We start from the raw sequence: 56,401 nt of genomic DNA on the forward strand, positions 1-56,401 counted from the left end.
CAACGCCGGCGAAGCCGTGCGCCCACTGCTGGAAACCCTGGCCGCCGACGACGTGGTCAGCAAGGAGCAGTACCTGGATTTCCTCACCGGGCGCCGCTTCCGCCAGACCCTGCTATGCCGGAACGAAGCAAGACCCACCCCTCATCCGCACGCCGCCGCAGTGGGGCGGCTGGAACTGGTCTCGGCGCTGATGCCGGATGCGGCCACGCCGGATGCGCAGGGCGCGCTGCGCTTCTCGCGTCCCGGCAGCGGCGGCGTGCGCACCGACCATCCGGTGATGCAGGCCCTGCTGGCATTGGCCGGCCCGCGGCATCCGCAGCCGCTTCCGCTACCGGCGCTGCTGGACGAGGCGCGCGCGGCCGCCGGCAGCTCAGCAGCCGCGTGAAGCCGACCTGGAAACCGCCTGCCGCTTCCTGTTGCGCGCGTTCGAAGTCGGAATCGTGGAGCTGCATTGCGATGCGCCGAGGTTCGCCGCGGACGCCGGCCCGCGCCCGCTGGCCAGTCCGCTGGCGCGCCTGCAGGCACAGGCCGGAGCGAGCCTGGTGGCCAGCCTGCGCCCGAGCATGGTCGGCCTGGACGATGCCTATAGCCGCGCGCTGCTGACCATGCTGGATGGACGGCACGACCGCGCCGCACTGCTGGAGGCGCTGCGCCCGCTGCTCGAGGCGAACATCGGCAGCGGCCGCGAAGGGCAGCCCCGGCATGCGCAGGAACTGGAAACCACCCTGCAGGGCATGGCGTCGCTGGGCCTGCTGTGCGCGGGCGCCTGATCGGAAGCGACGGCCCTTGCGCTCAACGCACGATGTAGGTCTGGGTATTGAGCTGCAGCACGGCGTCGAACTGGACCTTCTCGTTGTCCTCGCCCAACTCCATCAACGCATCCACCCGGAAGCGCAGGGCGCGGTCCAGCTCCTTCTGCGGCTCCAGGGTCACACGCACCCGGGTCAGGCGCGATTCGTGCAGGGCAATCGCCTGCTCCAGCGCGCGCCGGATGCGATCGCGGTCATGCGGGCTGAGCAGGCTGTAGGACGAAAAATCCGGAATGCCGAAGGTCAGCGATGAGGCGCGGCATTCCTTGAAGGCCTCCGGGATCAGCCGCGCCCCTTCCGAGCGCGTGTTCAGCAGCGCCTCGAGGTCGCGCGAGACCTCGTTGCGCATCTCCAGCATCGATGGCCGGCGCCCCCGTCTTCCGGGAGGGCGTCGGCCACCAGCCGGTTCATCAAGCCGCGCATGGCCCGCGCCCCGACCCCGGCTCAACCGGCCGCCGCGTCACGCGGCGGTGTTCTTGGCGCGGTCCACGGTGACCACGGTATTGCCTTCCAGGCTGCCCTTGTCGCCCTGCTTCTTGTACTCCCACTTGAACTTGGTGGGCGACAGGGTGAGGGTCTCGTAGAACTCGCCATCCTGGCCGCCGCTGACGGCAAGCCCGGTGACATAGATTTTCTCGAAGTCGTAGGTCTGGTAGTCCTGCTGGCCGGCCGAGCCGCCGGCCTTGCGGAAGATCACCTTGCCCTTGGCGATGTGCTCGCCGGTCGCGGCGAACTTGGCCAGCACCGGCGAGGCCAGGTCCACCTTCTTGGTGACGGTGAAGTCGCTGAATACCGCCTTGCCCACGCCGCCGCCGCCACCCGTGGCCATGTTGGAGGCGCTGTGCACGCCCCACTGGAAGCTGTGGATCTCGATCTTGTCCTTGTGCTTGGCGTCGGTGGACTCGCCTTTCACGCCGTCGAGCTCCAGGAACCCGTCAACTGTTGCCATGGCTGTTTCTCCTGACTATGGGAATGGAATGGGAAAATGGGAAATAGATCAGCTGGCTCCACCGTTGGAACCGTGTCAGCGCGCCGACTTGGGCAGCTCGGCCACCAGCCGCAGGGAGACACTCAGTTCGTCGAGCTGGTAGTGCGGGCGCAGGAAGGCGACCGACTTGTAGGCGCCCGGCTTGCCCGGCACCTCGACTACCTCGATCCGCGCCTCGCGCAGCGGATACATCGCCTTGGACTCCTGCGAGGCGTTGTCATCCAGCAGCACGTACTGCGAGATCCAGTTGTTGAGGAACAGCTCGACGCTGGACTTGCTGGCGAAGCTGCCGATCTTGTCGCGCATCATCGACTTCAGGTAGTGCGCGATGCGGCTCACCGCGAAGATGTACTGCAGCTGCGAGGACAGCCGCGCATTGGCGTTGGCGGCGTCGGTGTTGTACTCCTTGGCCTTCTGCACCGACTGGGTGGAGAAGAACGCCGCGTAATCGGTGCCCTTGCAGTGCACCAGCGGGATCAGCCCGAGGTCGGCCAGCTCCTTTTCGCGGCGATCGGTGATCGCGATCTCGGTGGGGCACTTCAGCGCCACCTCGCCATCGTCGGTGGCGAAGGTGTGGGTGGGCAGGCCCTCGACCAGGCCGCCGCCCTCCACGCCGCGGATGGCCGCACACCAACCGTACTTGGCGAACGCATCGGTCACCTTGCTGCCGAGGGCATAGGCGGCGTTCATCCACAGGTATTTGTTGTGCTCGGTGCCGTCGGTGCGCTCGACGAAATTGAACGCCTCCACCGGCGCAGTATCCGGGCCGTACGGCAGGCGCCCCAGCACGTGCGGCAGGGTGAGGCCGACGTAGCGGGAGTCCTCGGAGGCACGGAAGCTCTTCCACTTCGCGTACTCCACGGTGTCGAAGATCTTGGCCAGGTCGCGCGGGCCGGAAAGCTCGGTGAAGTCGTCGAAACCGAGCAGCTCGGGCGAAGCCGCGCTCAGGAACGGCGCGTGTGCAGCCGAACACACGTGTGAGATCTCCTCGAGCAGGTACATGTCCTCGGGATGGCGGCCGAATTCGAAATCCCCGATCAGGGTCGCGAAGGGCGCACCGCCGAAGGTGCCGTACTCTTCTTCGTAGAGCTTCTTGAACAGCGTGCTCTGGTCGAAATCGGCGGCGTTCTTGAAGTCCTTGACCAGCTCTTTCTTGGTGGTGTTGAAGACCTTGATCTTCAGGTTGGTGCTGGTCTCGGAGTTCTCCACCAGGTACTTCAGGCCGCGCCAGCTGCCTTCCAGCTGCTGGAACTCGGGCGCGTGCATCACCGCCGAGAGCTGCTCGGACAGTACCCGGTCGATCTCGGCGATGCGCGCATCCAGCGCGCCGATGGCGTCCTTGGAGACGGTCATCGCGCCTTCGCTGACCTGCGCCACCAGCTCCGCGATCAGGTCACGGGCGCGCGTGCGCTCGCTATCCGAACGCGCGATCTTGCTCTGGGTGAGGATCTGGTCCAGCAGGCCGCCCTCGGTGGCGTCCGCGGTTGCGGCCGTAGCCGCCAGGGTTTCGGTATTGGCCATGTGTGCTGATCTCGCTGGCTGGTCGTGGTCGGATGCCCTGGCGGGCGTTCACTCGTCGGACTTCGCCCCGACTTCCCTGCCCAGCTGGGCGATCTTGTCGGTGTTCTGCAGGACTTCGTTGAGCAGATCCTCGAACTTGTCGTTGCCGGCGGCCTTGTTGCGCAGGTCGGCCAGCTTCTGGCGCGCCTCCAGCAGCTTGCGCAGCGGCTCGATCTGGTTCACCACGCGCTCGGGCGCGAAGTCCTCCAGGCTGCGGAAGGTCAGCTCCACGCCGAGCTTGGAGCCGTCATCGGCCAGCTTGTTGTCCACCTGCACCTGCACCCTCGGCTTCATGCCCTTGAGCACGTCGTCGAAGTTGTCCTTGTCCACGTTGACGAACTTGCGGTCCTTCAGCTTGCCCAGCGGTTCCGCCGGCTGCCCGCTGAAGTTGCCGACCACGCCGGCTACGAACGGGAGTTCCTTCTTCTCGATGGCATCGCCCACCTCGACGTCGTAGGTGAGCTGCACGCGCGGGGCGCGCACGCGATCGAGCTTGTGCTGGGTGCTTTCCTTCTTGGCCATGGGAGTCCCCGGACGCGTTGGTGGGTGCGGTTGACAGAACCGGAGCGACGCCGCGTGGGCAGGTCTTTCCGGAATGTGCCAGCGAGTCTAGGAAGCCGCCTGCGGTCGCAACATCCCTCGGACGGCCAGACTTCGGCATATGCCGTTCGGCGTGGAACGCCGCCTGCAGCCTCCCGTTGCCGCCCCTGGCAAAGGCCTCACTCGCTCGGCGACAGGCCCACGCGCTCGCGGATCGAGGACAGCGTGCTCTGGTCGCGCACCACTTCCTCCAGCTCACTGCTCCAGCGGCATGTTGGCCCAGGCCACCGCGCGCTCCAGCAGGTAGGCCACCGGGCTGTGCGGCTCGGTGCGGCGGAAGAACCCGGCGATCTCGCCAAGCGCGCGCAACGCGGCATCCTTGGACGCCAGGCTGGAGGCGTTCAGATCGAGCGCCGCGCCTCCCGATGCGGCGGCGCCCACCAGGCCGCCCGCTTCGCCTGCGGCGGACTCGCCACCGGCGGCCGTGGCAAGCCCGCCCAGGCCCTTGGCGCTGGCCAGCCGCGTATAGACGGTCTGGATCTTCTTCAGCGCATCCTCGATCGCGGCCAGGCTGGGCGCCTCGCGCCCGAGCCGGGCATCGCTGGCAGCGGCCAGCCGCGCGAAGGCCTCGCGCGCCGCCTGCGCCTGCTCCAGGCGCTCGCGCAGCATCGCCTCCGGCACCGCCTGCAGGCGCGCGTCGAAGGTCTCGCCGTTGATTCGGCCCTCGTCCAGCGCGGTCTGGTAAGCCTCGGCGTTCTGCCGGCCGAGGTTGTCCACCTCGCGCGAATCGATCCAGCCGGCCAGGGTCAGCGGCGCCTGCGGATCGTCGTTGAGGCGGACACCCAGCAGCGCCTTGCTGCCCCAGACCGCGAACCAGGCCAGTTTTCCGGCGCGCTCCTCCATATCGCCGTCCTCGGCGCGCGGATACAGGCCGTCCCAATACGTCTCCAGCAAACCGGTGAGCAGGTCGAAGCCGTCGCGTGCGCCCTCCAGCCCATGCCGGGCGATCAGCGCCTCGCCCAGCCAGACCGCGGCCTGCAGGTCCTTGCTGACCCGCCGCAACACGTCCTCGGCCAACGACTGGGCCTCGCGCCAATCGGCGACTTTCAGTTCGGTCTGCCAATCGCCCTGGGCCAGGTTGGGGTCGTCCGCGCGGCGCGCCTCGCGGATGCGGTCGAACAGGTCGGAGAAGCTGGCATCGCTGCCGGCCGGATCGCTCCCCGGGATGGGCGCAAGCAGTTCATTCACATCGATGGCCATGGGGCCTCCGCTGGGTTGGGTTCAATCGAGGATCACGGCGGGCACTTCCGCGCGCGCGCTGCTGGCGCCGAGGTAGCGCTGCATTTCGTCGGACAGCTCCACCTTCAGGAACACCCGCGCGCCACGGAAGCCCAGCTGGGCCAGGCGCTGGCGCAGCGGTGCCCACTGCGCGGGGCTGTAGCTGGACTGGAAATCCTCCAGCGCATAGGCATGCGACCCGCCCGCGAAATCCTTGATGAGCGCGACGAATCCGTCTGCGCCGGCGTAAGTGCGCACCAGCGCGACCTCCTCCGGGCTGGCGGGCGCCGGATGCATCTGGCTGGTGGCGGGATCGAATTCCTGGGTTGCCTGGACCTCATTCTCGGGCACGGCGACCGGGATGCGGATACGCGCCTGCAGACAGCTGGAGGGTGACCAGAACACCTGCGCAGTGGCATCCGCCAGCGACGGGCCGGCGGAACTGGCGCGGTACACGCGTTCGCGGCATTCCACCTCGAACACGGTGCCGGATTCGCCTTCGTTCAATGCCCCCAGCTGGCTGGGCTGCAGCAAGGTGAAGCTGCCGGCCAGAAACGGGGCGACGTTGCCCAGTACTGGCTGGAACCGGCGCTCCGCCGCCACCATCCCCTGGTAGGCCGGCGACAACGGCATCGCCACGCCGGCGACTTTCAGCGGCAGCCGCTCCTTTTCGCTGATGAAAGGCTTGAGCCAGTCGTTGACGAAGGCCGCCAGCTTGCCCTGCGGGCCATACAGTGCGTCCACCTGCTGCTCCGGCGGCAACGACGCCAGCGGCGTCACCACGCTCTCGCGCCAGCGCGCCTGCACGTACTGCCCGGCGCGATGCACGGTGAGGAACAGCAGCAGGCGCGACGGTCCCTGCACCACCGACCAGGCGGCCAGGTCATCGCCCTTGAACGCGGTGGCATAGCGCTCGGGCGGCTTGTCCACCGCCTCCAGCAGGTGGGTGTAATCGCTGGCCGGCGGCTTCTCGGCCTTGCCCTTGCCGGCGAACAGATCGGAGGCGAGCTGGTACACATCCTCGCCGGATCCCTCCGCCTGCAGCCGCAGGTAGGCGCGCGCATAGTCCGGCTGCTGGCGTGCCAGCACGTCGAACTGGGTCTCACGCATCGCCAGCAGCCACACCGGCGGCGGGATGCGCTCGCCACCGAAACGAAACCCATCGGCCACGAAGCGGCCGAACGGCCGCCAGGAAGAAAGCCAGCCGGCCTTCATCTGCGCCCAGGTCGCGGCCCAACGCGCAGCGAGCGGCCAGTCGAACGGCAGCTCGTACAGGTTGCGCTGGATGGATGCGAAAAAAAGCGCGTACGGGTCCTCCTTGCCCCCGCGCGGGCCAGCAGGTCGCCATAGCGGCCGCGCCACAGCCCCAGGCCGCCGCCGAAGCGCGCCTGGAAGCGCGCCCACTGCGAGAAATAGTCGTGGAAGTAGGCATCGCGCAGATCGTCGATGCGGGACGCGCGGTCCGGCACCTGCCGGCGCAGGGTGGCCAGCATCGGCTGCACCACGCCGTCCCAGGCGTCGCGGGTATAGGCGCGGGAAATGCCGGCCATCGGCGCACCGTCGGTCCCCACCACCGCGCCCTGCGGCAGCCAGAAGGTCGCCAGATCGATGCCGTTGCCGCGCGCGTCGGCCCATTGCCGCAGGTCGGCGGCGCGCGGGGTATAGCTGGCCAGCAGCTTGTTCAGCAGGCCTTCCAGGCGGGCCCGCTCGGCCTCACGGACGTTTTTTTTGCCACCGCAGGTAGCCGAGGTAGGTGGCGAACAGGGCGTCGGCATTGTCGCGGTCGCGCCGGGTGTCGTTGTTGGCGCTGACGAACGGCGCGAACAGCCGCGAGCGCGCATCGAAACTGACGTTGTTGGGAAGCTCGCGCGCGCGGCAGTCGCTGCCGCTTCCGGCGCATTCCTCCAGCAGGCGCAGGCGCTGGCTCAGCGCCAGCAGATGCTCGATCCCGGCCCGGCGCTGGTCGATGTCGGTTGCCAGCATCTGGTCTTCGGGGGCCAGGATCAGGTTGGCGAAATCCTCCACCACCCGCTGCTTGAGGCGGTCGATGTCGGCATCGGCGCGGCGCACGCCGAAGCTCAGCCAGGTCTCGCCCTGAGCGGCTTCCAGCTCCTCGATGGTGCGCCCGCAGCTGGCCACCCATTCGATACGCCCGGTGGAGGTGCGGTCGGCCACGTCGGCGCAGGCGCTGCGGGTCTGTGCCAGCAAGGCGGCGTCGTCACGGTGCGCGACCTTCAATCCGTAGGCGAACGAGGCGGACAGGCCCAGCATCGCCAGCACCCCGGCCCCGGCGATCGCCAGCCGGCCGGCATTTCCGCGAAAGCTGCTGCCGGCCAGCGGCTGGTCACTGGGCAGGAACCGGGTGAACAGGTCGGCCACGAACGCGCCACCACGGTTTGCCGCGTCCGCGGCGCCGGCGAAGTACAGGCCACGCCAGCGCGGCGTGCGCTGGAACGGGTTGTCCTCCAGCATCAGCCCCACGAACTGCGCCAGCCCGCTGCGCGCCTGGCGCAGGGATTCGATGAACTCGAATACCGCGTGCCGCTGCGCCGGCGTGTGCTGGGCGCGCAGCAAGGTCATGCGCAGCGCGTGCAGGCGATCCTCGATCGGCTGCATTACTTCATCGATGCGCCCGCTGCTGGCCGCGCTGACGACCTCGTTCTCCGCGAACCGGTGCCCCAGCGCCTGCGCGAATGCCTCTTGTGGCAGGCTGGCGCGCAGCTGGGCATAGCCCGGCAGCCGGTCCAGGCCGCTGACCACGAAATACACCGGCATCTGCACCTGCAGATGCTCCATCGCCTCGTCCACCAGCCGGCGCAGGCGGGTGGCAGTGTCTTTCAATGCCTCCGCCGGGCCGAGCAGGGTCTGCGCCGCCACCGCCACCACGATCCCGTTCAGCGGCAGCTTCTCGCGCTCGTCGGCCAGCTTCATCAGGGCCTGATACCAGAGCCCGCGATCCAGGCGCGCGCCGGCATCGCACACCACCCGCGGATGCATTTCGATCGCGATCATCGACTTGAAGAACCACCAGCGCCAGACCGCATCAGCCTCCATCCCGGCCTTGTCGGGCGCAGGAAACGGCGATACCTCACTGCCGGCGCGCAGCAGCCCGGCCACATCGGCCATGGCATCGCCCACGAACAGCACCCACGGGATGCGGTACAGCGGATTGCGACCCTGCGCAATCTCCGGCGATCGCGCGATGGTGCGCTTGGCCTCGTCGATGGCGGCGGTCATCTTCGCCACCGGCTCGCGCTCTTCCTCCGGATTGCCCGGCCCGAGATCGCCGATGCGTTTGCGGGTGCGCCCCTTCAGCGATGCCTTGCGCTGGCCGGCCATGAACCACCACAGCACCACCGCCGCCACCACGCATAGCCCCAGCACCTGCCAGAACCGCATCGGCAGCTGAGGCAGGATCGCCAGCGCCAGGAACACCAGCCCGGCCAGCACCAAGGCCAACAAAAGCGTCACCACGATCCAGCGCAGCCACGGCGTGCGCGCGGCATCCGCGCCACGCGAATACAGGGAACCGATCCGCGAGAACACGCTGGCGATCGACGAGAACAGGTTTTCCACGAAGCTCAGCGGGCTCATCGGGCGGGCTCCTGCGGCGGCGTGCCGGCATCCGGAGCGGCGCAGGCGGCCAGTGCCTGCTGCTTGCGCGCCGGGTCGGTTTCCGGCTCGGTCTGCATGAACAGATGGGCGGCCAGCAGCTGCGGGTTGTTACGGTTCTCCTCCAGCATCCGGCGCAACTTCGGCAGGTATTCCTGCGCAGTCTGGATTTCTGGCAAGGCTTCCGGATACAGCGGTCGCGGCGAGGCGATCACGGTGATCAGCTCCTGCCCGAACGGCGGGCAGATCGTCCAGGTCCTGTTCGGCGTGGCACCGACCTCGAACTGCTCCAGCGCATGCAGCAGCCGCCCGCTATTGGGCTCACCGGCATTCGGGTAGATATGCGCCACATCACCATTGACGGTGTAGTAATCGACGTACAGATAACCGTCGTAGTTGGGCTGCTGCAGCTTCACGATCACGTTCTCGCCTTCCAGGAATCGATCGGAATGGCCGACACTGGGGGTGATGGCGAGGTGCTGCCCGCTGTCGTCATTGCGCGCCTTGTACGGCGCCAGCAGCTGCACCACCTCGCAATGCGGCCAGATGCGCAGCTGCAGCTGGGCATCCACCGACTTCACCCCCTCGATCGCCGCCAGCTGCTGGCGGATCGCCGCCATGTCCTCGCTGCTCTTGGCGTAACCGCGTACCTTCACCGCCCCGCGGTCTTCATCCACGTCGGCGGCCAGCTCGGCGCAATCGGCATTGAACTTCGTCACCACCTGCTGCACCGGCACCGACAGCAGCGGCTTGGGCGCGGCCAGCAGGATCCACAGCAGATAGCCCAGCGGAATCAGCAGCGCCACCAACGCCCCGATGCCCAGCAGCGCGCGGTCCCATTGCCGCGGCAGCTTCGGCCCCGGCGGATCGGGCACGCCGTAGGGCTGCGGGGTGATCTTTTCCTCGCGCAGGGTATGCACCGGCGCCGGCGCCACCGGGAGCTGGCGGGCATGCAGCTCTTTCAGCTTGCCCAGCTCGCCGGTGTCCCCGGTCTCGTAGTAGTACTGCCCGACGAACCCGCATAGCAGGGCGTGGTAATACACCTCGCGCACCTCGTCCTGCTCCTGCTTGAGTGCGGACAGATGCGTGAAAAACTCGTTGCCGGCATTGTTGGTGGTGTACATCGCCACCTGCAGCGGCGGCACCCCGCTGGTCAGCCAGACCGGGTTGCGGGCCATGACCTCGTCGATCCAGGCCACCACCGCGAACGCCGCATCGTCCACCTGCTCGGGACGTTTTCCGTCAGCCAATGCCGCGGCACGCGCACGCTCGATCAGCTCGCGCGCGCGCGATGACGGTCGTGGCGGCATCGCTGGCCTGGCCGGCGGCGACCTTTTCATCCAGCGCCAGTCCAAACGCGAACACCGGCGAGAAATGGTGTAGCAGGCGGGCCATGGATCACTCCTGTCCCGCAACCGGGTACAGCTTGACGACGGTGGAATCCGGCGGCAGGTCGGAGAACACCGCGATGTTGCGGGCATTCTTGATCATCTGCCAGAACGGATGGGTGGTATCGACCAGGAAGTAGGTGGTGTTGGGGCTTCTTTGTGGAAGCTCCTCGGGCGGCACCGGCAGCAGGTCGATCTTCAGCCCGAACAGCGCCGCCGACAGCAGGCGCGGCATCTCGTCCAGCGAGGCGATCTTGCCGGTGCGCGAGAGCCGGGCGAACAGGTCGGCGCCCTTCAGTTCGGATTCGAATGCGAGGTAGAAGCGCGTCTTGTCGCTGTCGAACAGATTGGCCGGCAGGTCGGCGCGATAGAAACGGCCGTCGTGGGCCAGGGTGATGCCGACCTCGGCCCCGACCGTGAGCGCCTTGATCAGCGCTTCGGCGCGATCGAATCCGAGCCGGAAGCAGCGCCGCAGGTCCTCGTGGTCGTAGGCGGGCAGCTCGCTGTCGCGCGGATTGCCGGCCAATTCGCCGAAGTAGCCGATGTCCTCGGAAAAGACCGAGAACTCCGCCACCAGCCGGCGCAGGTCCTGGTACATCGCATAGGCACCGACCGTCCCCAGCCGCGCATGCTCCTGGAACAGCGGGATGTAGCGGGCGAAGGTCTGCATCATCGCCACCCGCATCACTTCCTGCGCACTGGTGGAGGCCGCGCGGATGCCGCGCTGGCGCTTGATCGCGGCGAAATCCTGGCCGCGCGAGATCAAGAGATCGCGCAGCGCGCGGGTCCAGCGCGCCAGATTGTGCGAGGCCGTCATCGCGGTGACCGGCGGGATGTAATCGGCGGAGAGCTTGAACTTGCCCGGCCCGGCCGGCAGCAGCTCGGCGAACTTGTAGCCATCGGCGCCGCGCACGATCGCCTCGGCGTTCTCGTCCTGGCCGGTGACGATGTTGCCCTGGTACAGCAGGAAATCGACGTCAGCCTCCGGCGCCTGCGGATCGAACGGGTCGGCCAGGCTCTCGCTGACCAGCGCGTGCCGTGCCTGCATCCGCCCGGACTCGGTCCGCCCCAGCCCCTGCAGGGTGCGCTCGGGGTCGAACACCAGCTCACAGCGGGATCGGATCGTTGCTGGTCGTGCGCAGTTCGGCAATGTTGCGCTGGGGCACGCGCATGTTCCCCGCGCCGCCATCGGCGCTGCCGCCGTGCAGGCGTTCCCCCTGACGCGTCACCAGCACGCACTGCTCGACATCCACCACCCCGCTGGCGAGCGCGTCCTCGCGGATGCGCAGCGCCTCGAACCCCCACGGGAACGGCGTCATCCGCAGGTGCAGCGCATGCCGGCACGCCTGGCCCCAGGCGTCCTGCGCCTGCAAATGCTGCGGGCTCAAGAACGCCCCCTGCCCCCAATGGACCTGCCGGTCGCCGCGCATCCCGAATGCCATCCGTCCTGCTCCCTCGTGATCCCATCCTTTCCCACCAACGCGAAGCGGCGCCTATAGCGGCATCGCCTCGACCGTGTACCCATCCCGCCGCAGGCGCGCGATCAGACCGTCCGGCCCGACCAGATGCACCGCACCCACCGCCACGAACCCGCCGCCGTCCTGGAACAGGGTCTCCAGCGGCCCGATCCAGCGCGCATTGCGCTCCTCCAGCAGACACAGGCGCGCGCGCTGCTCCACGGCGCGCGCGGCATCGTCCAGCCCCTCCATGCGGTCGATGCTGGCCAGCCAGGCATCCAGATTGCGGCTGCGATAGAACGCCATCGCCTCGGCCGATTCGATCCGCAACACCCACGACTTGCGCAGGCGCTCCACCAGTACCTGCGCATGTTCCTCCGCGGGCACGCAGTCGAGCGCCTGCAGCTGCTGCTCCAGCGTCTCCAGATGCAGCATGCGCTTGCCGGCGGCGGCCGCCATGCGCTGCAGGCGGGCGTCCATGCTGGCCTCGCCGGCGTTCTCGCCGCGCGCCTCCAGCAACGCCAGCACCGCCCACGGCTTCATCCGCTGCAGGTCCTGGCGCGGCACCGCCGGCAGCAGCGCCTGCGCCAGCACCAGCGCATCCTTGCCGACCATCGCCTCCAGCGGCGTTCCTGCCGGCAGCCAGCGGTAGCCGTCGTATTCCGGCCGCCACGGCGAATCCACGTCCACCTCGTTGGCGAAGGCCTCGGCGCCCTCCAGCAGCGGTGCGAGCGCGGCGTAATCGATGCCCTGCTCCTGCGGCGTGCCGAAATGGATGGTGCCCAGCAGGTAGCTGGGCGCAGGCGGTGGCGCAAGCGGGGCCCCCGTCGCCGGGTCGGCCGGCAGGGGCATGGCCTGCGGCGGCGTCACCTTGAACAGCACGCCGCGCTCGCGCGCCGCCGGAAGCAAGGTTGATGGCGACGACGGCGGCGCCTGCACCTCCGGCACTGCGTCCGCTTGCACCTGCGCCGGCGCGGGCACCGGCGGCCGTGGCGCCTGCTGTACCGTTTCCCGCGCCGCCTGCTGCACCGCGTCCTGCGCTGCATCCTGCGCCGATGCCGGGCCGCAGGCGAATGCCACGCCGGCGAGAACGTACGTGGCGGCGCGCATGCGAAGGGCTGCGGTCATCGTCATGGAAGCATCGGGCGGGCGCTGCCGGAGTGGCATGCGTGGCGGCATTCTTGGCTGCGACCCGACGCGCGGCCATATGGCGTAGGAGCTATGCCGTAGGGACGAGGCCGATGGATTGCTGTCCGCTCGCAGCGGCTTCTATCGTGGAATGCATGGAACGAGGACGGATGGCCGCCGGCCATTCGCGGGGAACGCCACGCCGCCGCAGTGCGCGGCGCTTGCACGCAGGTGGCCATGTGAAAGTACTGCTGGCGGACGACCATCGCCTGATCATCGAAGGTGTCAAGCTCAAGCTGGCAGAGCTCGATCCGCATGTAGACGTGGTCGTGGCGATGTCGCTGGACGAACTGCAGAATGCGCTGGCGGAACACCGCGACAGCCTGGATCTGGCCCTGCTCGACATCGGCATGCCCGGCACCCGCGGATACGAGCACATTGCGCGGTTGCGCGCGGAAGCGGAAATGCTGCCGATCGTCGTGCTGTCCGGCAGCGAGGACCTCGGCGTGATGCGCACGCTGATGGAACTCGGCGTGCAGGGCTTCATCCCCAAGGCCTACTCCCCGGACGTGATGCTCTCGGCGATCCGGCTGGTGCTGGCCGGCGGCATCTACGTGCCACCGCTGCTGCTGGCCAGCGCGCAGGCGCAGGGCTGGCAGCCAGGCGATCTGCGCCTGCAGGCGGCGACCAGCGATACCGCTGCCCCCGCGGCAGCCGGCACGCCTTCGCTGGACGGCCTGCGCCGGCTGCTGACCGAACGCCAGATCGACGTGATGCGGCTGCTGTCGCAGGGCAAGCCAAACAAGCTGATCGCGCGTGACCTCGGCATCAGCGAGGGCACGGTCAAGATCCACCTGGCGGCGATCTTCCGCGCGCTGAACGTGCGCAACCGGGTGGAAGCGGTGGTGGCCTCACGCCGGCTGCAGGGGCTCTGAACACCCGCCGGCGCCAGCCTGGGCTCGCGCGCCGGCCGCCATAGTGCATCCGCCGTATTGCCGCTCCGCAGACGCCGGCGCAGCCTGTGCGCAATCACGTGGCACCCGCCGCGGAGGTTCCCCATGACCGGTCCAGCGCCATCCCGCTCCCCCGCACCCGCCGCGAACACCTGTGCCGCCTGCTGCTGGCCGGCGGCATCGCCCTGGCCACCCTGGCCTCCGCGCAAAGCACCCAGCCAGCGCCGGAAGCTGCCACCAATCCCGCGCTCGGGCCCGCCTTCGCCACCCGCAACGCCGCCTACGTACCGGTGCTGCTGGAGGAAATTCCGGGCTGGGACGAAGAGAACCTGAGCCAGCTGCAGGCCAACTTCAACACCAACTGCAAGGCCATGCAGAAGCGCAGCGCCTGGGCGCCCCTGTGCACCCGGCTGGCGCGCCTGCCGAGGGACGACGCCGCACTGCGCCAGTTTCTGCAGGAAGAGTTCTACGCCTACCAGATGCTCACCTCCACCCGCAGCGCCACCGGCAAGCTGACCGGCTATTTCGAGCCGTTGATCGCCGGCTCGCTGCGCCGCGAAGGCGCCTACCGCTACCCGGTGTATGGCATTCCCTCCGACATGTACATGGTGGATGCGCGCACCGTGGCCGGTCAGTCCACGCGCTTGCTCAAGGCCGCCGATGGCGTGCTGGCGGGCGCCGAGGCGGGCGATCCCGGCGCGCGCGAATACCGGATCGAACTGGCCGGGGCGGTCCCGAACCCGCGCGACAAGCGCTATCGGGTACGCATCGAAGGCGGCGCGGTGAAGCCCTACTACACCCGCCAGCAGATCGACGCCAACGGCATCGATGCGCCGGTGCTGGCCTGGGTGGCCGACCCTTACAAGCTGTATTCGATGCAGATTCAGGGCTCGGGCAAGATCCAGCTGAAGGACGGCGGATTGATCCGCCTGGCCTACGCCGAGCAGAACGGGCAGCCGTTCATGCCCAACGCCACCCGCGGCGATACCGATGCGATGCTGCTGGCGATCAAGGCGCGCGGGCTGGACGCGCCGCTGGAAGTCGAGGTCCCGGGCGGCACCCGCGGCATGAAGCAGCCCGGAAGCAACGCCGCGGTGGACGCGGAAGTGGCGCGCATCGTGGCCGCGCTGCAGGGAGGCCGCACCGCGCCGCCCGTGACGGCGGCCGCCACGACTTCCGGCAGACCATCCGCGCCGCGCCCCAAGCATGCCGCCGCAAAGCCCAGGCCGGCGGCCGGCGTGGCGGGCGTGCCGCGGGTCAATTCGGCCGACGTCGAGACGATGATCCAGTTGCTGCTGCATGCCCCGGTGGCGAACGAGACCTATGTCGCCCCAATCGAGGCAGACACGGGCGCAACCGCCGATGCACGGCCAAAACAGCCTGCCGGCGCACCCATGCCTGCAAGCGCGGGCGGCGGCTCCGGCAGCGCGCGGCTGGATTTTTCCGAGTATGCCGGCAGCGCGGGCAAGCCGGCCGGGCAGGCCGTGGGCAGCGGCACCAGCGTCCCCGCGACCGGCATTCCGGATCCCAGCTACGTGTTCTTCCGCCGCATCCCCGATGGTCCGGAAGGCCCGATCGGAGCGCTCGGCGTGCCGCTCAGCGCCGGACGTTCGATCGCGGTCGATCCGCGCGCCACCCCGCTCGGCGCCCCGGTGTTCATCGAAGGCACCCAGCCCGGCAGTGACGCACCGATGCGGCGGCTGGTGTTCGCACAGGACACTGGCGGCGCGATCCGCGGCAGCGTGCGCGGCGACTTCTTCTGGGGCTTCGGCGACAAGGCCGGGAAGATGGCGCTGGCCACCAACCAGCCGGTGCGGATGTGGTTGCTGCTGCCGAAGGCGGTCGCCGGCAGCGCCGCCGCCAGCGGCATCAAGACCCGCGGGCATGCCGCCCTGCGCGACTGCGCGGTGCCCGACGACGAGCTGTGCGTGGAGGAATGACGGTGCGCCGCCGGAGGGCATAGGCCATCCGGCGAATGGGCGCAGCCACGGGGGCTGCCTAGCCTGTGCCCTGGTCCGGCGCGCGCGGTGCGCGATCCGGCATCTGCCGCGGATGCGCCATGCTCGACGAGCTGCTGCCGTACTACGAGAACGAACTGACCTACCTGCGGCGGCTGTCGAAGGAATTCGCCGCGCGCTACCCCAAGATCGCCGGCCGCCTGCAGATGGAAGGCGAGGTCTGCGAAGACCCGCACGTGGAGCGGATGATCGAGTCGTTCTCGTTCCTCACCGCGCGCATCCACAAGAAGCTGGACGACGAGTTCCCGCAGATCACCGAGGCGATGCTGTCGGTGCTGTATCCGCACTTCCTGCGCCCGGTGCCGTCGATGTCGATCGCCCAGCTGCAGCTGGCGCCCGGCGCCGATATCGCCGGCATGCAGGAGCTGCCGCGCCACAGCGAGCTGCTGACCCGCCCGGTGCAGGGCCTGCCGGTGCGCTACCGCACCGCCTATCCGGTGCAGGTCTGGCCGATCCGGATCGCCGCCGCGCGGCTGGAAGCCACCGAGCGCTCCGCGTTCGCGGTGACCCGCAGCGACACCGTCGCCACCTTGCGCCTGCGGATCGAGGCCAGCGGGCAGACCCCGCTGTCGAAACTCCCGATCGAGCGCCTGCGCCTGTACCTGGATGGCGAAAGCCCGCTGGTGCATGCGCTGCACGAGCTGCTGCTGAATTCGGTGGCCGGCATCACCCTGCGCGCGCCCGAGGGCGCGCCGCCGGTGGCCCCGCTGCGGCTGCCGGCCGATGCCCTGCGCCCGGTCGGGTTCGAGGACGAGGACGCGCTGCTGGACTATGACCCGCGCTCGTTCCTCGGCTACCGGCTGCTGCAGGAATACTTCGTGCTTCCGGAGAAGTTCCTGTTCGTGGATCTCACCGACCTGGACCTCTCGCGCTTCGAGCGCACCGCGGAAGTGGCCATCGAGTTCCGCCCGTTCGGTCGCCCGGAGCGCCTGCAGCGGCTCGAGCAAACGGTCGATGCCGATACCTTCCGCCTGTTCTGCACCCCGGTGGTGAACCTGTTCCGGCAACAGGGCGAGCCGATCCGGGTATCGCAGGAACGCCACGAGTACCCGGTGATCCCGGACGTGCGCCGCCCGCTGGGGATGGAGGTGTATTCGGTGGACTGGGTACGCAAGTTCAGCCGCACGCCCGGCGGCAGCGACTCGGTGGAGTTCCATCCCGCCTATTCGGTGCGCCACGGCTTGCACGACGACGGCAGCGGCCATTTCTGGTACCTGCAGCGGCGTCCGTCGCTGCTGCCCAACGACGATGGCTCGGACGTGATGCTGAGCCTGGTGGACCGCGACATGAACCCGCGCGCGCCCGGGGTGGACACGCTGTCCATCGGACTGACCTGCACCAACCGCGACCTGCCCTCGCAATTGCCGTTCGGCGGCGAGGACAGCCTGCTGCAGCCGGAACAGGGCGGCGTGATCGCCAGCGCGCGCCTGCTGAAGAAGCCCAGCGCCACCTGGCGCGCGCCGATGCGCCAGGCCAACCAGTGGCGCCTGATCTCGCACCTGGCGCTCAACCACCTGTCGATCGTGGAAGGCGGGCGCGAAGCGCTGCTGGAGATCCTCAACCTCTACAACTTCGCGGACAGCGGCACCCTGCGCAAGCAGATCGCCGGCATCACCGACGTGCGCGGCGAGCCGTCGGTGACCCGGATCGGGCGCGCCCCGCGCCAGGCCTTCGTGCGCGGCACCGAGATCACGCTGACGTTCGACGAAAACCAGTACGTCGGCTCCGGCGTGTACCTGATGGCCTGCGTGCTGGACCGCTTCTTCGGCCTGTACTGCACCGCCAATTCCTATACCCGGCTGAGCGTGCGCAGCGAGCAGCGCGAGGATTGGCTGGTGCGCTTCCCGCCACGCAGCGGGAGCCTGCCGCTGGTATGAGCGAAGCACGCGCCACCGCCATCGATCCAGACCCGATGCAGCCGGCGCTGGAGCGCCTGCATGCGCAGCCCGGCCGCTTCGGCTTCTTCCAGGCGGTACGCCTGCTGTACGGCGCGCATGGCTTCGATGGCCGCGGCAGCGGCGCGCGTCCCGGTCCGCTGCGCTTCACCACGCCGGCCTCGCTGGCGTTCCCGCCCTCCGAGCTGGCCGCGATCGTCGACGCCGACGGCCACCAGCAGGTGTGCGTGAACTTCCTCGGCCTCACCGGCCCCTCCGGCGTACTGCCGCGGCATTACACCGAACTTCTGATCGCGCGCCGCCTCAACCGCGACCGCGCCGCGCAGGATTTCCTGGATCTGTTCAACCACCGTCTGGTGGCGCTGTTCTGGCTGGCCTGGGCCAAGCACCGCCCCGAAATCGGGCGCCAGTTCGGGTTCCACAACGCGGTGCTGCGCTACCTGGAGCACATCGTCGGCCTCGGTACGCCGGCCCTGCAGGCACGGCTGCATCCTTCCCCGCGCACCGCCCGACAGGGGCGGCCGCTGCCGGGCGCGGCGATGCTGTACTTCTCCGGGCTGATCGCACAGCGCCCGCACGGCGAACATGCGATCGCGCAGGTCGTCTCCGCGGTCGTGGAGGCACCGGTGCAAGCCAGCGGTTGCGTGGGCACCTGGCAGCACATCGCGCCGGAGGCGCGCACCCGGCTCGGCCAGGCCAACCACGCGCTGGGCGCCGGCGGCGTGCTGGGCGCGCGCTACTGGGACCGCCAGACCACCCTGCGTCTCAGCATCGGCCCCCTATCGCGCGCACGCTTCAATGCTCTGCTGCCGCGCGGACCGCGCCTGGCCGACGTGATCGAACTGTGCCGCTTCCTGACCGGGCTGGCGCTGGACCTGCGCGTGCGGCTGTTGCTGCATCCCGACCAGGTGCCGCCGCTGCACCTGGGTGCGCGTGGCGATGACCGCCCGCAGCTGGGCTGGAACACCTGGCTGCGCGGGCGCCGCAGCCGTACCCCCACCACCGATACCGAATTCCACTTTTCCGCTATGGGAGGCCAGTCATGGCATTGAACCTGCGCGCGCTGATCGCGCGATTGAACCCCACCGTGCGCGGCGCGATGGAGGGCGCGGCCGGCCTGTGCATGTCGCGCGGGCAGTACGAAGTCGAGATCGAGCATCTGCTGCTCAAGCTGCTGGAGGTGGAGAACTCCGACCTGCGCCGCATCCTGCGCCAGTTCGAGATCGCGCCGGAAGCGCTGGAGCGCGAGCTGGGCAAGGCGCTGGACGGCTTCAAGACCGGCAACCAGCGCACCCCGGCGCTGTCCGCGCTGATCCCGCGACTGTTCGAGACCGCCTGGGGCTGGGCTTCGATCGAATACGGCGAAGCGCGCATCCGCAGCGGGCACGTGCTGATCGCCCTGCTGGCGGATTCCGAGCTGCGCCGGCTGGTCGCCGCCAGCGCGCGGTCGCTGGAGAAAATCACCCTGGAAACCCTGCAGAAGAACCTGCACGCCCTGACCGATGGGTCCAGCGAGGCGCGCGAGGCGCGCGCGCTGGGCGATGCCGTGGCATCCGCCAGTGGTGAAGGTGGTCTTCCCGGGCAGGCGCCGGGCGGCGGGCGCCCCAGCAAAACGCCAAACCTCGACCAGTACTGCATCAACCTCACCCAACGCGCGCGCGAGGGCAAGCTGGACCCGGTGCTGGGCCGCGATGCCGAGATCCGGCTGATGGTGGACGTGCTCACCCGCCGCCGCCAGAACAACCCGATCCTCACCGGCGAGGCCGGCGTCGGCAAGACCGCGGTGGTGGAAGGCCTGGCGCTGCGGATCGCCGCCGACGACGTGCCGCCGCAGCTGAAGGGCGTGGAGCTGCTCTCGCTCGACCTCGGCCTGCTGCAGGCCGGTGCCAGCGTCAAGGGCGAGTTCGAGAACCGGCTCAAGGGCGTGATCGAGGAGGTCAAGTCCAGCCCGGTGCCGATCATCATGTTCATCGACGAGGCGCACACCCTGATCGGCGCCGGCGGCACTGCTGGCCAGAACGATGCCGCCAATCTGCTCAAGCCGGCGCTGGCGCGCGGCGAGATGCGCACGATCGCGGCCACCACCTGGAGCGAATACAAGAAGTACTTCGAGAAGGACCCGGCGCTGACCCGCCGCTTCCAGGTGGTGAAGGTGGACGAGCCGGACGATGCCAGGGCGGTGGCGATGCTGCGCGGGGTCGGGCGCGCGATGGCGGCGCACCACAAGGTGCGCATCCTCGACGAGGCGATCGTGGAGGCGGTCAAGCTCAGCTCGCGCTTCATCCCCGGCCGCCAGCTGCCGGACAAGGCGGTGAGCGTGCTCGACACCGCCTGCGCCAAGGTCGCGATCGGCCAGAACGCGACCCCGGCGCGGATCGAGGACGCGCGCAAGCGGCTGGAGGTGCTGCGCACCGAGCAGGCCCAGCTGGAACAGGAGCAGGCCGGCGGCGCCGACCACGGCAAGCGCCTGTCGGAGATCGCCGCCGAGATCGGGGCCACTTCCACCGCGCTGGCGGCGGACGAGGCGCGATTCGCGCGTGAGCAGGAACTGGTGGCGCGCTACACCGCCGCGCTCGACCGCATCGAGGCGCTTGCCGCCGACGATCCCGCGCGCGCCGAAGTGCGTGCCGAGCTCGACGCCCTGCGCGCCGAGCTCAGGGCCGTGCAGGGCTTCGAGCCGATGGTGCTGCCGGTGGTGGATGCCGCCGCGGTGGCGCAGATCATCGCCGGCTGGACCGGGATCCCGGTCGGGCGCATGGTGGCCGATGAAATCCAGACCGTGCTGCGCCTGAAAGAGACGCTGGAGGAACGGGTGATCGGCCAGAGCCACGCGCTGGAGGCGATCGCCCAGCGCGTGCGCACCTCGCGCGCCAACCTGGAAGACCCCGACAAGCCCAAGGGCGTGTTCTTGCTGGTCGGCACCTCCGGCGTGGGCAAGACCGAGACCGCGATCGCACTGGCCGACGCCCTGTACGGCGGCGAGCGCAGCATGATCACGATCAACATGAGCGAGTACCAGGAGGCACACACGGTCTCCAGCCTCAAGGGCAGCCCCCCGGCTACGTCGGCTACGGCGAGGGCGGCGTGCTGACCGAGGCGGTGCGCCGGCGCCCGTACTCGGTGGTGCTGCTGGACGAGATCGAGAAGGCGCACCCGGATGTGCTGGAACTGTTCTTCCAGGTATTCGACAAGGGCCGCATGGAGGACGGCGAGGGCCGCGAGATCGACTTCCGCAACACCCTCATCATCCTCACCTCGAATGCCGGTACCGACCTGGTGATGCAGGCCTGCCGCGGCGACGGGGAATTGCCGAGCGTGGAATCGCTCAACGAGCTGCTGAAACCCGAGCTCAACCGGGTGTTCAAGCCGGCCTTCCTCGGCCGCACCGCGGTCGTCCCCTACTACCCGCTGCGCGACGAGAACCTGCGCAAGATCGTGCGCCTGAAGCTGGACAAGATCGGCCGCCGCATCCGCGCCAACCACGGCGCCACTTTCGAGTACGACGATGCGGTGGTGGACGCGATCACGGCGCGCTGCACCGAGGTCGACTCCGGCGCGCGCAACATCGACAACATCCTCACCGGTACCGTGCTGCCGGAAGTCTCCGGGCACGTGCTGGAACGGATGGCCGAGGGCGGCACGATCAGCGCGATCCGGCTGGGCGCCGGCACCGATGGCCGTTTCACTTATGCGGTGTCCTGAGCTCGTGGATAGGCCCTTCGCGCTAGCCGGGACGGATGCCCGGCAGCGCGGAATAGCGCTTCGGGGGAATGTCGCAACGCGCGGCCACCTCCGAGGATAGGCAACGCAACCCGCCGGTTTCGACCATGTCCGGACTCTCCACCGCCAACCGCATGTTCTTCCTCAGCCTGCCCGGATACGGGGAGGATGCGCTGCTGGTCGAGGAGATGCAGGGTGACGAATCGGTGTCGGCCCTGTTCCGGTTCCGGCTGTCGCTGCTGTCCTACGACCCGGAGATCGATCCGGAGAAAATTGTCGGCAAGGGTGGCGTGCTGCGGATCGAAACCGCGGACGACGAACGCCACTGGAATGGCTACGTCTCACGCTTTTCCCACACCGGCATCGTGCAGGCCTCCGACAGCGGCCGCCAGGATCTGTACGGCTACGAATGCGATTTGGTGCCGTGGTTCTGGTTCCTCACCCAGCACGAGGACTGCCGCATCTTCCAGGGCAAGTCGGTGCCCGACATCGTCGAGACCATTTTCGCCGAGTTCCACTACAGCGACTACCGGCTGGAACTGGATGGCCAGTACCCGCAGCTGGATTACTGCACGCAGTACAACGAGACCAGCTTCGCCTTCATCTCGCGCCTGCTGGAGCGGGAAGGCATCCATTACTACTTCCGCCACGACGACCACGACGAGAGCCGGCACCTGCTGGTACTGACCGACAACAAGCACGGCAACCGTCCGCTGCAGCCGGAGCGGGTCGCGTTCCGCAGCGACGCCCAGGCCAACGAGATCGATGCCGTCCTGGACATCGCCTGCGACCGCCAGATGCGCACCCGCAAGGCCACCCTGGCCGACTGGGACTACCTGAAAGTCGGCGTGCTGAGCGAGGAAACCCCGAGCGTGCTCCGGCTCGGCACCGACATCGACCTGGAGCGCTACCGCTATCCCGGCGGCTTCGATGCCCAGGGCGGCACCCCCGCGGGCAGCCACCTGGCCGACATCGTGATGGAGGCCGAGGAATCCAGCCACCTGCGCTACCGCGGGCGCAGCAGCGTGCGCGCCCTCACGCCCGGGCACGTGTTCACGCTCGAGGATCATCCGCAGGACGAATTCAACCGCGAGTTCCTGGTGCTGTCGGTGCACCACCATGGCCGCAACAATCTGCTGCGCGAGGGCGGCGAGGCGCACTACGAGAACCAGTTCACCCTGCAGCCGCATACCGGCGTGTACCGCGCGCCGCAGACCACCCCCACGCGCGCTGGTGCGCGGCCCGCAGACGGCGATCGTGGTCGGCCCATCCGGCAACGAGGTCTATACCGATGCCCACGGCCGCATCAAGGTGCGTTTCCACTGGGACCGCAAGGTGCCCGGGCGCAGCACCAATACCCAGGACGACAAGGCCTCGTGCTGGATCCGGGTGGCGCAGCTCTGGGCCGGCAACGGCTACGGCACCATGTTCGTGCCGCGGGTGGGAATGGAAGTGGTGGTCGATTTCCTCGAAGGCGATCCCGACCGCCCGCTGGTGGTGGGCTGCGTCTACAACGGCAAGGCGGTGCCCCCGCTGAGCCTGCCGGACGAAGCCACGCGCTCGACCATCAAGACCCTGTCCTCGAAGGGCGGTGGCGGTTTCAACGAGCTGCGCTTCGAGGACAAGAAAGGCAGCGAGGAAATCTTCCTGCACGCGCAGAAGGATCTGCAACTGCGCACCGGCAACAACCGCACGGAGGCGGTCGCCGCCCATTCCTCCCTGAGCGTGGGCAAGAACCGTCTGGAAAGCATCGGCGAAAACGCAGACCTTTCGATCGGCAAGAACCAGACGCTGTCGATCGGCAGCCACCGCGCCCAGACCATCGCCCAGGACGACTACCTCACCGTCGGCACCGCCCAGCACACGAGCGTCGGCACCGACATGGCGGTGACCACCGGCACCAACTTCGAGGTGAATGCGGGCGTCAATGCCGCCCTGACCGCAGGCGTCAACATCGATCTCAAAGCCGGCGTCAATCTGGCCGCCGAAGCGGGCGCCATCCTCAGCCTGAAGGCCGGCGGCAGCTCGATCGTGCTCGGCCCTGCCGGCATTTTCATCACCGGCAGCATGGTGATGATCAACTCTGGCGGCAGCCCGCTATCGGCACAGAAAGCCAAGAAAGCCGAGAAGGCGGACAAGCCGAAGGCGCCGGACGAGGCCGCCAAGTCCAGCGCCGGCAAGGTCAACGACCCCACCCAGCAACTGCAGGCCAAGGCGCTGCGCAGCGCTGCGCGCCAGGGCCAACCCTTCTGCGCCGAATGCGAAGCGGCGCGGCGCGCACTGGCCGCCCTGCGCGGCGGCTGAATGCAGCATCGCTCGTCTCGACAGGATTCCACATGTCCGCCTTGCTCCAGCTTCTGCGTACTGAACGGATGGATGGAAACTCCATCGTGCCGCGGGGGGTGGCCGATGGGTCGGCGGGGACGCCCCGGGGCGTTGCATCAGTCAGGACTCTTTACGTGATCGGCCAGGGACAGTACGAACAGCTGCAACGGATGGTATTCAGCCAGGCAAGCCAATGCCCGGTCTTCGCGGTGCTCGACGGCGCCATCGTCGACGACCTGCCACCGCTGCTGCAGCGGCACGCGCCGGATGCGATGTGCCTGTTCTCGGGCGATCTCGACCCGATGCTGGCGGCGGCCGCACCCTACCTGCTCCCGCTCGCCCCCGACAGCGGCGGCGCGCAGCTGGCCCTGCGCGACGGCTGGAACGCGCACTGGGGCATCGTGCTGGTGGCCGACCCCGGCACCCAGGCGCATGCGCTGCGCGCGCACCTGCGCCGGATCCTGCGCGTGGTCACCCCGGGCGGCGACTCCATGCTGTTCCGCTTCTACGATCCGCGCGCCTTCCGCAGCGTGGTTCCCAGCTTCGACGCGGAGCAGCGCAAGGCGTTCTTCGGCCCGATCCGCGGCTGCTACGTCGAAAGCCGCGACGGCCAGGGCGTGCTGTACTTCGCGCGCGACGGCGAGGCAGCCCCGCGGGTGCTGCCGCTGGCGGCGGCGGCCTGAGGCACGCGGCCATGCTCCAGCTCGACCGCAAGCAGATGGCGACGGTGGGCGAAACCCAGCTGCGCAGCAACCTGGCCGATTTCCTCAACCGCCACCTCGGCGGCAAGGCCCCGCTGCCGCTGGACGAGCTGGACGCCGAGCTCGACGCCGTGATCGCGCACTGCCGCAAGGCCGGCCTGCGCAGCCAGCGCGCGGTGGCGGCCTATGCCCTGGCCTGCTCGCTGTTCGGCAACGAGCGCGTCGCCAGCGATCCTTCGATCATCGGCATCCTGGCCGATCGCAGCAGTCCGCAGCTCGACCGCGCCCTGCTGATCGAAATGTGGACCGCCGCCGCCTATGGCGACTTCCGCCGGCGGCAGGGAGGCTGAGCCATGTTCGAATCCCTCACCGAAGGCATGTCCGGGATCGGCGCGACCGCCGGCCAGGCGGTGCAGCAGGCGCAGCAGGCCGCCGCCATGGCGGCGCAGCAGGCCGCCACCGCCGCACAGGGCGCGATCGCCGAGGCCCAGACCGCCGTTTCCAATGCCACCACGGCGGCGGCCGGCGCGGCCAACAATGCGGTCGCGCAGGCCCAGCACGCTGCTGGACAGGCCATGACCCAGGCCGGGGCCGCCGCCCAGGGGGCACTGGCGCAGGCCCACCAGGCGCTGGACGGCGCCCGCAATGCCGCCAACGACATGGCGCAGAACGCGCTGGGGCAGGCCAATGCCGCATTGACCCAAGCCCGCACCCAGGCCGGCGCCGCCGCCCAGCAGGCGCTGGACCAGGCCCAGGCCGCGGTGGATACCGCCCAGCAGCAGGCCAGAACCATGGTGCAAGGCGCACTGGAGGCCGCCAACCAGGCGCTGGATCAAGCCATGAACACCGCAGAGCAGGCCGCGCAGGACGCGATCGAACGCGCCATGGGGATGGTGGACAACGCCATGGCCCTGGTCGAAGACGGCATTGGGCGCGCGCTGGATGCCGCCAATAACGCCATCGACCAGGCCCAATCACGGCTGCGCAATGCGACCACCGACGCCCTGCAGCAGGCGCGCGCCGCCACCCTCGACCGCGCGCGCGATGCGCTCGGCCCGGTACAGGGCGCACTGGACGCCCTGCCCGAGGCCTTTCCCGACCTGCCGACCGAGTTCCCGGCCTCCGAATGTCCCTACGTGCGCGCACTGCAGGACGAACTCGCGCGCCGCGCGGCCCAGGCCCGCAATGCGCTTGGCAATGCCGCCAACGCCGTGCAGGGCGTGGCCGGTCCGCTGCTGGACCAGGCCGGCGACCTGCTCGATCGCGCCAACGGCCTGGCCGACCAGGCCCTGGCCGCGATGGATGCCGCGATGGACGCGCTGGACCAGGCGCAGGCCATGGCCAACGACGCTGCCCGGCAGGCGCTGGACACCGCCAAGGGCGCGGTGCAGCAGGCCCAGCAGGCGGTGCGTGACCAGGCCGGCAATGCGATCGCGCAGGCCCGCCAGACCGTAGGCGCGGCACGCGATCAGGCGCAGCAGGCGGTGGAAGGCGGCATCGACCAGGCCATGGCGGCAGTGGATGGCCTGCAGCAGCAGGCCGGCGACGCCGCCCAGCAGGCGCTGGATACCGCACAGCAGGCCGCGGAACAGGCACAGCAGCAGGCCAGCGCGGCCGCGCAGCAGGTGCTGACGCAGGCCAATCAGGCCGCGCAACAGGCGCAGCAGGCGCTGTCCGGCGCGGCCCAGGGTGCCCTCGACAGCGCCCAGCAGGCCGCGCAGCAGGCCGCCAGCATGGCCGGCGATGCGGCGCAGGGCGCCATCGCGGATGCGCAGGGAGCCATCACCCAGGCCTCCTCCGCCGTCGCGGAAGCCGCCGGCAGCGCGGTGGCGGGCGCGCAGTCGGCCATGGCGGGCGCCGCGCAGGCACTGGGCAACGCCGCCGCCTCGCTCGGGAATCTATAGCCGCTGCAAGGCGATATGCCGCAAGCGCTGTACGCGCGCACATCGCCGCGCGCTGGCACTGATCCGTGCCGGCCAGCCCGCGCAAACGGCATCTCACTTACACGCACACGCCGTACTCGCCTGCAGCCGGCAGCGCCCGCCTCCGATGCAGGGCTGTTTCATCACGATCCACTCGCGCAAGTTGGCGATGCCCGCTGGCACGCCGGCTACGGAATCATCTCCGTCATCTGCCCCGGCATCACTACCGTGATCACCCCGCCCCAGGCGCATTGGCAGGTGCAGGTATTGTCCAGCGCGGGGATGCCGCCGATCAGCACGGTGGTCGCACCCGGCTTCCAAGGCGTGGTGGCCGGGATGCAGGGCTGCGGCGTCAATACGCCCATGGCGGCGGCCGTGGCCGCCGCGACCTGCGGGTTGCTGGGTGTGGTGCACATGCCGAACGGCATGATGTTCTTCATCGGCACGCAATCCATGATGGTTGCGGCCGGCTGCGAACCGGACAGCACCCTGTTTTCCGGCGTCACCACCAAGGTGGACGGCGCCACCCCGAAGGGGCACATCAGGCTGGCGCCGTTGACCACCTGGATCGGCATGGCCTTAGCTCCCGTTTTCGCGATGCCGATGCCGCGGCTACCGTGTGATGGGCGGCCGCGGCGCGCGCCCGGCTCAGCCGCCGGTGGCCAGGATTTCCACCCGACGGTTTTCCGCGGCGTAAGGATCGGCCGGGTTCAGCAGCTCGCTCTTGCCCTTGCCCACCGCGCGCAGGCGCGAGGCCGACACGCCCTTGTCGATCAGGTAGCGGCGCACGGCTTCGGCACGGCGGTCGGACAGCGCCTTGTTGTAGGCGGCCGAACCTTTCCCGTCGGTATGCCCGATCACGGTGAAATTGCGGTTCTGCAGCTGCGGCGAGGTCAACGCCGCCGCCAGATTGGCCATGGTCTGCTCGGAGCTGCCGGAGATCCGGTCGGAATTGAAGTCGAAGTTGATCTGCATGTTGATCGACGCCGGCTTGGCCGGCTTGGTGACCGTCGGCGCGGGCGCGGCGGTGGCCATCGCGGCGGCACCCGGGCGCAGCGCGCGGGTCTGGCCCGGCGCCTGCTCGGCGTTGTCGGCTTTCAGGCTGTCGATGATCGAATTCACCGAAGGATTGCCCTGCTGCGGCGGCGCATCCTGCGCGAAGGCTCCGCCACCGGCGATGAGGGCAACCGCCAGCGCGCTGCGCAGGATCATCTTCATGTTCATCGTCTTTTCCTCGTGGCAATCAGGTGGCAATGGAAGCAATCGGGACTGCAGCGGTCGCGGCAGACGGGCCATGCCGGCATGCGCGACAACGCGGCATGCCTGCAGTCTGCGCCCCGCGGGTGGCGATTTCGATACGCCGTTCGGGCTAGGCCGGGTGGCTGCCCCGGCCACCCGGCACGCGCCTTCAGAAATCCCCGCAGCGGCTGCGCTGCTCGCTGTCGAAGCAGTTCACCAGGTTCGGGCGGGTGCGCACCTTCGACCATTCGTTGGCCAGCGTATCGCCGGTCGCCGCCAGCTTCTCGTCGGCCAACGACGCATTCACCGCGCACATCGGTGCGCCCGCGATGTTGCGGTCGTAAAGATAGGTGTTGGGCGGATCGCCCACGATGTCGATCGGACGGTCCGGCGCCAACGGCTCCAGCACCCGCAGCGCGGTGGTGTTGCCCGACGCCTGCACGATCACGTAGTTGCGCGGATTGCCGCTGCCCAGGATCGGGTAGAACCCCGGCGCAGCAAACGGCCCGGCCGGCGAATACCACGGCGATGTGGTGCCGAATACGCTTTGTACGGTATCGCCATTGCGGAACCCGGTGATGGTGCCGGTGAAGAGCGGATTCGGGAACCCGTAGAACCGCATGAACGGATCGGCCGTGAACACCAGGGTGGCCGGCGTGATGGCCAGCGTGCCGGGCAGCCACTGGATGGCATAGCCGGCCGGCGAAGTGAAGTTGCCGGTGATGGCGTAATTGCCAACGTCGCTGCCCGGCGTGGCCGCCGTGACCGGGCCGCCGGCGATGGCGTAGGCGGCCAGATCCCCCAGGATCAGGCCGGACACGCCATAGCCGAACACTGGATTGGCCAGTCCATACTCGCGCATCGCGTCATCGATGGTGATGAAGGCGGTGGGCTGCTGCACGTAGATGAAGTGGTTGTCGCCACCGGAAATGGTGACCCCGCAGGCGCCGAGGTAGGCGCAGCCGTAGTAGTTGGGCAGGTTGCCGCTGCCGGCCAGCCCGCCGCGGGTCTCGCCCACCCAGGTGCTGGCCCAGACCCGCCAGTGGCCGCTGGCGGCAAGACTCGCACCAGCCAGGTTCTGCAGGGTGCCGGCGGTCACCAGGTCGATGTCGGCACCGCTGATGCCGGCGTTCAGCACCAGGTCGCCGGCGAGATTGCGCACCAGCACGTTGCCGCCGGCGCCGATGCCCGTGTTGCCGACGCTCGCCAGGCTGCCGCTGCCGGCATCGAAGCCGGCCGCCGATACCGCGCCGACCGCCAGCCCGTTGGCGTCCTGGAACTGGAAGGCCCCGCCTGCGGAGCCGGCCAGCGAGGTACTGGCCAGATCGTTCAGGGCCGCGCCCAGCAGCACGTCGCCGCCGGCGCGCAGCAGCAGGCTGTGGGCGAGGATCGCGGCGCTGGCGGACTGGGTGATGCTGCCGCCGCCGAGCAGCGCCAGCGTGGCATTGCCGACGTCGATCCCGGCCTGCAGGTCGATCCCGCCGCTGCCACCCTCGTTCTGCAGGGTGAGATTGCCGGCGTGGGTGATCGCCTGCTGCACCTGGATCGCACCGATGTGCTGGTTGCTGCCGATCACCAGCTCCGGGGCCGCGACGCGGTCCAGTTCGGCATCGTCCAGCGCAAAGCCGTTGCCGCTGCCCAGCAGGATGCCGTCAGCGGTCCGGTCGTAGGCGAGTCCGCCTGCCTCCACCCCGCCCGGGCGCAGGTTGACGCCGGTGGTCGAACGCACGCTGCCATCGATGCGGATGGCATCGCTGCTGCCGTCGTTGCCGGCGCGCAGCACGACCAGCCCGCTGCCGGCATCCACCGTGGCCAGCGCGTCGATGCGCAGTCCGGCGCCGCTGCCCCCTTCGCCCGCCAGATCGATCTGCCCGCCATTGGTCACCAGGCTGGCGTATTGCCCGATCACCAGACCGTCGCTGTCGGCCCCGAGGCCGCGCGCATGCAGCGAAAGGTTGCCGGTGTCGGTGAGAATCTGCCCGCCATACAGCGCAAAACCGAGGTTGTAGCCGACGCTGGTCAGGTCGATGTCACCGCTGGTGGTCTGCAGCAGGCTGTCATTGGACATGCGCACCCCTTCCGCCTGTGGCCCCAGGCCGCGGACGTGGATGTCACCCGTATCGGCCAGCACCTGGATCGAATTCAGCCGCACGCCGCTGCCGTCGATGCCGCTGGTGCTGCCGTCGATGCGGATCGTGCCGCCCGCGCTGTCGAGGCGGTTGTTGCCGTAGCCGAACCCGATCAGGGCCACCCCGTTCACGTAGCCGGCGCCGGCCAGGTCGATGTCGCCACCGCCGCTGGCGATGCCGCCGCTGTAGCCGCTGCGGAACACCACGCCGCTGCCCTGCCCGCCCTGGCCATCGACGGCGATCGCACCGCCGCCGCTGTCCAGGCTGCCGACCAGCACGACGCCGTCGCCGCCGCTACCGATGCCGTGAACGCGGATGCCGCCGCCGTTGGCATACAGGCCATTGCCATAGGAACGCCAGAACACGCCGTCGCCGCCCCCCTCGCCATCGATCAGGAGATCGCCGCCACTGGTGATGACGCCCACGTCGTAGATCGCCACCCCATCGCCATTGCCGCTGGCGCGCCCGCGGATGTCCACGCCGCCGGCACGGAGGTCGATGAAGTCTCCGCGCATGTAAACGCCAGCCGCCGCCTGCGCGCCGCTGCCGGCGATCGTGACCTGTCCGCCTCCGGCATCGATCGGCACCTGCTCCAGCGACACCCCGGCATCGCCCGCGCCTGCCGCATCGCCCGTACTGGCGCCACGCAGCAGCACGGCGCCGCCACCGCTCGCGAGCGAGCTGCCATACAGCCGGATGCCGCTGGAAGCGCCGCTGGCAAAACCATTGACCGCATCCGACTGGCCGTACATCAGGATGTCGCCGCCATTGCTGTCCAGCGTGGCATTGCTGAAGTCGATCCAGCCATCGCCCGGATGCACGGCCCCGGCATCCGCGTTGAAGCGCATGTCCAGCGGCCCGGTGCGGCCGATGATGGAGAAATTGGCGCCCGTGATCGTGCGCTGTGCGTTCACCGTGAACGCCAGCGGGACGCTGCCGCCCGCGATGATCTGGGCGTCGTCGAACAGCACGCTGTCGGCCGAGTTGAGGGTGACGCGGGTGTTGTTGGCGAACGCCGCGTTGAGTTCGGCATCCTGCAGGTAGGTGCCGCCAGTGGCGCTGTCCAGCTCGCCGGAGTCGCTGCCGGCGATCACCGTCACGCCCGGCAGATTCAGCGTCCAGCTGCCGGCCGCCAGCGGCGAGCCCGCATCCACCCGCAGCCCGCGGAAATCGAAACTGTCGGCGCTGGTGCTGGTGGTGATCGTCCCGCCCGCGGTGACGCCGCGCGCGGCGAGCGTGCCGAACAGCGACATTCCGCCGCTGCCGCCCAGCAGGTCGATGCGGCCGCCGGCACCGCCTTTGCTGCTGGCGCTGATGCCGGCCTGCGCGCCCAGTTCGATCGTGGAAGCCGAGATCGACACCCGGCCGCCATTGCCTGGACTGGCATCCGCCACGATGGTCGAGAGCGAGTAGATCCGCGCCAGGTTGTCCACGGCGATGTCCACTATCCCGCCCGCCGTGCCCCCGGAAGCCTGGATCAGGCTGCCAGTGGAGCCGGAGCCCCCGGGATTCAGCGGATTGGGATCATCGTTGAACATCAGGAAATCGCTGCCGCGGATGCGCACGCTGCCGCCGGATGCACCGGGCTGGCCGGAGACATCGATCACGCCGACCCTGCCCACCGGCGACGGCAGCCCAAGCGCGACAAGGCCGCCTTCGGAGGTGAGCTCGACGCGGCCGTTGCGGCTGACCAGGCTCTGCGCGCGCAGCGTGCCGGCGTTGACGATGGTGCCGCCGGTGGCCGCCGCGGTCGCCGCGGTGCGCATCAGGATCTGCCCGCCGTCGGCCGTCACCGTGCCGAAGTTGGCAAGCTGCGGCAACACCGGCCCCGGGCAAGGCAGCGACGGACAGCCGGTCGCTCCCGGCCGGGCGATCCCCGGCCCCTGGATGGTGAGCATGGTCAGGCCATCGCCCTGGAAATCCAGGGTGATGCGCTCGGCCGAGCCGAACAGCACGCTGCCACCGGGTGCGCTGATGTTGCCGCTGTTGCTGACCTGGCGCCCCAGCAGGGCGACGGTGCCGGCTGCGGCAGTGGCGATCTGCGCGCCCTGGTCGACCTGGATGATCTGGTTGCCGCTGGCGGTCATCGGCTGGAAGGCGTAATGCCCGCTGGCGACGCCGGCCAGGAAATCGGCATCGCTGAGATCCAGCGTGGAGGCCACCAGCGCGCCCACGTTGACCTGCGCCGTCCCTGCAAAGGTGATTCCCGCCGGATTGATCAGGAACACATGGCCATTGGCGGTCAGGGTGCCGGCGATGGTGGAGGGCCCGGGACCGAAACCGTAGCCGATGACCCGGTTCAGGGTGACGCTGCTGGCGCCAAGCTGGTGGTCGAACACCACCCCGTAGCCGGGATCGATGTTGAAGCTGCCCCAGTCGATGATCGCGCCCTGAGCTGGTCTGGGTGATCGTCATCTGGGTGCCGGCCTGGTTGATGGTGGCCGAACCGGACGTCACGGTGCCTGCGTCCGGCAGGCTCTGCGCGAGCACCGCCGGTGTCGCCAGCGCGCCGACCAGCGCCACCGCCAGGCGCCTGCGGCGCAGGCTCATCAGCTGCTTGCGGGTCTTCATGTGCATGCGCATGGCCATCGTCTTCTCCCGGAACCTTCCCGACACCTTCGAAAAACCCCTTCACGCCATTGAACGCCGGGCAGCGTCGCGGACGACGCCTCCGGAGCCGCGGCTTCAAAACGCCTTCTGGATCGTCCAGAACACCCGCGGATTGCGGTCGCCGCCATCGGTGACGCCCGGCCCGGTCCCGCGCCAGGCCACGCTGAGATTGACGGTGACGTTGCCCGGCTTGCTCCAGTTCAGCCCGAGCCCATAGCCGCGCAGGCTGCGCGAAAGGTCCGGGTCGAACGGCCGCGCGCGGTGGAACTGGTCGCCCTGCGCGGCGTCATAGAACGCGAACAGCGTGGTCTGTGCGCTCAGCGGATGCCGCAGCTCGGCGGTGGCGATCCAGCCGTCGTCCACCAGCACCTCGCCGATGGCGTAGGCGCGCACCGCCTTGGGGCCACCCAGCGAGAGTTTTTCGTAGGCATCCAGATTCTTGTTGGCGCGCTGCAGCCCGAGCCCGAGGAACAGGCTGAGCCGTGGCGCCAGGTACTGCAGCCGGGCGGCCTGCAGGGTGAACTTGGTGAATTCGCCCTGGGTGCCATAGCCGAACGGCGGGCGGTCGAACAGCCGGCTCAATGGGTCGCGGATATCGAGCTTGCCGCGATAGAGCTGCGCATTGACGCTGGAGTACCCGCCGCCGCCCCAGCGGTCACGGCGCTCGAACGCCAACCCCAGGCTGATGCCGTGGATCCGCTTGCGGGTGGTGAATCCGACCGCCTCGAAGCGATCGGTCAGATGCTTGTCGTCGAGGGCACCACGCAGGAACAGGTTGGTGGTGCGCTGGCGGATCAGCGGGTAGCTGAACGACAGATCCGCCACATTGCCGACACCGGTCGGCTTCAGCGGGGCGAACGGCCCCCCAGCTCGTACTGCACCCGCGCCAGGCCACCACCGAGGCGCAGGCCGGAATAGCCGACGGGCGATTCGTAGGAGAGGCGCCCGAACGCGGTGTGCATGCCCTGCGCCATCATCAGCCGCAGGTCCAGGTTGTCGCCGCGCGCGAACGGGCTGGCCCAGCGCAGGCTGCCGGTCAAACGCACGCGCCCGGAATCGCGGGTGCCGTAATCATCCAGTTCCAGGCCGTATTTCAGACGGGGCTGCGCGCCCACGCGCACGCTCAGATCATTGCTACCCGATGCGTCGCCGACGCTGACCGCCGACTGCGGGCGGATACCCGGTAGGTCCGACAGCAGCAGCATCGCGCGCTCGTAGTCGCGGTTGTTGAGCGGCTTGCCGGGCTCCAGGATCGCCAGCGTGCGCGCCACCCGCTCGCGGGTGATCGGCGCCTCCGGCGCCACCTCGATGTCCACCGCGCCCAGCCGGCCTTCGACCACACTCAGGCGCACGCGCCCATCCACCACCTCCTGCACCGGAACGAACACCTGCGCGAGCGCGAAGCCATGCTGACGATAGACTGCCGCCGCGCGCGCGGCCAGTTGTTCGAGATCCGCCAGCGTCACCGGCTTGCCGATCCACCCGGCCACCGCGGCCTGCAGCTCCGCCTCCGGAACCCCGCTGACGCCGCTGAACTCGACCGCGCGCAGCACGAAGCTGGTCTGTGCCGCTGCGGCGATCGGAGGTTCTGGCAAGGACTGCGCCTGCTGCGGATCGGCCGCAGCGGGTACGGACGCGGGAACCGCGGCGGATTTCTCGCCGGAGGGCGTATCCGGCAGCACAGTGCCCGCCCGGGCCTGCGCCGCGGCCATGCCGCCCAGTGCCACCGCCAGTGCCAGCAGATTTCGGTTGATGCCCGGCATCGTCATGCTCCTCGCGGCACGCCGCGTCGCTCTCCATGCGCTCACGGCGCCACCTGCAGCCGCCAGTTGCCGATCAGGTTGAACGGCGCCCAGTAATACGGATGCGCGGTCTCGGGATTGGCCAGCACCGCGCGTTGGGCATCGCGCATCGCGTCCTGCACCGGCTCGCCCTTGGCGAGGTCGGCGTACAGCGTGGTCATCAGCTGTTCGGTGGCGGCATCCGACACCGGCCACAGCGAGGCCAGCAGGGTCGAGGTGCCGGCCGACAGGAACGAGCGGGTGAACCCCAGCACCTCATCGCCGTTCTCCACCCGCCCCAGCCCGGATTCACAGGCCGACAGCGCCACCATCGCCACCCCGCCCAGCTTCATGCCCATCACGTCCTTCGCCTCCAGGTAGTTGGGCTGGCCGTTCTCGTCCGCCAGCAGCACCTTGGAATGCAGGGGATCGAGGGTGTCGGCCATCGCATGCGCGGCCACGTGCACCAGCGGCGAGGACGGGGCGTCCTTCAGGAAGTTGTCCTTGTTGGCCTGCTCGCGGAAATACAGCCGCGCCCCGGGGAACTGGCGGGCCAGCGCCTGCACCTCGCGTTCGGCGCCGGGCAACGGATCGGCCACGTCCGGATTGATCGCGGGATTGCCGAACGCCAGCAGCCGGGCCGAGGCGGTCGGCGTGCGCTGGGCCAGCCGTGCGGCGATGCTGATCGATGGCGCGATCGAGATCGGGTTGCGCTCGATCAGGTACTGCCCGTCCAGCCGCAGGGCCTGGAACGGCAGGTAATGCAGCGGCCCGTGCGGGACGATCACCAGCCGCTTGCCGGCCGGCACCTGCAGCGGCGCCAGCAGCAGCTGGCCGATCTTGTCGCTGACCGCCTGTGCATTGGGGCTGATCCGGATCAGCGCATCGCGGTAGGCGTCCACCAGCCGCGCCAGGTCGGCGCGCGGCAGCGCCACCGGGAACGTCACCTCGCGCACGCCGTCGCGGGTCAGCACCCAGGCCAGCAGGCGGTCCGGCAGGGTGTGGTAGGCCACCACCACCTCGTCCGGCCGCAGCATCGCGCGCAGGGTGTCGGCATCCAGCGCGGCCGCCTCGCCGCGATCGATCTGGGCGCGCCCGGCCACCGCGTCCAGCAGCGCGCGGGCGCGGCTGCGCTCGCTGATGTCGAACGCCTGCGCCGGCTGCCCGAGTCTGCTGTGCAAGGCGATCGCGCGCTCGAACACCGACTGCAGGTCGGAGAACAGGCCCATCTTGAACTCGTCGCTGCGGAACTGTGCGCGCGCCTTGTCGAATTCATCGATCGCCTGGTCCAGCGCCTGCGCGGCCGCGGCGTCCTGACCCAGGGCCTGCTCGCTGCGCGCCATGCCGTCCAGCGCCCACGCCCGATAGAACCCCTCGTCGCCGGAGACCGGCGCTTGCGCCAGCTCGCGGTACACCGCCAATGCCTCGGCCGGCTTGCCTTCGGCCAGCAGCAGCCGGCCGCGGGTGCGCTGCAGCTGCGCGCGCTGGGCCGCGTCCGGCGGCGGCGGCAGGGCGTCCAGGGTGGCGCGCGCGCGCCAGGTCGCCGGCGAGGATCAGGGCATTGGCCAGCGAGGCCTGCACCAGCGGCGCGAACCGCGGCGAGCTGTCCCGCAGCGCCTGCTCGTAGGCGGCGATCGCCTCGGGATAGCGGCCCTGGCGGGTGCGCACGTCGCCCAGCACCTTGCGCGCCGGGCCGTTCACCAGCGGCGGTTCCAGCCCGGGATATTTCAGTGCCAGGTTGGCGAACTGCTCGGCCCGCTCGAGCTGGCCCGCGTAGTTGAAGGCGATGGCGAGGTCGCGGTAGGCCTTGCCGAGCAAATCCAGATTGCCGGTCTGCAGGGCCACGTGCAGGGCCTTGCTGGCCGCGCGTGCGCTCTCGCGGAACTCGCCCCGCTCGGCCAGCTCCACCGCCTGGCTGCAATAGGCGTAGCCATCCAGCTTGACCGGCTCGCGCGCATACAGCGCCGCGCCTTCGGCCGCCAGCGACAGCGCGGTGTCGGCATCGTCCAGCCGGCCGATGGCGGCCAGCACTTCGCGCGCCTCGCGGGTCGCATCGGCGGCAGGCGCGGCCGAGGGCTGCGACGGCGGCGTCTGAATGGCCTGTACCGGCACGCCGACGGCGGCCAGCGCCGCGGCCGGTGCGCAGCCGGCCTGCACCGGCGGCAGCGCCAGGCCGAGCCACAGCAGACCCAGCAGAAGGCAGGGCGTTCGGGGCATAGGGACCACTCCCGGCAGATGGCAGGCCCGGCCTGCACGATCACGGGAGTCTAGGAAGCCATCGCCATCCGGCCTATTCGCGATAAGGCATAGCGCGAACTGGGTATGCCCGGCTGTCCGCCGGCTGCGACGGATGCCGTATCCGCAGCCTGCATCCGCCGCCCTTCGCCTGGTTGCCGGCGGCCTTCGAATCCATGGATCGCGGGATTACAAAAGCCGCGCCCACCGGCAATAATGCGGGTTCCCCTGCCTGCCCCGCCTCGCCCGCGCATGCTCATCCTCGTTGGCTTCGCCGTCGTCCTGCTCAGCGTGGTCGGCGGTTTCGTCGGATCGCACGGAAGACTGGCCGCCCTGTGGCAGCCGTTCGAATTCGTGATCATCGGCGGCGCCGCGATCGGCGCGTTCCTGGTCGGCACTCCGGTCAAGACCGTGAAGGAGACCGTGGCCGCCATCGTGGGGGTATTCAAGGGGCCGCGCTACAAGAGCGCTGATTACCTGAACGCGCTGAGCCTGCTGTACGAGCTGCTGAACCGCGCGCGCAAGGAAGGTTTCATGGCGCTGGAAAGCCACGTGGAAAATCCGGCGGGAAGCGCGCTGTTCTCCGCGTACCCGGACATCCAGAAAGACCATCACCTGATGGATTTCATCACCGACTGCCTGCGGTTGATGATCGGCTCCAACATCGAGCCGCACGAGCTCGAGCCGCTGCTGGAGCTGGAGCTGGAAAAACACCACCACGAGGCACTGGCGCCGGCGCACGCGCTGACGCGGGTGGCCGACAGCCTGCCCGGCTTCGGCATCGTGGCCGCGGTGCTGGGCATCGTCATCACCATGGGCTCGATCGGCGGCGACATCGCGCAGGTCGGCGCGCACGTCGCCGGCGCGCTGGTGGGCACCTTCCTCGGCATCCTGCTGGCCTACGGCTTCGTGGGGCCGCTGGCCTTCGCCATCGAGGCCCGCGCCGAGCAGGATTCGCGCATCTACGAGTCGGTGAAGACCGCCCTGCTGGCCAGCCTGCGCGGCTACCCGCCGAAGATCGCGCTGGAATTCGCGCGCAAGACCGTGCCCACCGACCTGCGCCCGGGCTTCCTCGAGTTCGAGCAGCACCTGAAGACGCTGAAATAAACGATGGCGGCCAAGGGCGAGAAATCCACGGTCATCGTGCGCCGGATCAAGAAGGTCCAGGGCGGCGGCCACCACGGCGGCTCCTGGAAGGTGGCCTATGCCGACTTCGTGACCGCGATGATGGCGTTCTTCCTGGTGATGTGGCTGGTGGGCGCGCTCACCACCAAGCAGCGCGAGGCGATCTCCGACTACTTCAAGAACCCCAGCCCCGTGGCCGGCGAGAGCACGGTCAGGGCGCAGGGCCAGAACAGGCCCGGCGGCGCCAGCACCTCGATGATCAAGCTCGGCGGCACCATGGAGCTGCCCAAGAACGACGGCAAGCAGCTGACCCGCGCGCCGCGCCAGGACGATCCGAACGCCTCCGGCAAGCTGCAGGAGCAGAAGCGGCTGGAAGAGCTGATGAAGGAGCTGCAGGAAGCCATTTCGAAAAGCCAGGCGCTGGAGCCGTTCAAGGACCAGCTGCTGCTGGACATCACGCCCGAAGGCCTGCGCATCCAGATCGTGGACAAACAGAACCGGCCGATGTTCGACCTCGGCAGCGCCAAACTGATGCCTTATACCGTGGGCATCCTGCATGAGATCGGAAACTTCGTGAACCGCGTGCCCAACCGGATCACCATCGCCGGGCATACCGATACCGCCACCTATTCCAACCGCATCGGCTACAGCAACTGGGAGCTCAGCGCCGATCGCGCCAACGCCGCCCGCCGCGCGCTGCTGGAAGGCGGCATGCAGCCGGACAAGGTGGTGCGCGTGGTGGGGTTCGGTTCCTCGGTGCTCTTCGACAAGAAAAACCCGCTGAACCCGATCAACCGCCGCATCAGCATCGTCGTCATGACCAAGGCCGCGGAAGACGAGGCGCTGGGCAATACCGCTGCATTGCCGGTCTCGGTAGAAAATCCGGTACCGGCGCTCCCGGGCGCGGCATCCCCGGCCGCGGCTCCCGTGTCCGCCGCCAGCACCCCGTGAGGGAGTGCCGTAAATCAGCGACGCGACCCGGCTGACGGTGCCGCCGTATGGCGGCTCCCCCATCAGCCCAGCGCGTCCCACCGCTGCCGCAGTTCGTGCAGGCGGAGATCGGCGGCCGCGCCGGGCGAGGTGCGCGCGGCCAGCGAACCTTCCGGCGTGCGCCCCTGCCCGGCGGCCGCAGCATCCGCAGCCGCGGCCTTGTAGGCCACGCGGAACGGCACCCCGGCGATCGCCGCCTCCACTGCCACGTCGGTGGCGTACATACCGCCATCGATCGCCGCCCGCATCCGCGCCGGCTGCCATTCGAGATTGGCCAGCAGGTCCGGCAGCAGTTCCAGCGCCGCCAGCCCGCGGCCGAAGCCGTGCACGATCGCGCCCTTGGACGCCTGCAGGTCGCGGTGGTAGCCCGATGGCAACGACAGCAGCTGCTCGATCTCGGTGCGCGCCGCCGCCACGCTGGCATGGGTGGCGCGCAGCAGCTCGATCACGTCCGGGTTGCGCTTGTTGGGCATGATCGAGCTGCCGGTGGTGTACTGCGCTGGCAGGGCGACGAAGCCGAACTCGGCGCTGGTGAACAGCGACAGGTCCCAGGCGATCCGGCGCAGGTCGAGGGTGGCGCTGCCGAGCGCCTCCAGCGCCGCCAGCTCGAACTTGCCGCGCGAAAGCTGCGCATACACCGGCGACACCTGCATGCGCGCGAAGCCCAGCGCGCGGGTGGTGTGCTCGCGGTCCAGCCGCAGGTTGACGCCGTAGCCGGCGGCGGTGCCCAGCGGATTGCAGTCCACCAGCGCCAGGGTGTCGCGCGCGCGCACTGCATCGTCGATGAAGGCCTCGGCCCAGCCCGCCCACCACATGCCGGCAGAGGAGACGACCGCGCGCTGGAGGTGGGTATAGCCCGGCAGCGGCAGCGACTGTTCCGCCTCGGCGCGGTCCAGCGCGATCTTCGCGATGCTCCCCGCCACCGCCGCCAGCCGTGCCAGCTGCGCCTTCAGCCACAGCCGGGTGGCCACCAGCACCTGGTCGTTGCGGCTGCGCCCGGCGTGGATCTTGCGGCCGGCATCGCCCAGGCGCTCGGTCAGGCGCGCCTCGATCGCGGAGTGGCCGTCCTCGAAGCGCGCGTCCAGCACGAACGCACCGCTGCGAAAATCCTCGGCCAGCGTGGCCAGCTCGCGCTTGAGGTCGCCCAGCTCGACCGCGGTGAGCATGCCGATGCGCTGCAGCCCTTCGGCATGCGCGGCGCTGGCGGCGATGTCGTGCAGGAAGAACTCGCGGTCCAGCAGCACGTCGTCGCCGGCCAGGAAGGCCTGGATGCCGGCATCCACCTGCACGCCGGGTTTTTGCCACAGCAAATCGCTCATGCCGCCTCCGGGGCCAGGGGAATGCCCGTCCGTTCGTCGAACCCGAACGCCAGGTTGAGGTTCTGCAGCGCCTGCGTCGCCGCGCCCTTGAGCAGATTGTCCTCGGTCGCCACCACCACCAGCCGGCGGCCGTCGGCGGACAGCGCGAACCCGCCCAGCTCGACGTGCTGCGCGCCGGCGATGCGGCTGACCCACGGCGCCGGCTCCTGCACCCGCACCAGGCGCTCGCCGGCATAGCGGCCGCGGTAGCGCGCCAGCACCTCGGCGCGCTCGAACGCGATCGCCAGGTGCAGGTTGCAGGTGACGGTGAGTCCGCGGAAATGCGGCGCCACGTGCGGCATGAATTCCACCGGATGCCCCAGCGCGTGCGCGACCTCGCGCTCGTGCAGATGCCCGGTCAGCGCGTACGGCATCAGGTTGTCGCGCAGCAGCGCCGGGTCGTTGCGCTCGGACGGCGTGGTGCCGGCGCCGGAATACCCGGACACGCCGAAGCACTGCACCGGCCCGTCCAGCACGCCCAGCATCGGCGCGATCGCCAGCTGCATCGCGGTGGCGTAGCAGCCGGGATTGCTGATCCGGCGCTGGCCAGCGTAGCGGGCACGGGTCAGCTCCGGCAGGCCGTAGTACCAGTCGGGATCGAAGCGGTAGTCCGCCGACAGGTCCAGCAGCACCGCATCCGCGCCGGCGGCGTCGAACTGCTGCACGATCTGCCCGGCCTTGCCGTTGGGCAGCGCCAGCACCACCGCGTCCGCGCCCAGCTCGGGCAGGGATTCGTAGGCGGGTGAGGTGTAGTGCAGCCCGCCGCGGTAGCCGGGCACGTGGTCGGCCAGCGCGCGCCCCGCCAGCTCGCGCGAGGTGACGTAGGCCAGTTCGAAGGCCGGATGCCGGGCCAACAGGCCGATCAGCTCCGCGCCCACGTGGCCGCGCGCCCCCACGATCCCGATCCGCAAGGTTTTCATGCCTGGCCCTCCAGCACCGCATCCTTCAAGGTGGCGGGCCGCTGCGCGCAATGCGCCACGTAGCGTGCGATGCGGTCGAAGCCGGCCTGCCCGTACCAGTACACCTTCCACTTCGCCTGTTTGATGCAGCCGTCGGATTCGGCATCGTAGAACGCATTCACCGGATTGCCGTGGCGCGAACGCCAGAACAGCGCCGGGGTCTGCGCGCGCATCACCTGCCACACCGCGCGGCCCAGCCCCTCGCCCTGCGCCTCGTCCAGCACCGCGAACTTGTCCAGATACAGGCCCGCGTCCTCGCAGGTGAGGATCACCGCCGCGCGGTAGTGCTCGCTGACGTAGGCACGATGCAGCGCGGTGGTCTCGAAGTAGTCGGGCAGCAGCTTGCGCCCGAACGCGGATTCGATCAGCGCGCGCAGGCGCGGCAGGTCGAAATCGCCCCACGCCTCGCCCTGCAGCACGCGCTCGCCGCGCCGCACCAGCGTGCCCGAGCCCTTGTGCGTGAACAGCTCCTTGGCCAGTTCCGCCGGGCGCGTGATCGACACCGACGAGGCCTGCGGCAGGCCGTCCAGCAGATCCTTGATCTGCGCGAGCTTCACCCGCATGCCACCGTCGATCCACGGCTGCTGCATCAGGTGGTCGTACTCGGTGGACAGGTTGATCGAATCGATCACCTTGCCGCCGGCATCCAGCAGCCCGCCGGTGCCGGTCAGGAACACGATCTTGTACGGCTGCAGCTGCCTGACCAGGGCATTGGCGGCGAAGTCGGCATTGATGTTGAGGATCTGTCCCCGCGCGTCTCGCCCAGCGAGGCGATCACCGGGATCGAGCCGGCCTGTAGGCTGGCCTGGATCGGCGCCAGCTCGACCCGCCTGACCTCGCCCACCAGCCCGTAGCGTTCGCGGTCGAGGTAGTCGGCCTCGAACACGCCGGATACGATCGATGTCGCGCGCGCGTCGCTTGCCTGCAGCGCTTCCACCAGCTTCAGGTTCTGCGCATGGAACACCCGGCGCACGATGGCCAGCGCCTGCGGCGAGGTGACGCGCAGGCCGTCGATGGTCTGCTTTTCGATGCCGGCGGCGGCCAGCTCCAGGTCCAGCTGCGGGCCGGCGCCGTGGATCACGATCGGGGTCAGGCCGACGTCCTGCAAAAAGGCCAGCGACGACACCAGCGCCTCCAGATCATCGCGCAGCACCGCGCCGCCGACCTTGACCACTGCGAATCGTGCGGCATCCAGCTGCGAGAACCGCTTGAGATACTGCTGGATCTCCTTGGCGCTGCCCATGCTGGACAGCAGGCGCACGATGGTTTGCCGCGTCTGCGGGTCGTGCACGGCGTGGGGATGGAGGATCGGCGTCACGGTGGCTTTAGTTCCCGAGGAGGCGGGTGATGGACTCGGCATAGCGCTGCAGCTGCTCCAGCGCCACCCACTCATCGGCGGCATGCGCCTGGGCGATGTCGCCGGGCCCATAGACAAGCGCGGTCAGGCCGGCCTGCGAGAACAGCGCGGCCTCGGTCCAGAAATCGACCGCCGGGCCGACCGCCAGGCCCAGGCGTTCGGCCAGCGCCTGCGCGGCTTGCCTGCGCGGCTCGGCATCGGCTGCTGGACCGGCCGGCAGCGGCGGGCCGCGGAAGGTTTCCTCGTAGCGTTCCAGCGCGCCGGGCGCGGCGCAGGCACCGAAGCGGAGGTGCAGCGCGTCGATGTCGTGCGACGGCAGCGGCCGGAACCCGAAGCGCACCTCCGCGCTCGGCGCGATCACGTTGGCCTTGATGCCCCCTTCGATCTTGCCGATGTTGAAGCGCAGGCCGGTCAGCCCGCCGAAGCGCGCACCGGACTCGGCTTCGACCAGTGCCAGCGCCGCGCAGCCCCAGCGCATCGCCTGGTGCAGCGCATTGGCCTGCAGCGCGTGGGCGCCGGAGGCGTGCCCGGCCTCGCCCCTGAACCTCAGCAGCACCGAACTGATACCGCGATGGGCCAGCACCGCCTGACAGCGGGTGGGCTCGGCGATGATCGCCTCGCTGAAGCCACGGTCCCCGGCGAGGAAGGCGGCGATGCAGCGCGCATCGTTGGCCTCCTCGTCGCTGGAGAACAGGAACGCGACATCGCCGGTGGTGGCGCTGGCCGCGGCCAGCAGGCCGGCCGCCGCGCCCTTGATGTCGCAGGCGCCCAGCCCGATCGCGCGCTCGCCGGTCACCCGCAGGCGCAGCGGATCGGCGCTCCAGGCATCCGAGGACGGCACCGTGTCCAGATGCACGTTGAACACCCGGGTCGGCGCGCCGCGCACGGCCAACAGCGACACCGCACCATCGCCGTGATCGGTCACCTCGCACTGAAAGCCCGGCAACTGGGCGCGAATGTAGTCGAAGATCCCGCAGGTGCCGATCCGGCGCGGCGGGTTGCGGGTGTCGAACGCCACCAGCGCGTCGAGGTGGCGCAGAACCACGTCGAGCATGTCAGCCACCGCCCTGCCCGCCAATCTTCCCGCCGTTGACCTCGGCCCACAGGGTGCTGCTCATGCCCAGCAGCTTGATGAAGCCTTCGGCCTCCTCCACGCCCCAGTCGGCCGACTGCGCGTATGTCGCGTTCCTGCTGGTGAGGATATGCGGCGAGCGCACCGCAACCGCATCGACGCGGCCACCACGGGTGCGCAGCAGCACTTCGCCATTGACCATGCGCTGGCTGGACGCCAGGAACGCTTCCAGGTCGGTCTTGAGCGGATCGTGATAGAACCCTTCATAGACCAGCTCCACCCACTTGCGCGCCACCTCGGGCTTGAAGCGGTTCTGCTGCTTGGTCAGCACCGCCTCCTCCAGCGCGCGGTGCGCGGTGAGCAGCGCGGCCAGGCCGGGGGCCTCGAACACGATCCGGCCCTTCAGCCCGATCGTGGTGTCGCCGGTGTACATCCCGCGACCGACCCCGTACTGGGCGAACATGGTGTTGAGCTTGGCCAGGAGCTTCTCGCCCGGAAGCCGCGTGCCGTCCAGCGCCACCGCCTCGCCATGCTCGAAGCGCAGCGCCACCTCCAGCGGCTCGAGCGGCCACTGCTCGCGGCGCGCGCACCAGCCGCGCGCGCCTTCGCCCGGCGCTTCCCAGGCGTCGATCTCGCCGCCGGACAGGGTCACGCCCAGCAGGTTTTCGTTGATGGTGTAGGCCTTCTGCCGGGTCAGCACGGAAAAGCCGCGTGCCTCCAGATAGGCCTGTTCATGGGCGCGGGTCTGCGGATGCGCCTTCTGGATCTCGCGGATCGGGGCCACGATGCGGTAATCGCCCTGCGCTTTCACCGCCAGGTCGAAGCGCACCTGGTCGTTGCCCATCCCGGTGCAGCCGTGCGCGACCGCATTGGTGCCCAGTTCGCGCGCGCGCGCCAGGGTGGCGTCCACGATCAGGTAGCGGTCGGACACCAGCAGCGGGTACTGGCCCTGGTACGGTTCGCCGGCCCACACGAACGGCTTGACGAAGCCGGCCCACAGCGCCGGGCCGCCGTCCACGGTGACGTGCGAGGCCACGCCCAGTTCGGCGGCGCGCGCCTCGATGGCGGCGCGTTCCTCGGCATCCACGCCGCCGGTGTCGGCGAACACAGTGTGGACGGTCCAACCCTGCTCCTGCAGGTAGGGCACGCAGAAACTGGTATCCAGGCCGCCGGAGAAGGCGAGGACGATGTCGCGGGAATCGTGGGGGAGCCGTCATGGGGGTGTCCGTAATGGAAAGCAGGGGGAAGGAAAAACGGGCGCGGCGGTCCGGCTCAGCGCAGCAGTGCGGCCATGATCGCCTTCTGCACGTGCAGGCGGTTCTCCGCCTCGTCGATGGCGATGCAGCGCGGGGAATCCATCACCGCATCGGTGGCCTTCACGTTGCGGCGCAGCGGCAGGCAGTGGCTGAACACGCCGTCGCGGGTCAGCGCCATCTTGGCTTCGTCCACGATGAAGTGCCTGTACTGGTCGCGGATCGGCTTTTCCTCCGCCCAATTGCCGAAATACGGCAGTGCGCCCCAGCTCTTGGCGTACACCACGTCGGCGCCCCGGTAGGCCGATGCGATGTCGTGACTGATGGTGAAGCTGCCGCCAGATTCCTCCACATTGGCCTGTGCCCAGGCCAGGTAGCGCTGGTCGAGGATGTAATCGGGCGTCGGGCACAGCAGGGTGACGTCCATCCCCATGCGGGTGGCGATGGTCAGCGCAGAATTGGCCACCGCCGTGTTCAGCGGCCTGGGATGGTAGGTCCAGGTCAGCACGAACTTCTTGCCGCGCAGGTCGCTGGCGCCGAAGTGCTCCTGCAGCGCCAGCACATGCGCCAGCTCCTGGCAGGGGTGGGTGATGGTCTCCATGTTGATGACCGGCACCGTCGAATACTTCGCGAAGGCCTTGAGCACGCGGTCCTCGCGGTCCTGCGCCCAATTCACGAACTTGGGGAACGCACGCACGCCGATCAGGTCCACGTAGCGCGCCAGCACCCGCGCCACTTCCGCGATGTGCTCCTCGGCCTCGCCGTCCATCACCGTGCCGAGGTCGAACTCGATCGGCCAGGCATCCTTGCCCGGCTGCAGCACCACCGCATGGCCGCCCAACTGGAACGCACCCAGCTCGAAGCTGGTGCGGGTGCGCATGGAGGGGTTGAAGAACACCAGCGCGATCGCGCGCCCCTTCATCGCATCGCCGAGCTTCTCGCGCTTGAACGCGGCGGCCTGCGCCAGCAGGGCGTCGAGGTCGGCGCGGCTCCAGTCCTGGGTATTGAGGAAATGCTTCATCGGAAAGCCCGCAGGCAGCAAGTGGGAAGGAAAACGAAGAAACCCGGCGCGGAGGCCGGGTTTCGGAAGCAAGGAAAAAAGACGCTCCGGATTACCCAGCAGTGGCAGGTTCCGGTCGGCGCGCGCGCGAGGTCATGCCGGAGGCCATCCGGGCAGAGTCAGCGTGGCGCGTGGCGAGGCGGGCGTTCATCGAGGCGCGCATGCTCGCACGCCAACGCGGCCGACGCAAGCCGCCGCTGCAGGCGGGCGCCAACGGGGCCTACTCGACTGGATGCGGCATGATCGAGATGCGGATGCGCAGGCGGTTGCCGGGGTCGCTGTCCATGCGGGTGCGGAACTTGCTGCCGCGGTACATGTAATCGACGTCATAGGCAATTGTGCGGCGGTATTCCTTGGTCACCGGCTCCATCCGGCAGGTCTCGCCCTCGCCTTCCTTGCCTGGCGAGAGGCGGTCGCGCACCGCGTTCATCACCCGCGCCAGGGTCGCGCTTTTGACCGGCCCGCGCGGATCGCAGACCTTTTCCATGCTGGTGGTGCGCAGGGTCTGGTACACCGGGCGCACCGACAGCACCTGGGCATAGTCGTAGCGCACGTTCTCCACCGGCACCACCGCCTCGCGCGGGGCGTCCTGCGCCGCCGCCAGCGCGCATGCGAGCAGCCCCGACGGCAGGGCAAGAAAAGGATGAAAGGGGCGCATCGGCATGCCCGGAGTGTATCGGCGGGCGCCCGGCACCGCATGAATCGCTGCTGTCGCGGCAGACGGCGAACTCATCCTGAGCGCCCCGCTACAATGGCGCCCCGCCTGCATCACGCCGCCATGGATCTGCACCTCTACAACAGCCTGACCCGCCGGGTCGAACCGTTCACGCCGCAGGATCCGGCCGGCCCGACCCTGTACCTGTGCGGGCCCACCGTCTACAACTACGTGCACATCGGCAATGCCCGCGGCCCGGTGGTGTTCGGGGTGCTGGCCGCGCTGCTGCGCCGCCGCTACGGCCACCTGCGCTACGCCCGCAACATCACCGACGTGGACGACAAGATCAACGCGGCGGCGAAGGAGCTTGGCGCGCCGATCCACGTCATCACCGACAAATACGCCGCCGCCTATCGGCAGGACATGGCGGCGCTGGGCGTGAGCGGCCCCTTCGCCCCGGACATCGAACCGGCGGCCACCGCGCACATGCCGCAGATGATCGCGATGATCGAGCGCCTGATCGCCGACGGCCATGCCTACGCGGCGGAGGCCCACGTGCTGTTCGCGGTGGCCAGCTTCCCCGGCTACGGCAGGCTGTCGCGCCGCGACCGCGAGGAAATGCTGGCGGGCGCGCGGGTGGATGTGGCGCCGTACAAGCGCGATCCCGGCGACTTCGTGCTGTGGAAGCCCTCCAGCGACGACCTGCCCGGCTGGGGCTCGCCCTGGGGCCGCGGCCGCCCGGGCTGGCACATCGAGTGCTCGGCGATGGCCGAGGCGCACCTGGGTGAGACCATCGACATCCACGCCGGCGGCGTGGACCTGCAGTTCCCCCACCACGAAAACGAGATCGCGCAGAGCGAATGCGCGCACGGCGGCAAGGTGTTCGCCCGGTTCTGGCTGCACAACGGCATGCTGAACTTCGGCGGCGCCAAGATGGCCAAGTCGGTGGGCAACATCCAGCGCGTGCACGAGTTGGTGCGCGCGCATCCGCCGGAAGCCCTGCGCTATGCCCTGCTCTCGGCGCACTACCGGCAGCCGCTGGAATGGTCGGAGGGCCTGATCGCGCAGTCGGTGCGCACCCTCGACCGGCTGTACGGCACCCTGCGCGACCTCGCGGACATTCCGGCCGCGCCCGCGATCCCGGACAGCATCGAGGCCGCACTGTGCGACGATCTCAACACCCCGGCGGCGCTGGCCGAGATCGCCCGCCTCGCCGGCGAGGCGCGCAAGGCCACGTCGAACGCGGAAAAAACCGCGTTGAAATCGCAGTTGCTGGGCGCGGGCGGCGCGCTCGGCCTGCTGCAGCAGGACCCGGCCGCGTGGTTCGCGCGCGGCGCGGGCAGCGACGACGACGCCCGCATCCAGGCGCTGATCGACGCACGCCTCGCCGCCAAGCAGGCGCGCGACTTCGCGCGCGCCGATGCGATCCGCCAGCAGCTGGCGGATGAAGGCATCCTGCTGGAGGACACGCCGCAGGGCGTCAGGTGGAAGCGCGCATGACCGACTCGCCTTTCCCGATTGAACCCACCGCCGCCGAGGCGCAGGCCGCGATCGCGGAGGAATTCGCGTTCTTCGGCGACTGGTCGGAGCGCTACCAGTACCTGATCGACCTCGGCCGCAAGCTGCCCCCGTTTCCGCAGCAGTGGAAAACCGAGGAGCACCGCCTGCACGGCTGCCAATCACTGGTGTGGATCGTGGCCGAGGGCGACGCCGGGCGGCTGGTGTTCCACGCCGCCAGCGATTCGGCCATCGTATCCGGGCTGGTGTACCTGGCGCTGCGGGTGTATTCGGGCCGCAGCGCGGCCGAGATCCTGGCGACGTCTCCCGACTACATCGCCACCATCGGCCTGGGCAAGCATCTGTCGCCCACCCGCAGCAATGGCCTCGCCGCTCTGCTCGCCTTCATCCGCGAACGCGCGCAGGCCGCCGCGACCGCATGAGCACCGGAGCCGGGCTCGCCGGCGAGCCCGCCCCGGACTCCTCGCCGCTGCGCAGCGTCGGCTTCCGCTGGCTGATGCTCTACCGCATCTGCACCCTGCTCTCCTACCAGGTGGCGGCGGTGGCGGTGGGCTGGCACATCTATCTGCTCACCCGCAATCCGCTGGCGCTGGGGCTGGTGGGGCTGGCGGAAGTGGTGCCGTATTTCTGCATCGCGCCGTTCTCCGGCTACCTGGTAGACCACCTGCCGCGCCGCAAGCTGGGCGCCGCCGCTTGCGCCCTGCTGGCGCTCAATGCCGGCGTGCTGGCCCTGACCGCCAGCGGCGTGCTGGCGCTGCGCGGCACCTGGCCGATTTACCTCGCGGTCGCGGTGGGCGGCATCGGCCGCTCTTTCCTCGGGCCGGTCTATAACGCGCTGTTCGCGCGGGTGCTGCGGCGGCAGCAGTTCGTGCGTGGGGCCAGCCTCGGCAGCGTGGTGTTCCAGACCGGGCTGGTGCTCGGCCCGGCCCTGGGCGGGGTGCTGGTGGGCGCGCTCGGCGCTGGCGCGGCCTTCGCCACCGGCACCGTGCTGGCGCTGTTGGCAAGCATCACCCTGCTGGCGATGCCGGTGACCGAACCACCGCGGCCGCTGCAGCGCGGCCCGATCTTCGCCAGCATCCAAGAGGGCGCGCGCTTCGTGGCCGGCAACCAGATGCTGCTGGGCGCGATGGCGCTGGACATGTTCTCGGTGCTGCTGGGCGGCGCGGTGTCGATGCTGCCGGCCTTCATCCAGGACATCCTGCACGCCGGGCCGGAAGCGCTGGGCGTGCTGCGCGCGGCGCCGGCGACAGGCTCGATCGCGATCGCGCTGTGGCTCACCCGCCACCCGTTGCAGCGCCATGCGGGGCGGGTACTGCTGCTGGCGGTGGCCGGCTTCGGCCTGTGCACGATCGCGTTCGCGCTGTCGCGGCAGCTGTGGCTGTCCACCGCGCTGCTGGTGCTGTACGGGATGTGCGACGGCATCTCGGTGGTGCTGCGTTCGACCATCATGCAGCTGGTGACGCCCGACGCCATGCGCGGGCGGGTGTCCGCGATCAACGGCCTGTTCATCAGCTCGTCGAACGAACTGGGCGCCTTCTATGACGGCGTGATGGCGCGCCTGCTGGGGCTGGTGCCGGCGATCATCGTGGGCGGCTGCGTCACCCTGGCGGTGGTCGCCACCACCGCGCGCCTGGCCCCGCGCCTGCGCCGGCTGGATCTGCGCGAGCTGCAATAGCAGCCCGGCATCGCCCGGATCGACCCGGCCCGCAAACAGCGACGGCGCCCGCAGGCGCCGTCGCTGGCATCGCACCGCACCTCAGGCAGATCAATCGCCCATCAGCTTCTGCGTATGCTCCCAGCGCTCCTGCGCATCGATCGTGCGCTCGGCGGTGAGGCGGGCCTCCATCCGCTCCAGGCCGATCTCCTCGCCGGTGTCCACGCAGTAGCCGTACTCGCCGTTGTCCATCCGCTTGAGGGTGGAATCGATCTTGCCGATCAGCTTGCGGTAGCGGTCGCGGGTCCGCAGCTCCAGCGAGTTCTCGGTCTCGCGGGTGGCGCGCTCGGCCTCGTCGCCGATGTCGCGCACTTCTTCCTTCAGGTTCTCGATGGTCTGCTTGGATTCCTCCACCAGCTCCGCGCGCCACTGCAGCAGGCGCTGCCGGAAGTACTCCAGCATCAGGGGATTCATGTACTCCTCGTCCGGCGAGGGCTTGTAGCCCGACGGGACGATCGGGCGCCCGGTGGCTTCGTCCACCTGGTATGGCACCACCTTGAACTTGTCCCTGGACACGGCCGGCCCCGAGGACGTCTTCTTCACTGCCACCATCACTTTCCCTTCCGGTTTCGTCTTCGGCACCGCCTGCTTCACGGGTGGTGGCGGCGCGGGTTTGCTTGCGTCCTTCCTCGGCGCGATCGGCGCGGGCTTGGCGACCGGCTTCTTCGCCGGCGCAGACTTCTTCGCCGCGGGCTTGGCGACGGCCTTCTTGACAGGCGCGACCGGCTTGGCCGCCGGCTTCTTCGCGATCGCGGCAGGCTTCTTCGCGGCGACTGCTTTCTTGGCCACCGGCTTGGCGGCGGGCTTCTTCGCGGGTGCCGGCTTCTTCGCTACGACGGCCTTCTTGGCCGGCGCCGCCTTCTTCACCGCGGCCTTCTTCGCGACCGGCTTGACGACGGGCTTCCTGGCGGGAGCCGGCTTCTTCGCCGAAGCGGCCTTGGCGGCCGGCTTGGTGGGCTTCTTGGCGGGTTTCTTCGCTGCCACGTCAGGTATTCCTCGTCGTTTTCCCTTGAGGCGGGAAGGCGCGCTGTTATACCCTGCCGGACGCAACGCGGCAACCGCGTCAGTCGCGCCGCCAATGCCCGCCACGGACACCGTGATTTCCCGACTCCTCATCGCCCTGCTGCGCGGCTACAAGCGCTGGATCAGCCCGTTGCTGGGGCCGCGCTGCCGCTTCGTCCCCACCTGCTCGGAATACGCGATGGAGGCGATCAACCGGTTCGGGCCGGTCAAGGGCAGCTACCTGGCCGCACGCCGCATCGCTCGCTGCCATCCGCTGCATCCGGGTGGGCACGACCCCGTACCGCCGGCATGAGCCTGCGCCCGCCGCCCCGCGGCACCATCGCGCTGACGCTGCTGGCCGCGCTCCCGCTGGCGGCCGCCCGGGTACCGTCGGAAGCGGCTACCGCCGCATCCAGTGCCATCACCGACGCCGCGCCGGGTGTGGTGTTTCCGGCCAGCGTGCCGCAGGGGGGCGATGGTGATCGGCAAGGTGCCCGCCGGCAGCGTGGTGTCCTACCGCGGCCGCAGCCTGCGCCCCACCGCCTACGGCAGCGTGGTGTTCGGAGTCGGTCGCGACGAGCCGGGCCCGCTGGAGCTGACGGTGCAGCCGCCCGGGGCACCGGCGCAGGCGGTGCGGATTGCGGTGACCCCGCGCGACTGGCCAGTGGAAATCGTGCGCGGCGCGCCGCCGGACACGGTGAATCCGCCGCCGGAGATCGCGCGCCGGATCGCGCAGGAGCAGGCCCGGGTGGTCGCCGCGCGCCAGCGCGATGGCGATGAAACCGGCTTCGCCCAGCGTTTTCAGTGGCCCGTGCAGGGCCGCCTCAGCGGGCGTTTCGGCAACCAGCGGATCTACGACGACAGCCCCGGCGCCCCGCATTCGGGCATGGACATCGCCGCCCCGGCCGGCACCCCGGTGCGGGCGCCGGCCAGCGGCGTGGTGACCTTTGCCGCGCCCGATCTGTATCTCACCGGCGGCACCCTGCTGCTGGACCACGGCCACGGCATCAGCAGCAATTTCCTGCACCTGTCGCGGATCGATGTGCGGGTGGGCGAGGTGGTCCGCCAGGGCCAGGTGATCGGCGCGGTCGGCGCCACCGGACGCGCCACCGGGCCGCACCTGCATTGGGGGATGAACTGGTTCGACACCCGCATCGACCCGCTGCTGGTGCTCGAACGCGGGCGCTAGCCGCAATCGCCAACGCGCGCTCCGGCACCACGGCGCGCGGCGGCGCGGCAGCGTGGGCGGAGTCTCGCAGGCGCATCTACCGGCGACGCGATCAACCGTTGCGGCCGCTGACGCTGGCCACCGCATCGTGCGGGTGCAGACTCTCCAGATGCGCCACGCGCGCGCTCCAGGCGGCGATGCGGGCATCGGTGGTGAGCACCGCGGCCACCCGGCGCGCGGCGTCCTCGCAGAACATCAGGTTGGCGGCATTGGCCTGCGCGAAGGCCTGCTCGTCCTCGCGCTTGACCGCGGTCTGTACCGGCGTGCCCAGCGCGGTCTCCAGCGCATCCACCAGCGCGACCAGCGGCAACCCGTCGAAGGCCGGTTTCAGCTCCACCCGCACCTCGGCGCGGCTGCGCTGGGCATGCGGGGTGGCGGCCAGCCCGCGCGGGCTTTGCAGCCAGTCGCGCACGGCCGCGGCCGGGACCGCGCCGGCCGCGGCGAAATCGGCGGCGAAGCGCTGCGCATTGGCCTGCCGCGACAGCGCGGCGGATGCCGGGCAGGTGCTGGAATACTCCAGTGCGAATGCCAGCACCAGGCGCAGGTGGCCGTCGGCCAGTTCGGCCTCGACCTCGACCGGATAGCGCTTCCAGCCGGCATTGCCGCTGCGCAGCGCCTGCCGCAACAGCAGCTGGTCATAGCGCAGGCGCAGGCGGGCACGGCTGGCCAGGCCGTTCTGCGAGGCGATGCAGGCCTCCAGCAGGCGCCGCAGCGCCGGCGCGCTCAGCGCCTCGTTGGCCAGGCCCTGCTGCAGCTGCAGGTACAGGCGCGACATATGGATGCCGCGGGCGTCCGGATCGCGCAGGTTTACTGCGATATCCACGCTGGCCGGCACCGTCATCACCTGCCCCCCTCGTCCTGCAGCCGGATCGGCAGGGCCATGCCGTCCATTCCCACCCAGTCCAGCGCGCGCGCCTGCGCGGCGGTGTCGAAGGCCACATCGGGCAGGATCGGCGAGGTCAGCGGCTTGTGCATCGCGGCATTGTACCGGGCCGGGCGTGAGTGTCCCTGCAACGCTGTGGTTCAGCCGCGCGCGGCGCGCCAGGCCGACAGCAGCGCCACCGGCGCGGGGATCGGCGGCCTGCGCCCGGCCGCGATCCGCCGCAGGCGGGCGCGCACCAGCGCGGCGTGGATGCGCTCGGCGCGCGCGCCGGCGCGCAGCGCAGGCAGGGCGAGCAGGTCCGGGATTGCCGTTCCATCCGCCGGCACCCCGCGCTGCGGCAGCCACAGCCCCCATTCCGCCAGCAGCGCCTCGGCCATGGCCTCGGCAGAGCGCCGTCCTCGACGTCGAACAGGCGGGCGGACAGCGACGCCAGCGCCGCCGCCAAGGGCGCCAAGCCCTCCAGGGTGGTGGCGCGGTCGCCCTCCGGCGCCCGCCGCAGGCGCAGCGCCGGGACCGCCGCGGCCAGCGCCACCCAGTCCAACGGCTGTTTCTGCAGCGCCAGCCCCAGCGGATGCCGGCGCGCGCCGCGCGCCCAGCCGCGCAACTCCTCCTCCCACCAGCCCAGCTTGGCGGCGCCCGGGGTGGGATCGGAACCGCCCCAGGCGGCGTCGAGCAGCTCCGCGCGCAGCGCCAATGAGCCTGCGCCAGTGGCCGCTGCGCCGATGGCAGAAAGGCTTCGGCGATGCCCCATTCCGGCCAGCGCGCGCGCCATTTTTCGAGGAAGGCCTCGAGCGCGGCGGCGTCGCTCACGGCACGACCTGCAGCGGCAGCGGCCAGCGCAGCAAATCGCGCGGAGCCTGCACCAGGACGTCGCCGCCCCAGGCCGCCGGATCCTCGCCCGGCACGCGATAGCCCCACAGCGCGACCAGTGCGGGCATCCCCGCCGCGCGCGCGGCCTGGATGTCGCGCGCGTCGTCGCCGACATAGGCGCAGTCCGCGACCGCCACGCCCAGCGCCTGCGCCGCATGCAGCAGCGGCAGCGGATGCGGCTTGCGCTCGGCCAGGGTGTCGCCGCCGACCAGCACCGCGCAACGATCTTCCCAGCCCAGCCCCGGCAGCACCTGACGCGCCAGGTATTCGGGCTTGTTGGTGACGATGCCCCAGCGGCTGCCGGCGGCCTCGATCGCCTCCAGCAGCGCGGGCACGCCGTCGAACAGCCGGCTGTGCCGGCCCAGCTCCTGCGCGTAGGTGTCGAGGAACTCGCGCACCAGCTCCGCGGGCACCTCGCCGCCGAGTTCCGGGAAGGCCACCGCGCTCATCGCGCGCGAACCCCGGGACACGTGCGGGCGCAACGCCTGAAGCGCCATCGGCCCCTGCCCGCGCGCGGCACGCATGCGGTTGACGGTGGCCAGCATGTCCGGCGCGCTGTCCAGCAGGGTGCCGTCCAGGTCGAACAGCACCAGCTTCGGAAACCGTGTCGTACTCATTCCGGCTTGCGCGCGCAGGCGAGGTAATTGACGTCGGTGCGGTGCACGATGCGCGCCGCGTTGCGCCACGGCTCGTACAGCAGGCCGCTGACATCCTCCAGCACCAGCCCGGCATCGCGCAGCAGGCGCGCCAGTTCCGAGGGCTTGATGAAGTCGCGGTACTGGTGGGTGCCGGTGGGCAGCAGGCGCGCGATGTATTCCGCGCCGACGATCGCCAGCGCGAATGCGGCCGGCGTGCGGTTCAGGGTGGACAGCAGCAGGCGCCCGCCGGGCTTGAGCAGCACCGCGCAGGCGCGCACCACCGAGCCGGGATCCGGCACGTGCTCCAGCATCTCCATGCAGGTCACCGCGTCGAACGTGCCCGGCAGCTCCCCGGCCAGCGCCTCCACCGTCGCTTGCCGGTAATCGACCTTCACGCCCGATTCCAGCCCGTGCAGGCGCGCGACCTTCAGCAGGGCCGGGGCGAGGTCGATCGCGGTCACCCGCGCGCCGGCCGCCGCCAGCGCCTCGCTCAGCAGGCCGCCGCCGCAACCCACGTCCAGCACCGCCGCATCGCGCAGGGTGACGTGCTGCGCCACGTAGCCCAGCCGCGCGGGGTTCAGCGCGTGCAGCGCCTTCTGCGGGCCGTCCGGGTCCCACCAGCGCTGCGCGAGGGCGTCGAACTTGTCGAGCTCGGCCTGGGCGAAATTGCCGGACGCGGCGCTCATGCGCGCACCTCCGCGATGCGGGCCCGCCACTGGCGGGCGTTGGCGACGATGGCATCGACCTCCATATCGACCAGCACACGCCCGCGCAGCTTCATCTGACCGGCGATCCACACGTCCGTCACCTGCTGGCGGCCGGCGGCGTACACCAGCTGCGACACCACGTGGTGCAGCGGCTGGGCCTCAAGCGCGGACAGGTCCACGCAGGCGAGGTCGGCCTCCTTGCCGGGCTCGATCGAACCGATGCGGTCGCCGAACCCCAGCGCCCTGGCGCCGCCGAGCGTGGCCGCGTGCAGCGCCTCGAACGCCGAGAAGCCGGCGGCGTCGTTGGCCACCGCCTTGCCCAGCAGCGCCGCGGTGCGGGTCTCGCCGAACATGTCGAGGTCGTTGTTGCTGGCGCAGCCGTCGGTGCCGATGGCCAGGTTCACGCCGGCCGCCAACAGCGCGCAGGCCGGGCAGAAGCCCGAAGCCAGCTTGAGGTTGGATTCCGGGCAGTGCACCACGCTCACGCCGCGTTCGGCGCACAGGTGAATCTCGGCCTCGGTGAGCTGGGTCATGTGCACCGCGATCAGGCGGTCGTTCACCAGCCCCAGCCGGTCCAGCCGCGCCAGCGGGCGCTGGCCGTGCAGCTTGATCGAGTCCGCCACTTCCTGCGCGGTCTCGTGGGTGTGCAGGTGCACCGGCACGTCGAGCTGGTCGGCCAGCATCCGCACCCGCTCGAAATTGGCGTCGCTGACGGTGTACGGCGCGTGCGGCGCGAACGCAGTGGCAATCAACGGGTCGCTCCGCCAAAGATCATGCACCTCGATGGCGCGGTCGAAATATTCATCCGCGGTCCTGGCCCAGGCCGTCGGGAAATCGATCACCGGCAGCCCCACCCGCGCACGGAAGCCGTGCTTGCGGTACACCGCCGCCTGCACGTCGGGGAAGAAGTAGTTCTCGTTGGCACAGGTGGTGCCGCCGCGCAGCATCTCCGCGATCGCCAGCGCCACGCCGTCGGCCACGAACTCGGGGCCGATCACCGCTGCCTCCACCGGCCAGATGTGCTCGCGCAGCCGGGTCATCAGCGGCAGGTCGTCGGCCACCCCGCGCAGCAGCGTCATCGGGTTGTGGGTGTGGGCGTTGACCAGGCCGGGGATCAGCGCGGCGTCCGGGCGCGGGACGGTCTCCTTCGCGACGAAGCGCGCGCGCGCCTCGTCGGTGGGCAGCACCGCCAGGATGCGCCCCCGGAAACGGCGACGGCGTGGCCTTCGAGGACCACGCCGTGCGGGACGACCGGCACCACCCAGCCGGCTTCGATGAGAAGGTCGCAAGGCTGCGGTGCGGGCTCGGTCATGTCGTTCCTTCCAAAAACGGCACCCGCCCGCGCCCGGCGCGGACGGGTGGGTGCATCACTTCACGCGCGACACGTACTCGCCGCTGCGGGTATCGACCTTGATCACCTCGTCCTGGCCGACGAACAGCGGCACACGCACCACCGCGCCGGTCTCCAGGGTGGCCGGCTTGCCGCCACCGCCGGAGGTGTCGCCACGCACGCCGGGGTCGGTCTCGACGATCTTCAGCTCGACGAAGTTCGGCGGCGTCACCTGGATCGGGCTGCCGTTGAACAGGGTCACCACGCACAGTTCCTCGCCCTTCAGCCACTTGGCGGCGTCACCGACGCCGGCCTTGTCGGCCTGCACCTGCTCGAAGGTCTCCTGATTCATGAAGTGCCAGTACTCGCCGTCGCTGTACAGGTACTGCATGTC

Annotated in this window: 51 protein-coding genes and 4 pseudogenes (2 of these 55 only partly in view); 19 read left to right on the forward strand and 36 right to left on the reverse strand. The window is 69.8% G+C overall.

Features of this window, described 5'->3' with window-relative positions; all coding sequences use genetic code 11:
* Positions 1–385: the final stretch of a class I SAM-dependent methyltransferase gene (locus LJB71_RS10060; protein ID WP_259304083.1), read on the forward strand. It extends 770 nt beyond the left edge of the window; the window shows 385 of its 1,155 coding nt (coding positions 771–1,155); the start codon falls outside the window, past its left edge; the stop codon is at positions 383–385.
* Positions 386–416: 31 nt separating this feature from the next.
* Positions 417–770 (forward strand): hypothetical protein, encoded by a 354-nt coding sequence (locus tag LJB71_RS10065; protein ID WP_259304084.1) that lies wholly within the window; start codon positions 417–419, stop codon positions 768–770.
* A gap of 22 nt (positions 771–792) precedes the next feature.
* Here LJB71_RS10065 and tssE read toward each other — a convergent pair whose 3' ends face one another.
* The 13 genes from tssE to LJB71_RS10135 all read right to left on the reverse strand — a co-directional run bounded on the left by tssE (position 793) and on the right by LJB71_RS10135 (position 12,760).
* Positions 793–1,257, reverse strand: a complete 465-nt coding sequence (tssE, locus tag LJB71_RS10070; protein WP_259304085.1) for a type VI secretion system baseplate subunit TssE — start codon at positions 1,255–1,257, stop codon at positions 793–795.
* 12 nt (positions 1,258–1,269) lie between these two features.
* The gene (locus LJB71_RS10075; protein ID WP_259304086.1) at positions 1,270–1,758 is read right to left on the reverse strand and encodes a type VI secretion system tube protein Hcp; all 489 of its coding nucleotides are present in this window, start codon (positions 1,756–1,758) and stop codon (positions 1,270–1,272) included.
* A 75-nt stretch (positions 1,759–1,833) separates the two neighbouring features.
* Positions 1,834–3,318 carry a type VI secretion system contractile sheath large subunit gene (gene tssC / locus LJB71_RS10080; protein WP_259304087.1) on the reverse strand — a complete coding sequence of 495 codons (1,485 nt, stop codon included), beginning with the start codon at positions 3,316–3,318 and terminating at the stop codon, positions 1,834–1,836.
* Positions 3,319–3,366: 48 nt separating this feature from the next.
* Entirely contained in the window at positions 3,367–3,879 is a 513-nt protein-coding gene (gene tssB, locus LJB71_RS10085) for a type VI secretion system contractile sheath small subunit (RefSeq protein WP_259304088.1), read from the reverse strand.
* Positions 3,880–4,152: 273 nt separating this feature from the next.
* A complete protein-coding gene (gene tssA / locus LJB71_RS10090) occupies positions 4,153–5,157 on the reverse strand; it encodes a type VI secretion system protein TssA (RefSeq protein ID WP_259304089.1) in 1,005 nt (334 codons plus the stop codon).
* Positions 5,158–5,178: 21 nt separating this feature from the next.
* On the reverse strand, positions 5,179–6,390 hold the full coding sequence (locus tag LJB71_RS10095) for a hypothetical protein (RefSeq protein ID WP_259304090.1): 1,212 nt from the start codon (positions 6,388–6,390) through the stop codon (positions 5,179–5,181).
* On the reverse strand, positions 6,387–6,950 hold the full coding sequence (locus LJB71_RS10100; RefSeq protein WP_259304091.1) for an ImcF-related family protein: 564 nt from the start codon (positions 6,948–6,950) through the stop codon (positions 6,387–6,389). The genes LJB71_RS10095 and LJB71_RS10100 overlap by 4 nt, the downstream gene beginning before the upstream one ends.
* A complete protein-coding gene (locus LJB71_RS10105; RefSeq protein WP_259304092.1) occupies positions 6,889–8,769 on the reverse strand; it encodes a type VI secretion system protein in 1,881 nt (626 codons plus the stop codon). Before LJB71_RS10105 ends, LJB71_RS10100 begins: the two co-directional genes overlap by 62 nt.
* On the reverse strand, positions 8,766–10,037 hold the full coding sequence (locus LJB71_RS14590; protein ID WP_310649417.1) for a DotU family type IV/VI secretion system protein: 1,272 nt from the start codon (positions 10,035–10,037) through the stop codon (positions 8,766–8,768). Before LJB71_RS14590 ends, LJB71_RS10105 begins: the two co-directional genes overlap by 4 nt.
* Positions 10,030–10,182 carry a hypothetical protein gene (locus LJB71_RS10120; protein ID WP_259304093.1) on the reverse strand — a complete coding sequence of 51 codons (153 nt, stop codon included), beginning with the start codon at positions 10,180–10,182 and terminating at the stop codon, positions 10,030–10,032. The genes LJB71_RS14590 and LJB71_RS10120 overlap by 8 nt, the downstream gene beginning before the upstream one ends.
* Before the next feature lie 3 nt (positions 10,183–10,185).
* Positions 10,186–11,277 carry a type VI secretion system baseplate subunit TssK gene (gene tssK / locus LJB71_RS10125; RefSeq protein ID WP_259304094.1) on the reverse strand — a complete coding sequence of 364 codons (1,092 nt, stop codon included), beginning with the start codon at positions 11,275–11,277 and terminating at the stop codon, positions 10,186–10,188.
* Between the two features lie 4 nt (positions 11,278–11,281).
* Positions 11,282–11,617, reverse strand: a complete 336-nt coding sequence (tssK, locus tag LJB71_RS10130) for a type VI secretion system baseplate subunit TssK (protein ID WP_259304095.1) — start codon at positions 11,615–11,617, stop codon at positions 11,282–11,284.
* A 51-nt stretch (positions 11,618–11,668) separates the two neighbouring features.
* Positions 11,669–12,760, reverse strand: coding sequence for a TraB/GumN family protein (locus LJB71_RS10135; RefSeq protein ID WP_259304096.1), 1,092 nt, complete (start codon positions 12,758–12,760; stop codon positions 11,669–11,671).
* Positions 12,761–12,999: 239 nt separating this feature from the next.
* On the opposite strand from LJB71_RS10135, the gene LJB71_RS10140 reads away from it, so the two are divergent.
* The 6 genes and pseudogenes from LJB71_RS10140 (at position 13,000) to LJB71_RS10165 (ending at position 21,328) form a co-directional block, all read left to right on the forward strand.
* Positions 13,000–13,695 (forward strand): response regulator transcription factor, encoded by a 696-nt coding sequence (locus LJB71_RS10140; RefSeq protein ID WP_259304097.1) that lies wholly within the window; start codon positions 13,000–13,002, stop codon positions 13,693–13,695.
* Between the two features lie 98 nt (positions 13,696–13,793).
* Entirely contained in the window at positions 13,794–15,653 is a 1,860-nt protein-coding gene (locus LJB71_RS10145; protein WP_259304098.1) for an MltA domain-containing protein, read from the forward strand.
* Positions 15,654–15,772: 119 nt separating this feature from the next.
* Positions 15,773–17,608 (forward strand): type VI secretion system baseplate subunit TssF, encoded by a 1,836-nt coding sequence (tssF, locus tag LJB71_RS10150; RefSeq protein WP_259304099.1) that lies wholly within the window; start codon positions 15,773–15,775, stop codon positions 17,606–17,608.
* Positions 17,605–18,678 carry a type VI secretion system baseplate subunit TssG gene (tssG, locus tag LJB71_RS10155; RefSeq protein WP_259304100.1) on the forward strand — a complete coding sequence of 358 codons (1,074 nt, stop codon included), beginning with the start codon at positions 17,605–17,607 and terminating at the stop codon, positions 18,676–18,678. The genes tssF and tssG overlap by 4 nt, the downstream gene beginning before the upstream one ends.
* Positions 18,679–18,749: 71 nt before the next feature.
* Positions 18,750–20,956: pseudogene (gene tssH / locus LJB71_RS10160) on the forward strand (type VI secretion system ATPase TssH); the annotation flags it as partial.
* Between the two features lie 105 nt (positions 20,957–21,061).
* Entirely contained in the window at positions 21,062–21,328 is a 267-nt protein-coding gene (locus tag LJB71_RS10165) for a hypothetical protein (RefSeq protein ID WP_259304790.1), read from the forward strand.
* Positions 21,329–21,687: 359 nt separating this feature from the next.
* On the opposite strand, the gene LJB71_RS10170 is transcribed toward LJB71_RS10165, so the two are convergent.
* The gene (locus tag LJB71_RS10170) at positions 21,688–22,536 is read right to left on the reverse strand and encodes a hypothetical protein (protein WP_259304837.1); all 849 of its coding nucleotides are present in this window, start codon (positions 22,534–22,536) and stop codon (positions 21,688–21,690) included.
* On the opposite strand from LJB71_RS10170, the gene tssI reads away from it, so the two are divergent.
* The 4 genes from tssI to LJB71_RS10190 all read left to right on the forward strand — a co-directional run bounded on the left by tssI (position 22,466) and on the right by LJB71_RS10190 (position 26,276).
* A complete protein-coding gene (gene tssI / locus LJB71_RS10175) occupies positions 22,466–23,650 on the forward strand; it encodes a type VI secretion system tip protein TssI/VgrG (RefSeq protein WP_259304101.1) in 1,185 nt (394 codons plus the stop codon). The genes LJB71_RS10170 and tssI overlap by 71 nt on opposite strands.
* 155 nt (positions 23,651–23,805) lie before the next feature.
* Entirely contained in the window at positions 23,806–24,354 is a 549-nt protein-coding gene (locus LJB71_RS10180) for a DUF4123 domain-containing protein (protein ID WP_259304102.1), read from the forward strand.
* A gap of 11 nt (positions 24,355–24,365) precedes the next feature.
* The gene (locus LJB71_RS10185) at positions 24,366–24,722 is read left to right on the forward strand and encodes a hypothetical protein (protein ID WP_259304103.1); all 357 of its coding nucleotides are present in this window, start codon (positions 24,366–24,368) and stop codon (positions 24,720–24,722) included.
* Between the two features lie 3 nt (positions 24,723–24,725).
* Complete coding sequence (locus LJB71_RS10190) at positions 24,726–26,276, forward strand: hypothetical protein (RefSeq protein ID WP_259304104.1); 1,551 nt, start codon at positions 24,726–24,728, stop codon at positions 26,274–26,276.
* Positions 26,277–26,482: 206 nt separating this feature from the next.
* Here LJB71_RS10190 and LJB71_RS10195 read toward each other — a convergent pair whose 3' ends face one another.
* The 7 genes from LJB71_RS10195 to LJB71_RS10225 all read right to left on the reverse strand — a co-directional run bounded on the left by LJB71_RS10195 (position 26,483) and on the right by LJB71_RS10225 (position 36,270).
* Positions 26,483–26,869 carry a DUF4280 domain-containing protein gene (locus LJB71_RS10195; RefSeq protein ID WP_259304105.1) on the reverse strand — a complete coding sequence of 129 codons (387 nt, stop codon included), beginning with the start codon at positions 26,867–26,869 and terminating at the stop codon, positions 26,483–26,485.
* A 73-nt stretch (positions 26,870–26,942) separates the two neighbouring features.
* Positions 26,943–27,518: an OmpA family protein gene (locus tag LJB71_RS10200; RefSeq protein WP_259304106.1), complete on the reverse strand. Its 576-nt coding sequence runs from the start codon at positions 27,516–27,518 to the stop codon at positions 26,943–26,945.
* A gap of 184 nt (positions 27,519–27,702) precedes the next feature.
* Complete coding sequence (locus tag LJB71_RS10205; RefSeq protein WP_310649443.1) at positions 27,703–32,046, reverse strand: MBG domain-containing protein; 4,344 nt, start codon at positions 32,044–32,046, stop codon at positions 27,703–27,705.
* A 301-nt stretch (positions 32,047–32,347) separates the two neighbouring features.
* Positions 32,348–33,202 (reverse strand): ShlB/FhaC/HecB family hemolysin secretion/activation protein, encoded by an 855-nt coding sequence (locus LJB71_RS10210; RefSeq protein WP_310649444.1) that lies wholly within the window; start codon positions 33,200–33,202, stop codon positions 32,348–32,350.
* Complete coding sequence (locus LJB71_RS10215; RefSeq protein WP_259304107.1) at positions 33,118–34,035, reverse strand: POTRA domain-containing protein; 918 nt, start codon at positions 34,033–34,035, stop codon at positions 33,118–33,120. The genes LJB71_RS10210 and LJB71_RS10215 overlap by 85 nt, the downstream gene beginning before the upstream one ends.
* A gap of 41 nt (positions 34,036–34,076) precedes the next feature.
* Positions 34,077–35,396 carry a CHAT domain-containing protein gene (locus LJB71_RS10220; RefSeq protein ID WP_310649445.1) on the reverse strand — a complete coding sequence of 440 codons (1,320 nt, stop codon included), beginning with the start codon at positions 35,394–35,396 and terminating at the stop codon, positions 34,077–34,079.
* Complete coding sequence (locus tag LJB71_RS10225) at positions 35,326–36,270, reverse strand: tetratricopeptide repeat protein (RefSeq protein WP_259304108.1); 945 nt, start codon at positions 36,268–36,270, stop codon at positions 35,326–35,328. The genes LJB71_RS10220 and LJB71_RS10225 overlap by 71 nt, the downstream gene beginning before the upstream one ends.
* A 270-nt stretch (positions 36,271–36,540) precedes the next feature.
* On the opposite strand from LJB71_RS10225, the gene motA reads away from it, so the two are divergent.
* Together motA and motB are read left to right on the forward strand one after the other, a co-directional pair.
* Positions 36,541–37,395, forward strand: a complete 855-nt coding sequence (gene motA / locus LJB71_RS10230; RefSeq protein ID WP_259304109.1) for a flagellar motor stator protein MotA — start codon at positions 36,541–36,543, stop codon at positions 37,393–37,395.
* 3 nt (positions 37,396–37,398) lie between these two features.
* Complete coding sequence (motB, locus tag LJB71_RS10235) at positions 37,399–38,364, forward strand: flagellar motor protein MotB (RefSeq protein WP_259304110.1); 966 nt, start codon at positions 37,399–37,401, stop codon at positions 38,362–38,364.
* A 62-nt stretch (positions 38,365–38,426) separates the two neighbouring features.
* On the opposite strand, the gene LJB71_RS10240 is transcribed toward motB, so the two are convergent.
* The 7 genes and pseudogenes from LJB71_RS10240 to LJB71_RS10270 all read right to left on the reverse strand — a co-directional run bounded on the left by LJB71_RS10240 (position 38,427) and on the right by LJB71_RS10270 (position 46,126).
* Complete coding sequence (locus tag LJB71_RS10240; RefSeq protein ID WP_259304111.1) at positions 38,427–39,722, reverse strand: argininosuccinate lyase; 1,296 nt, start codon at positions 39,720–39,722, stop codon at positions 38,427–38,429.
* The gene (gene argC / locus LJB71_RS10245; RefSeq protein WP_259304112.1) at positions 39,719–40,681 is read right to left on the reverse strand and encodes an N-acetyl-gamma-glutamyl-phosphate reductase; all 963 of its coding nucleotides are present in this window, start codon (positions 40,679–40,681) and stop codon (positions 39,719–39,721) included. Before argC ends, LJB71_RS10240 begins: the two co-directional genes overlap by 4 nt.
* Positions 40,678–41,963, reverse strand: a pseudogene (locus tag LJB71_RS10250) (acetylglutamate kinase). The gene argC and the pseudogene LJB71_RS10250 overlap by 4 nt, the downstream one beginning before the upstream one ends.
* An 82-nt stretch (positions 41,964–42,045) precedes the next feature.
* Entirely contained in the window at positions 42,046–43,140 is a 1,095-nt protein-coding gene (locus LJB71_RS10255; RefSeq protein ID WP_259304113.1) for an acetylornithine deacetylase, read from the reverse strand.
* Entirely contained in the window at positions 43,133–44,338 is a 1,206-nt protein-coding gene (locus LJB71_RS10260; RefSeq protein WP_259304794.1) for an argininosuccinate synthase, read from the reverse strand. The genes LJB71_RS10255 and LJB71_RS10260 overlap by 8 nt, the downstream gene beginning before the upstream one ends.
* Positions 44,339–44,421: 83 nt before the next feature.
* Complete coding sequence (locus LJB71_RS10265; RefSeq protein WP_259304114.1) at positions 44,422–45,423, reverse strand: N-acetylornithine carbamoyltransferase; 1,002 nt, start codon at positions 45,421–45,423, stop codon at positions 44,422–44,424.
* A gap of 259 nt (positions 45,424–45,682) precedes the next feature.
* The gene (locus LJB71_RS10270; protein ID WP_259304115.1) at positions 45,683–46,126 is read right to left on the reverse strand and encodes a hypothetical protein; all 444 of its coding nucleotides are present in this window, start codon (positions 46,124–46,126) and stop codon (positions 45,683–45,685) included.
* 114 nt (positions 46,127–46,240) lie between these two features.
* Between LJB71_RS10270 and cysS the strand changes: the two genes are divergently transcribed.
* From cysS to LJB71_RS10285, 3 genes are read left to right on the forward strand one after another with little or no spacing between them, the layout of a single operon-like run.
* A complete protein-coding gene (gene cysS, locus LJB71_RS10275; RefSeq protein ID WP_259304116.1) occupies positions 46,241–47,617 on the forward strand; it encodes a cysteine--tRNA ligase in 1,377 nt (458 codons plus the stop codon).
* Positions 47,614–48,057, forward strand: a complete 444-nt coding sequence (locus LJB71_RS10280) for a SufE family protein (protein ID WP_259304117.1) — start codon at positions 47,614–47,616, stop codon at positions 48,055–48,057. The genes cysS and LJB71_RS10280 overlap by 4 nt, the downstream gene beginning before the upstream one ends.
* Positions 48,054–49,310 (forward strand): MFS transporter, encoded by a 1,257-nt coding sequence (locus LJB71_RS10285; RefSeq protein ID WP_259304118.1) that lies wholly within the window; start codon positions 48,054–48,056, stop codon positions 49,308–49,310. The genes LJB71_RS10280 and LJB71_RS10285 overlap by 4 nt, the downstream gene beginning before the upstream one ends.
* A 90-nt stretch (positions 49,311–49,400) precedes the next feature.
* On the opposite strand, the gene dksA is transcribed toward LJB71_RS10285, so the two are convergent.
* Complete coding sequence (gene dksA / locus LJB71_RS10290) at positions 49,401–50,333, reverse strand: RNA polymerase-binding protein DksA (RefSeq protein ID WP_259304119.1); 933 nt, start codon at positions 50,331–50,333, stop codon at positions 49,401–49,403.
* 94 nt (positions 50,334–50,427) lie between these two features.
* On the opposite strand from dksA, the gene yidD reads away from it, so the two are divergent.
* Positions 50,428–50,664, forward strand: a complete 237-nt coding sequence (gene yidD / locus LJB71_RS10295; RefSeq protein WP_259304120.1) for a membrane protein insertion efficiency factor YidD — start codon at positions 50,428–50,430, stop codon at positions 50,662–50,664.
* Positions 50,661–51,540: pseudogene (locus LJB71_RS10300) on the forward strand (M23 family metallopeptidase). The gene yidD and the pseudogene LJB71_RS10300 overlap by 4 nt, the downstream one beginning before the upstream one ends.
* A gap of 91 nt (positions 51,541–51,631) precedes the next feature.
* On the opposite strand, the gene folE2 reads toward LJB71_RS10300, so the two are convergent.
* The 7 genes and pseudogenes from folE2 to efp all read right to left on the reverse strand — a co-directional run.
* Complete coding sequence (gene folE2, locus LJB71_RS10305; protein ID WP_259304121.1) at positions 51,632–52,420, reverse strand: GTP cyclohydrolase FolE2; 789 nt, start codon at positions 52,418–52,420, stop codon at positions 51,632–51,634.
* Positions 52,420–52,554, reverse strand: coding sequence for a hypothetical protein (locus LJB71_RS10310; protein ID WP_259304122.1), 135 nt, complete (start codon positions 52,552–52,554; stop codon positions 52,420–52,422). The genes folE2 and LJB71_RS10310 overlap by 1 nt, the downstream gene beginning before the upstream one ends.
* 48 nt (positions 52,555–52,602) lie before the next feature.
* The gene (locus LJB71_RS10315) at positions 52,603–52,839 is read right to left on the reverse strand and encodes a hypothetical protein (RefSeq protein WP_259304123.1); all 237 of its coding nucleotides are present in this window, start codon (positions 52,837–52,839) and stop codon (positions 52,603–52,605) included.
* A 429-nt stretch (positions 52,840–53,268) separates the two neighbouring features.
* Complete coding sequence (gene gph, locus LJB71_RS10320; RefSeq protein ID WP_259304124.1) at positions 53,269–53,949, reverse strand: phosphoglycolate phosphatase; 681 nt, start codon at positions 53,947–53,949, stop codon at positions 53,269–53,271.
* Entirely contained in the window at positions 53,946–54,656 is a 711-nt protein-coding gene (gene ubiG, locus LJB71_RS10325) for a bifunctional 2-polyprenyl-6-hydroxyphenol methylase/3-demethylubiquinol 3-O-methyltransferase UbiG (protein ID WP_259304125.1), read from the reverse strand. The genes gph and ubiG overlap by 4 nt, the downstream gene beginning before the upstream one ends.
* Positions 54,653–55,989 (reverse strand): annotated as a pseudogene (locus LJB71_RS10330) (TRZ/ATZ family hydrolase). Before LJB71_RS10330 ends, ubiG begins: the two are co-directional and overlap by 4 nt.
* Before the next feature lie 55 nt (positions 55,990–56,044).
* A protein-coding gene (efp, locus tag LJB71_RS10335) for an elongation factor P (protein WP_259304126.1) crosses the window boundary here: on the reverse strand, positions 56,045–56,401 show its 3' portion. 210 nt of this gene lie beyond the right edge of the window; only the last 357 of its 567 coding nucleotides appear in the window; its start codon lies beyond the right edge, outside the window; it ends in the stop codon at positions 56,045–56,047.

It is taken from the genome of Thermomonas sp. S9 (assembly GCF_024704365.1).
Classification (GTDB): domain Bacteria; phylum Pseudomonadota; class Gammaproteobacteria; order Xanthomonadales; family Xanthomonadaceae; genus Thermomonas.

What these genes read in the sequence shown, in the direction of transcription:
- LJB71_RS10075 (WP_259304086.1), bottom strand. Translation starts at nt 1,758, where the DNA reads ATGGCAACAGTTGACGGGTTCCTGGAGCTCGACGGCGTGAAAGGCGAG.
- tssC (WP_259304087.1), bottom strand. Translation starts at nt 3,318, where the DNA reads ATGGCCAATACCGAAACCCTGGCGGCTACGGCCGCAACCGCGGACGCC.
- tssB (WP_259304088.1), bottom strand. Translation starts at nt 3,879, where the DNA reads ATGGCCAAGAAGGAAAGCACCCAGCACAAGCTCGATCGCGTGCGCGCC.
- tssA (WP_259304089.1), bottom strand. Translation starts at nt 5,157, where the DNA reads ATGGCCATCGATGTGAATGAACTGCTTGCGCCCATCCCGGGGAGCGAT.
- LJB71_RS10095 (WP_259304090.1), bottom strand. Translation starts at nt 6,390, where the DNA reads ATGAAGGCCGGCTGGCTTTCTTCCTGGCGGCCGTTCGGCCGCTTCGTG.
- LJB71_RS10100 (WP_259304091.1), bottom strand. Translation starts at nt 6,950, where the DNA reads ATGCCGACGCCCTGTTCGCCACCTACCTCGGCTACCTGCGGTGGCAAA.
- LJB71_RS10105 (WP_259304092.1), bottom strand. Translation starts at nt 8,769, where the DNA reads ATGAGCCCGCTGAGCTTCGTGGAAAACCTGTTCTCGTCGATCGCCAGC.
- LJB71_RS10120 (WP_259304093.1), bottom strand. Translation starts at nt 10,182, where the DNA reads ATGGCCCGCCTGCTACACCATTTCTCGCCGGTGTTCGCGTTTGGACTG.
- tssK (WP_259304095.1), bottom strand. Translation starts at nt 11,617, where the DNA reads ATGGCATTCGGGATGCGCGGCGACCGGCAGGTCCATTGGGGGCAGGGG.
- LJB71_RS10135 (WP_259304096.1), bottom strand. Translation starts at nt 12,760, where the DNA reads ATGACCGCAGCCCTTCGCATGCGCGCCGCCACGTACGTTCTCGCCGGC.
- tssF (WP_259304099.1), top strand. Translation starts at nt 15,773, where the DNA reads ATGCTCGACGAGCTGCTGCCGTACTACGAGAACGAACTGACCTACCTG.
- tssG (WP_259304100.1), top strand. Translation starts at nt 17,605, where the DNA reads ATGAGCGAAGCACGCGCCACCGCCATCGATCCAGACCCGATGCAGCCG.
- tssI (WP_259304101.1), top strand. Translation starts at nt 22,466, where the DNA reads ATGGCCGCAACAATCTGCTGCGCGAGGGCGGCGAGGCGCACTACGAGA.
- LJB71_RS10170 (WP_259304837.1), bottom strand. Translation starts at nt 22,536, where the DNA reads ATGCGGCTGCAGGGTGAACTGGTTCTCGTAGTGCGCCTCGCCGCCCTC.
- LJB71_RS10185 (WP_259304103.1), top strand. Translation starts at nt 24,366, where the DNA reads ATGCTCCAGCTCGACCGCAAGCAGATGGCGACGGTGGGCGAAACCCAG.
- LJB71_RS10190 (WP_259304104.1), top strand. Translation starts at nt 24,726, where the DNA reads ATGTTCGAATCCCTCACCGAAGGCATGTCCGGGATCGGCGCGACCGCC.
- LJB71_RS10195 (WP_259304105.1), bottom strand. Translation starts at nt 26,869, where the DNA reads ATGCCGATCCAGGTGGTCAACGGCGCCAGCCTGATGTGCCCCTTCGGG.
- LJB71_RS10200 (WP_259304106.1), bottom strand. Translation starts at nt 27,518, where the DNA reads ATGAACATGAAGATGATCCTGCGCAGCGCGCTGGCGGTTGCCCTCATC.
- LJB71_RS10215 (WP_259304107.1), bottom strand. Translation starts at nt 34,035, where the DNA reads ATGCCGGGCATCAACCGAAATCTGCTGGCACTGGCGGTGGCACTGGGC.
- LJB71_RS10220 (WP_310649445.1), bottom strand. Translation starts at nt 35,396, where the DNA reads ATGGCGCGCAGCGAGCAGGCCCTGGGTCAGGACGCCGCGGCCGCGCAG.
- LJB71_RS10225 (WP_259304108.1), bottom strand. Translation starts at nt 36,270, where the DNA reads ATGCCCCGAACGCCCTGCCTTCTGCTGGGTCTGCTGTGGCTCGGCCTG.
- motA (WP_259304109.1), top strand. Translation starts at nt 36,541, where the DNA reads ATGCTCATCCTCGTTGGCTTCGCCGTCGTCCTGCTCAGCGTGGTCGGC.
- motB (WP_259304110.1), top strand. Translation starts at nt 37,399, where the DNA reads ATGGCGGCCAAGGGCGAGAAATCCACGGTCATCGTGCGCCGGATCAAG.
- LJB71_RS10240 (WP_259304111.1), bottom strand. Translation starts at nt 39,722, where the DNA reads ATGAGCGATTTGCTGTGGCAAAAACCCGGCGTGCAGGTGGATGCCGGC.
- argC (WP_259304112.1), bottom strand. Translation starts at nt 40,681, where the DNA reads ATGAAAACCTTGCGGATCGGGATCGTGGGGGCGCGCGGCCACGTGGGC.
- LJB71_RS10265 (WP_259304114.1), bottom strand. Translation starts at nt 45,423, where the DNA reads ATGAAGCATTTCCTCAATACCCAGGACTGGAGCCGCGCCGACCTCGAC.
- LJB71_RS10270 (WP_259304115.1), bottom strand. Translation starts at nt 46,126, where the DNA reads ATGCCGATGCGCCCCTTTCATCCTTTTCTTGCCCTGCCGTCGGGGCTG.
- cysS (WP_259304116.1), top strand. Translation starts at nt 46,241, where the DNA reads ATGGATCTGCACCTCTACAACAGCCTGACCCGCCGGGTCGAACCGTTC.
- LJB71_RS10280 (WP_259304117.1), top strand. Translation starts at nt 47,614, where the DNA reads ATGACCGACTCGCCTTTCCCGATTGAACCCACCGCCGCCGAGGCGCAG.
- LJB71_RS10285 (WP_259304118.1), top strand. Translation starts at nt 48,054, where the DNA reads ATGAGCACCGGAGCCGGGCTCGCCGGCGAGCCCGCCCCGGACTCCTCG.
- yidD (WP_259304120.1), top strand. Translation starts at nt 50,428, where the DNA reads ATGCCCGCCACGGACACCGTGATTTCCCGACTCCTCATCGCCCTGCTG.
- folE2 (WP_259304121.1), bottom strand. Translation starts at nt 52,420, where the DNA reads ATGACGGTGCCGGCCAGCGTGGATATCGCAGTAAACCTGCGCGATCCG.
- LJB71_RS10310 (WP_259304122.1), bottom strand. Translation starts at nt 52,554, where the DNA reads ATGCACAAGCCGCTGACCTCGCCGATCCTGCCCGATGTGGCCTTCGAC.
- LJB71_RS10315 (WP_259304123.1), bottom strand. Translation starts at nt 52,839, where the DNA reads ATGGCCGAGGCGCTGCTGGCGGAATGGGGGCTGTGGCTGCCGCAGCGC.
- gph (WP_259304124.1), bottom strand. Translation starts at nt 53,949, where the DNA reads ATGAGTACGACACGGTTTCCGAAGCTGGTGCTGTTCGACCTGGACGGC.
- ubiG (WP_259304125.1), bottom strand. Translation starts at nt 54,656, where the DNA reads ATGAGCGCCGCGTCCGGCAATTTCGCCCAGGCCGAGCTCGACAAGTTC.